This window comes from Achromobacter sp. 1011791174 (assembly GCF_059760925.1).
Genome location: NZ_JCBANH010000026.1, coordinates 1 through 54,678, shown reverse-complemented (window position 1 = coordinate 54,678; position 54,678 = coordinate 1). Strand labels below are relative to the sequence as shown.

The window sequence follows — 54,678 nt, the reverse complement described above, 5'->3', positions numbered from 1 at the left end:
CCAGACACCTCCGGTCCCAGTCCGTTAGGACGCCCCGCCTTCCTGCATTTCCTCTTCGCGCGCGTGAGCGCGTCGCTGGCCTTCCAGATCGTCTCGGTCGCCGTGGGCTGGCAGATATACGAACTGTCCGGCAGCGCGCTGGACCTGGGCCTGATCGGGCTGGCGCAGTTCCTGCCGATGGCGGCGCTGACGCTGGTGGTGGGCCACGTGGCCGACCGATACGACCGCCGCAAGATCGTGGCCATCTGCATGGCGGTGGAAGTGCTGGCCACGCTGATGCTGGCGGTCGCCGCGCTGCACGGCCTGGGCGGCAAGCCGCTGATCTACGCCACGCTCATCATCATGAGCTCGGCGCGCGCCTTCGAGGCGCCCACGCTGTCCACGCTGATCCCCGCCGTGGTGCCGCGCGAATGGCTGCCGCGCGCCACGGCCCTGTCCTCGTCGGGCGGGCAGATCGCGCAGATCGCCGGGCCGGCGCTGGGCGGCGTGGGCTACGGCCTGGGCGCGGGCTGGATCTACTGCGTGGCCGCCGCGCTGTACCTGACCGCCTTCGCCGCCGTCGCCAGCATGAAGATCGACAGGACGCCGCCGCGCAAGGAGCCGACCACCTGGCACACGCTGTTCGCCGGCATCACCTTCATCTTCCAGCGCCGGCTGCTGCTGGGCACGCTGTCGCTGGACCTGTTCGCCGTGCTGCTGGGCGGCGCCGTCGCGCTGCTGCCCATCTACGCCAAGGACATCCTGCAGGCCGGCCCCTGGGCGCTGGGCGCGCTGCGCGCCGCGCCCGCCTGCGGCGCCATGCTGATGTCGCTGACCCTGGCGCGGCTGAGCCTGGGCAACCAGGTCGGCCGCCTGCTGTTCAGCGCGCTGATGGTGTTCGGACTGGCCACCACGGTGTTCGGGCTGTCCACCTCCATCCCGCTGTCGATCGCCGCGCTGGTCGTGCTGGGCGCGGCCGACGCCGTCAGCGTGGTGCTGCGCTCGTCGCTGGTACAGCTGAACACGCCCGACCACATGCTGGGCCGCGTCAGCGCCGTCAACACGCTGTTCGTCAGCGCGTCCAACCAGCTCGGCGAATTCGAGTCCGGCGTGATGGCCGCGCTGGTCGGCGCGGTGCCGGCCGTGGTGATCGGCGGGCTGGGCACCGTGGCGGTGGCCGGGTTGTGGATGTGGTGGTTCCCGGAGCTGCGCAAACTGCGCACACTGGTTCCGGCATGACGCCGGGGTCGGGCTGGCCTGGTCTCGCCTGATTGACCCCGCCGCGCCCCTACTTCTCCAGCCCCGCCTTCCTCACCTGACAGGCAATCGCCGTCAGCACCCCGATGCGCCGCAGCGGATCGGGCGGCAGCCAGTTCGGTTTCTCCAGGGCTTCCAGGTCATCCAGCATGGCGCTGCGCTGGCCGGCGATGCGCTCGGCCAGCAGGCGGCCGTGGATCGTGCCCTTGATGACGCCCGCGCCATTGCAGCCAACGGCGGCGTAAAGCCCGGGCCGGACCTCGCCGACGAAGGACGCGCCGTTGCCGGTCAGGGCGGTGGAACCGCTCCACACATATTCGAAATCATGCGCGGCCAGTTGCGGATAGCGGCGCTGGAACGACGCGCGCAGCTGTCCGGCCATGCGCTCCAGCGGTTGCTCGGCCTCGTAGGAATAGGCGCTGCGCACCATGAACCTGCCGCCACGGATGCGGCGCAGCGTGGTGCCCAGGCGGTTGGCGGGAATGACGCCCCACTGGTCGCGCTGGCCCAGCAGCGCCTGCTGCGCCGCGTCCAGCACCGGCGTCACGCCCGCGTAGGTGTAGATGGTGACCAGCCGGCTGCGCAGGAAACCCAGCCGCCGCGCGAAGGCATTGTTGGCCAGGATCACGTTGTCGGCGCTGAACTGGCCATTGCGCGTGCGCACGATGTAGGGACCGCCGCCATCCACCGATTCGACCGGATTGTTCTCCATCAGCCAGACGTTGTCCGGCAGCGTGTCGGCCAGTCCGCGAATCAGCGCGGCGGGCTGCACGAAGACGTTGTTCATCGAGTGGTAGCCGAACTGGTAGTAGTCCGTGCCCAGCTGCTCGCGCATCGCGTCGCGGTCCAGCTCGGAGTACGCCACGCCCCAGTCGCGATACTGCGCCAGCGACGCGCGCAGGTTCCGGCTGCCCCCCTCGGTGGCGGCGGCGTGGTACTTGCCGGCCAGGTCCCAGCCGCAATCGAAACCGCCCTGTTGCGACAGCTGCGCCAGCCAGTCCAGCCCGGCCTGGTACATGGCGATCTGCTTGCGCGCGATCTGCAGCGGGCTGTGATGCCCGCTCATGCGCGTGTTGTGGGGCAGGTTGATCAGGAAGCCCGAGTTGCGTCCGGCCGAGCCTTCGCCGGCGCTGCTGGCGTCCAGCACCAGGATGGGTTCCCGCGGCTGCAATTCAGCCAGCCGGCGCGCGGCCGCCAGGCCGGTATAGCCTGCGCCGATGACCACATGCCTGAAGCGCGATTGCGGCGGCGCGGCCACGCGCGGCGCGCGCGCCGGCAGCATGGCGTTCCAGCCCGAGCCGCTTTGGTAGTGAGGAAAAGTCCGCGATTGCCCTGAGGGGTGAGACATGATGATGGGTTCAGTGTTGCGGTTGGAATAGCGTTCGCCGGCGCGCCGCCGCGCGCCTCATTGGTCGGCGCGCGCCTGCAGGCTGCGCATGACTTCGTTCTGCACGATGCCCCAGATCTGCGATTTCAGCTCGATGTAGCGCGGCGACAGCTGCACGTCGGCATTGCGCGGAAAGGGCAGGTCGTTGGGAATATCGCAAGCCACGCGGCCCGGCCGCGCGCTCATGATGACCATGCGGTTGGACAACAGCAGCGCCTCGTCGATGGAGTGCGTGATGAAGATGATGGTCTTGCCGCTGCGCTCGTAGATGCGCGTCAGCTCTTCCTGCAGCACCTGCCGCGTCATCGCGTCCAGCGCCGCGAAGGGCTCGTCCAGCAGGATCACGTCGGGATCGTTGGCCAGCACCCGCGCGATGGACACGCGCTGGCGCATGCCGCCGGACAGCGCCTTGGGATAGGCGTCCTCGAAGCCCTTCAGGCCCACCATCTCGATGAACTGCTGCGCGGTGGCGCGGCGCTCGGCGGCCGGCACGCCCTTGAGCTTCAGGCCGAAGGCCACGTTCTCGGCCACCGTCAGCCAGGGAAACAGCGCGTACTGCTGGAACACCATGCCGCAATGCGGATCCACGTCGCGCACCTCGCGGCCATTGACCACGATGCGGCCGGCGCTTGGCTGCTCGAAGCCGGTGATCAGGTTCAGCAGCGTGGACTTGCCGCAGCCCGAGGCACCCAGCACCACCAGGAACTCGCCGCGCTTGACCTCCAGATCCACGCCTTGCAGCGCATGGAAGGAACCGAAGGACTTGGAGATGCCTTCGAGCGAGATCATCGTGTCGTTCGCCATCGTATCGGCCTTCGTATTCATCGCGACCATGCCAGCACCCTGTTTTCGATGACGCGGAACACCACGTCGGTGATCAGCACCGTGACGCTGATGAGCGCCATGCCCAGCACCACCGTGTCGGTCTGGAAGAACTCCTTGCCGTTCATGATCAGAAAGCCCAGCCCTTCCTTCGCCGCCACCAGCTCGGCGGAGATCACGCAGGTCCAGGACAGCCCCAGGATCACCTTGAAGCCGCTGAAGATCTGCGGCAGGCTGGCCGGCAGGATCACCATGCGCATCACCTGCGGCCCGCTCGCGCCCAGGTTGCGCGCGGCGCGGATCAGCAGCGGATCGATATTGCGCGTGGCCTCGATCACGTACAGCAGCGCGGGCGCGAAGGTGCCCATGAAGACGATGCTGTACTTCTGCGTCTCGGTGATGCCGAACCACAGCAGCGACAGCGGAATCCAGCTCATCGACGGCAGCGGCCGCAAAAAGGACAGGATCGGATCGAAGGCCGCGCGGGCGCGCCGCGACGTGCCCAGGAAAATGCCCAGCGGGATCGCCAGCGCGGTGGCGGCGGCGAAACCCACCATCACGCGACGCGCGGACGCCAGGATGTGGGACATCAGGGAACCCTGTTCCCACATGCCCGCCATGCGGGCGTAGACGGAAGAGGGCGGAGGCAGGAACAGCGGGTCCACCCATTGCAGGCGGCACGCGGCCTCCCAGAACAGCAGCAGCGCGATCACGGACACGCTGCTGATCAGCATCAGATCCGGACGCCGCTGGCGAGTCGGGGCGTTCATCATTCAGTTCATTCCAGGCGTTGAAGGTTCAAGTGCGCGAACAACGCGGCGCCAGGCCGGCGCCGCGCGTCCTACAGATAGGCCGGGTCGATCCACTCGCGCACCGGCGGCGCCTTGTCGATCTGGCCGTAGCGCACCATCATCTCGGCCAGCTTCTGCAGGCCGTCGATGTACTTGCCGCCCGGATCCAGCAAACCACGCTGGTCCGCCGCGCCGTACCAGTCGGCGCCCTTCACCATCGCCAGCTGATCCGCCGGCGCCAACTTGGTCAGCTCCACCAGCGCGGTCACGGCGCTGTCCGGCTGCGCGCGCAGCTGCTCATTGGCGCGGAAATACGCCTTCAAGAAACGCTTCACCGCGTCGGGGTTTTTCTCCAGGAAGGCGCGGCGCGCCACCAGCACGTCCGGTCCCGGCGTCACGCCGTAGTCGCGGTAGAGCGAGAACTGCGTGTCATCCGCCAGCACGCGCGCGCCCGGCATGGCGCTGATGGCGTTGAACTGCGGCGTCCAGGCCGCCGCCGCATCGATCTGGCCGGACTGGAACGCGGCCGGCATTTCCGGCGCGGGCACGTTCAGCACGGTCACGTCCTTGTCCGCCTTCAACCCGGCCTGATCCAGCAGGTTCAGCACCAGCAGATGCGCGCTGGACGCGAAGGTCACGCCGACCTTCTTGCCCTTCAAATCAGCCAAAGTCTTGACGCCATCGCGCACGATCAGCCCTTCCACGCGGCCGAAATTCTCCGGCACGCCGATGATGGCGAAGTGCTTCGACCCGCGCGCCATCACCGCCAGCGCCGCCGGCGCGGCCGTGACCGCCATGTCGATGTTGCCCGACAGCAGGGCGCTGACGCGCGCCGACGTGGTGCCGAACGATTCCCAGCCCACGTCCAGCCCCTCGGCCTTGAAATAGCCGGCCTGGATCGCCAGCCAGGCCGGGTAATGGCCCAGCCAGGCCGAGCCGCCGTAGCGCACGGCCTGCGCGCCCGCGGCCCATACGCGGCCGGCCAGCGGCAGCGACAGCGCCGCCGCCCCCAGCGCCGCGCCCTGGATGAATCTCCGTCTTGTCTCCTGCATGTCCTTCTCCCTTTGCGTTGTTATGGTCTGGCCGCCCCAAGGCTGACGACGGTCCCGCGGGGGCAGCGTGCGCACCTCAGGCGCGCGTCGCGGGGACCGCCTTGATTTACCGATTTCACCCACCGCGATACGCACGCTATCGGGATCGCTCGGAGCCGGCTTTGCCGGTCCGCGACGATGCCCTCTTGAGGGGGCCGCCCAGATGGGCAGCGCGCGGCGCTTCAGGGGTGGGCCCTGCCTTTCAACACAAGCGCATCTGCCGTCCCAGCCACGGCAGCCGCGCGTTGATCTGCGGAAAAATCTCCGTCTCCAGCGCGCTGCGGCTGTACTGCCAGAACGCGTCCGCCATCTCCTCGAACTCGCCCTGCCGCGACACCTGGTGCAGCGTGCGCGCCAGGCCCGGTCCCGGCAGCGGCAGCACCGCCACCTGGTCCAGCCACGAACGCCCCTGCAACAGGCACAGCGGCGTGGTCAGCGCCCAGCCCAGGTTGGCCGCGATCATCGCCATCACCACGTCGCTGGTATCGATTTCCAGGAACGGCGGCGCGGTCACGTTGGCGCGGCGCATATGGCGCTCGATCATGGCGCCGAAATGCGAGCGGCGGCTGAAACGGATGAACGGCGCCGCCTGCGCCAGCTGCCGCAGATCCATGCGCGCGAATTCGTCCGCGCGCGCCGTCGGCGCCACCAGCACGAAGGGCTCATTCAGGATCGCGCGGCGCGCCAGTCCATCCACATCCTCCAGCGCGTCCGTGGTGACGATGATGTCCACCTGCCGGTTCAACAACGCCTGCGCATGGCCGTAGGCCAGCCCCGACCACACCAGCACCTGGCTCGCGCTCTGCGTCAGCCGCTTGACGATGGCCGGCCCGGTCGTGGCCGCGAAGGAATCGATCATGCCGATGCGGATCGCCGGCCGGTTCATCAGGTCGGCCTCGCGCACCTGCGCGATCAGCCGGTCCACGTCATCGACGATCTGCCGCGACTGCCGCTGCAACGTCACGCCCGCCGGCGTCAGCCGGTACGGCCGGCGCGTGCGGTCCAGCACGCGCATGCCCAGCGTGGCCTCGATCTGCGAAATCGTCTGCGACACCGCGGACTGCGTCACGCCCAGCAGCTCGGCCGCCGCCGACAAGCTGTCGGCGCAGGCCACCGCCGCGAAAATACGCAGCATGCGGATGTCGAGTCCGGAATCGTTTTTCAGCGCGCCCATGGTGTCTCCTATGAGAAATGCTAAGAATGCCGACCTGCAGGGTCAAAAATATCGGCTTGTTTAAGCAAATCTAATAGTTGGCATTAGGGCGTGTGAAGTGGGCGGATGGCGGAGTGACCGCGAGCCGGTGGGAAAAGAGGGGGGAATTTGCCGACGCCCGCAGGCTCGCGGGCTGGCCTTGGCCGTTGAACCGCGCGTGTTCGGGCCGGGGAAAATCCGGCGATCAGCGACGGGTCACACTGCCGCCAGCCGCTCGACCGTGTCGGGGAATTTCTCGACCAGGCGGATCAGCAGCGCGGCCTGGGCTTTCGGCTTGGCGCGGGCTTGAGCTCCACCTCGTGCGTGCGCAGCGTGTGCTTGCCCGCGCGCGCGTTCGACATCGCGTCGAAGCCTTCGGCGATTTCCGTGTACAGGTTGCGCTTCTTCATCGTCTGGCCTCCAGTTCGGCATGCAGCAGCGCCTGAGCGCATGCGCTTTGGTCGACGTTGAATATACGTAGGCAGCGTAGGAGCATCAACCCGCGACGCATGGCGCATCGTCTGATAATCGCTGGCCCCTGCCGGATTACGGGACCGGCCAGCGCGCACGAACGCGCGCCCGGACAGTGGCTACAACCGCGCAGCGTGATCCTGGACGAGAGGGCAACGACCTAATCGCACTGATACGTCAGCCGCGCCCGATCAAACCGGCGCGCCGCGATGTCCTCTTCGCGCATCGTCACGTAATAGGCACCCGGCTGCGGAATGCCTGCATTCGGATCCGCGCCAATCTGCAGCACCAATCGCCACTCATGCGCGGACGCCATCAGCTTGCGCGCCTGCTCGGTCTGCCAGACCTCGCTGCTGCCGCAATACAGGCCGTTCGCGACCAGCTGGCAGGTTTCCTGCATGCCGCGCTGTATCGTCTGCGGAAAGCCGCCCAGCTGGTGGTTGTCGCGGTCTGCATTGTCCGGCGTGCCGAACTGTTCCAGCCAGTCTTCGTAAGCGTCGCAGCTTTCCTCGTCGTCCAGATCGAAGGCGTCCCAGGACGCGTCGTCGGTCTGGATCGGCGTGTAGACGGTCTGGGCCGAGGCCGGCGCCGCGCGGAACACGCAGGTCCATTCCTCATCGGAGATCGACGACAGCGCTTGCGGCACCGGCGCGCGCACCAGCGCGGCCGCCGGCGTCGCGTCCCACAACACGCGCCAGCCCACCGAGGCGGCGGGCGAGAAGCTCTCGGCCTGTTCCAGAAAGTCGTAGAACACCAGCAGCCGGCCTTCGTTCGGCAGCGCGGCGTCGAAACCCGCATGCGCCGACAGCTCGGCCAGATTGAGCTGGCCCAGGAAGGACAGCGGGAACGCTGTTTCCACCGCGTCCGCGCGCCGCCGGTATTCCTCGCTGAACAGCTTGCCCTGGGCGGGCGTCATCCACGAACCCTTCTTCTTCGAATCCGCCAGCGTGCGGTCGGCATTATGGCGATGCCCCTGCGCGCGCTGCGCCGCGTCCGGATAGGCAGGCCGCGTCGGCCAGGCCATGCCCGGCGGCAGATCGGGGCTGCCGCCGATCTTGGTCGCGCCCAGGGGAATCGCGTCCTCGTCGGCGGCGGAGGTGGCCAGCACCAGCGCCGGACGCGCCTGCGCGACCAGATGAGCGACGACCGTCCCGGGCAGCTCGGTCTCGGCGAGCGACTGGCGCAGGGCGTCCAGGCTTGCGGGGAATGGGGTAGGCATGTCCAGCGAATCCTTCGGGATGAAGCGCAATGCCGTCGCGGCCTCACGCTGCCGGACCGGGCGCTGCGCGAATCACTCAACCGCCGCGGGCAAACCAGGCCAGGCAAGCAGAAGCGGGCCGCGCACGCTCCATCCCGCGGCGGCTTTCGAGTGCGAAGCCGCCATTCTAAGGCGAGGACACGACGAGACCCGTCACGCCATCCCACAGCAGCTTCGTCGCCGTCACCACCAGCAGCCCATAGCACAGCCGGTACATCTGCGCCTGGTTCAGCCTGTGATGCAGCCGCCATCCCGCCCATGCCCCGACGAAAGCCGCCGGCACGCACAGCGCCACCAGGCTCCAGTAGCCGCGCGACAGCTCGCCCACCGCCAGCCACGGCCCCGCCTTCAGCAGATTGCCGATGGTGAAGAACATGCTGGTGGTGCCGCCGTAGACCTCCTTGGACAGCCCCAGCGGCAGCAGGTACATGGCCAGCGGCGGCCCGCCGGAATGCGCCACCATCGTGGTGATGCCCGACGCGCCGCCGGCCAGCAGCGCCTTGCCGTTGGAACGCGGCCGCGCGACCACCGTGGCGCCGCCGCGCCACCACAACCAGGCGAACAGCAGGGTCGTCAGCGCCATCAGGATTTCCACGGCATGACGATTCACGTGCCGCAACACGAAATATCCCGCGAACACACCCGCCAACAGCCCTGGCAGCAGCCAGAGCAGGTCCGGCCGCGACCAGGTGCGTGGCCGCCAGTAGCGCAGGGCGAATACGTCCATGGCCACGAACAGCGGCGCCAGCAGGCTGCCCGCGGCAATCGGATCCATCACCAGCGCCAGCAGCGGAATGCCGATGATCGCGAAGCCACCCCCGAACGCCCCCTTCATGAAACCGATCACGCCCACGGCGAGTAGAGCGACTGCGACGACCTGGACATCGAGACTCATGGTGTATGGCGACGAAAATGGACAAGTGGAAACGCGACGACGTGCAACGTTGCTGCGTTGTCGATGCGGCTTTGCGGCATCCTGGCGCCGTGGGCTGTGGCGCGGCAGCGTTGTGCGGCGCTATCCTAGACCGGATAATCAGCGCATCCAAATAATCGTCCTGGATACGCTTGCCCATGCCCACGTCCCGCTACAAACAACTGGTGGACCAGCTGGCGTCCGACATCCGCGCCGGGCGCCTGCGCCCCGGGACGCGGCTGCCCACGCACCGCGACCTGGCGGCGCGCGAAGGGCTGGCGCTGGCCACCGCCACGCGCGTCTATGCCGAGCTGCAAGCCATGGGGCTGGTCAGCGGCGAATCGGGCCGGGGCACCTTCGTCAAGGAAGCCCTGCCGCGCGGCCACGGCATCGACCTGCGCGCCTGGAACGACGATACCGCCGAACTGGCCTTCAACTCGCCGACGCTGCCCGCCCAGGCCGAGCTATACCGCGCCGCGCTGCGCCGGCTGGCCGAACACGGCGATCCCGAGGCGCTGCTGCGCTACCGCCCGCACGGCGGCAGCGACGCGGAACGGGCCACAGCCGCCACGCACCTGGCCCGCCGCGGCTTCGACGCCGACGCCGACTCGACGCTGCTGGTCAGCGGCGCGCAGCACGGATTGACGCTGGCCGCCATGGCCCTGTTCGAACCCGGCGACGTGATCGCCGTGGACGCCCTGACCTACCCTGGCTTCAAGCTCGCCGCCGAATGCGCTCGACTGGAGCTGGCGGCCGTTCCGGCAGCGGCTCCCGCCGCGGACGCCGCGGCCAACGACGGCGGCGGCATGGACCTGGACGCGCTGGCCGAGCTATGTCGCCGGCGGCGCGTGCGCGGGGTCTACACCATGCCCACGCTGCACAACCCGCTGGGCTGGGTTGCCGGCCCGGCCTGGCGCGCGGCGCTGGCCGCCATCGTCCGCCAACACGGGCTGACACTGATCGAAGACGGCGCCTACGCCTTCCTGGCCGACGAGGCCCCGCCCGCGCTGGCGGCGCTGGCCCCCGAAGCCACCGTCCACGTGACCAGCCTGTCCAAGAGCGTGGCCACCGGCCTGCGCGTCGGCACGCTGCACGCCCCGCGCGCATGGATCCCCCGGCTGGAACGCGCCATCCGCGCCACCACCTGGAACACGCCCGCCACCATGACCGCCATCGTCTGCGGCTGGATCGAAGACGGCACCGTCTCCCGCCTGGAAGCCGAGAAACGCCGTGACGCCCGCCAGCGCCAACAGATCGCCGCCGAGATCCTGGGCCACCTGCGCCCCGTCAGCCATCCGGCCTCGTACTTCACCTGGTTGCCGCTGGCGCAGGAAGTGCGCGCCGACACAATCGCCATGGCCCTGATGCGCGAACGCATCTCCGTCTCCACCGCCCATCCCTTCGCCGCCACGCCGCACGTGCCGCACGCGATCCGGCTGGCGCTGGGATCGGTCGGCCTGGACGCGCTACGGCGAGCGCTGGAGGCGGTGACGCGGGTGGTCGCAGACCAGACCGACCGCTAGCGCCAGGACGCCGGCGCGCCAACGCGCTATAACTGGCCGCTGTCCCCATTGCAGACGGACACAATTGGCAAATGGTTGTCCGACGCGAAGCGCGACGGCTCATTAAGATGGCGTCGCATATCGCGGCATGCCGCCGGCGCAACCGGCACCGGCGTCATGAACCCGCCCGCCGCATGCCTCTCAACGCAGGCCCAAGAGCAGATCCTCCATCCATGAAAACGTTAAGGAAAGCCCGCCTCACCCCCCGCGCCGCGCTGCTGCGCACCACAATGGCGGGCCTGGCCGCGTCGGCCCTGGCCGCCGCCTTCAGCCCGGCCGCCCACGCCCTGGAACCCGTCAGCAACGCGGCGCGGCAGGACGTCGCCCAGGCCGCCGCCGTCGCGCCGCCCGACGTGCGCACCGTGATGCAATCGATCTACCAGGTCGACGGCCAGGGCAAGGATTCGTATGAAGTCGCCAATGGCAGCGTCGCCACCTACTGGTACGGCCATTCCTTCGACCTGAACGGCACGCGCTACTTCACCGGCTTCACCTGGGACACCCGCGAGCGCTACGGCAAGCCCGGCGAGGACGATGCCGGCCCCGACACCCAGGTCAATCTGGCCGAAGCCACCTACACGCTGACCGGCTCCACGCCCGACAAGCCCTGGCAGTTCCGCGGCATGACCAACACCATCGGCAACTTCGGCGCCTACGAAAAGCCCGAGTTCGTCGACCCCAAGCGCAAGTCCGTCGAATACCGCACGCCGGCCGGCAAGCTGGTGCTGGCCGTGCCCACCGACGGCTTCGACAACGGCACCAGCTTCACCGGCTACGCGCTGTTCGTCTTCAACCCCGGACCGCGTGACGAGCTCAAGGACAAGGTCTGGACCTACGTGGGCAGCGTCAACACCGGCAGCGACAACAGCGCCGCCTGCGCCGACGGCGACGTCATGCCCTGCGTCAGCAGCCAGGGCGAACTGAGCTTCGCCGCGCACGGCGGCAGCGACATGCCCCGCATCAGCGTCAAGGTCAGCGGCACCACCATCACCGGGCCGGGCAAGACCCGCCAGCTCGGCCCGGCCGACACCGTCACCTACCACTACGACGCGGCCGGCAAGAAGTACGCCAGCCAGTAAGCGGCATCGCCGGCGCGGCCGTTCAGTACCGCGCCGCCCGACACGCAAGACGGGATGGGCATCACCCGCGATGCCCATCCCGTCATTGCATCCACCCCGTCAAAACGCCGTGCTACAGTCGGCCGTCCTTCCTGTCGCGGAGCGGAGCATGAGCCCCCAGACCCCGGTTTTCGATCCATCACGTACCGCCTTGCTGGTCATGCATTACCAGACCGACATCATGGAACTGTTCCCGTCGGTCGCCCCCGCCTTGCTCTCCAATACCCGACAGCTGTGCGACGCCGCGCGGCACGCGGGCGTGGCGGTCTACTTCGCCAAGATCCATTTCAGCCCCGGCTACCCGGAAGTCAGCCCCTTGAACAAGAACGGGCAGGGCATCAAGCAGCTGGGCCTGTTCGTGCACGACCGCATCTCGCCCGAGCTGGGGCAGCGCGACGACGAACCGCTGATCATCGCCCACCGCGCCAGCGTGTTCTACGGCACCGATCTGCAAGTGCGGCTGTCGGCGCAAGGCATCGACACGCTGATCCTGGTCGGCGTCGCGTCCACCGGCGTCATGCTGTCCACCATCGCGCACGCCAGCGACGCGGACTACCGGCTGTATAGCGTCAAGGACTGCTGCTACGACCCGGACGCGGTGGTACATGAACACCTGTTCGCCACCGCCTTCGAATCGCGCACCACGGTGCTGTCGCTGGCGGACGCCCTGGCGCTGCTGCGCTGACCGCCCCTGGCCCGCGCGCACCGCAAGCCCGCCGGAGACACGCATGGAGACCATCGAAGGCCAGACCTTCCTGATGAGCTACGACAAGGGCGGTTCGCACTTTCACGACCTGCACCTGCGCGATTGCACCTTCGACAACGGCGCGCTGTCGATGGTGAAGCATCCCAAGCGCATGTCACGCGTGCGCAACCTGCGCCTGAGCCAGTGCAGCGCCATCAACTCGATGATCAAGCCTTGCGTCTTCGAGGACGTGCTGGTCGAAGACCTGTCCACCAACCCCATCCTGCTGGTGTGGGCCTCGTTCTTTCGCCGGGTCACGCTGCGCGGCAAGATCGGCAAGATCAATCTCAACCTCGTGCCTGAGGCCTTTTGCACGGACGCCGCCATCCTCGATCAATTCGCGCAGGCGCGCGCCGCGTTCTATGCCGAGACCGACTGGGCGCTGGACATCAGCGAGGCCAAGCTGCTGGGGCTGCGTTGCGAGGGCGTGCCGCTGCATCTGATCCGGCGCGATCCGCAGACGCAGGTCATTCTGGACAAGCAGGGCCGGTATCGCGGGCAGCAGGTGCTGGACCAGGGCTTCGCGCAGGCGTTTCCCGTGACGGACAGCGTGCTGCGCGGTTTCGATGAATCGGACACGCAGTCCATGCTGCTGACCGCCTCGCTGGGCGCGCCGAAAGCGCGGCGCGACCAAGAGCAGGGCGCGATTGCCGAGCTGCGCAAACTGGGGTTCGTGGAAGACTGAACGTCGCGCGCCGGCTTCGAGTCCTGCACGTGACATGACACAGGATGACGAACGACAGCTGCAATATTGGCAAGCGCCGCACAGAGTAGACTGACCCCCTGTCCCCCGATCGAGTCCCTTTCCATGCTAGTCAAAGCCATACATGCCGGCCTGGCTCAAATCATCCTGCTGGGCGACGCCCTGACCCGGCCGCGCCCGCAACAGCGCTCGGCGCAAGGCCAGGCCAAGGTCAACGCCGAAGCGGCCCAGCTGTCGCTGTATCAATTCCACGCCTGCCCGTTCTGCGTCAAGACGCGGCGCGCCATGCGCAGGCTGAACGTGCCCATCACGCTGCACGACGCCAAGCGCGATCCCGAAGCGCGCGCGCGGCTGCTGGCAGGCGGCGGCAAGGTGAAGGTGCCGTGTCTGCGCATCGACGACGCGCAAGGCACGCGCTGGATGTACGAGTCCAATGACATCATCGCCTACCTCGAACAACGCTTCGCGGGCGTGGCCTGACAGGAGTTCATGGGGCATGATGCGCCGGACTTGTCTTTACCTCGTCAACTTGGGCGCCGCAATCGCACTGGCCGGCTGCGACGACTCGTCGCTGGACCCCGCGCCGCCGGGATCGAAACTCAACGCCGAGACCATCGCCACGCGCGACACGCCGCCTGAGTTGCAGTTCAAGGGCACGCTGGCGGGGCAGCCCGTGCATCTGCTGATGCATAAATGCAAGGTGTACAAGGTCGAACCGGGCGCGGGCGAGAACGTGAAGTGGACGCTGGTGCTGGAAGGCGACTCGTCTCTGCTGCCGACCGTCTGCGTTCAGCAATCGCTGACCGAGAGCAAGGGCGTGGTGACCGCGTTTATTGGAAGGCAGGCGTTTGGAGCGGGAGGGTGTTGCACGGGGATACCGGAGTATCGGTCCAGGGATGGGGTGAATTGGAAGCCGCGTTGAGTGTGGGCTTTGTGTTCACGCGAACCCCAGAGGCAGGCCGGCTCCTGCCACTCGGTTATTGAATCGATATCGGCGCGCTGTACGTTGTACCGGCTTCCTGGCCTCCATCAACGACGGCTGTCCGTGCGGACCTACGCCAGCCAGCGTTTTCCGTCTTTGTGATTAGCAATAAGGCAACAACATGCAGGTCATCGTGCGAGATTTTGTAGAAGCCGACCGGGACGCTCTGCGCCAGTTATTTGTCGTGTCCCGCGATGCCACTTTCTCGTGGGCTACCGTTGGCACCCACAAGCTTGAAGACTTTGATGTGAGCACTGCAGGTGAGCGGATTCTGGTGGCAGAGCACTCATACCGTCCCATCGGCTTTGCGTCTGTATGGCAGGAAGACAGCTTCTTGCACAACCTATTTGTTCATCCACGGTTTCAGGGGCTCGGGGTAGGAAAGATGCTGTTGGCAGGCTGCGACAGGTACTTTTCCAGCGCGCCGACACTGAAATGCCTCAAGGCCAATGCGCGCGCCAAGCGGTTCTATCAGTCTCAGGGGTGGCGAGTACGTAGTGAAGCCGACGGTCCTGAAGGCCCGTATTTCCTTATGGAGGCTGACCCGCGCCAGCAGGTCTAGCTCCAGTCTTCGACTCCGAGTTTTCACCTGGTGCCGCGCGGTTTTCTCAGGGCGCATCCGCTTGGGCGAATCGGCTAACGCAGCGCTGCAACATCGACGGTGCTTGCCTTGCATGCCCGCACCAGCTCTGGGTCATGGCTGGCAAACAACACGACGCGATCCTCGCCCCACGCCATGAATAGCTCGGCCAACACCGCGCGACCCCGAGCATCGAAACCATTGCTAGGTCCATCCGCAATCACCACCGCCGGATCCCCCAGCGCCGCCGCCGTCACAAACACCTTCCGCCGAGTCCCCGTCGACATCTGCTCGAAGCGCTTATCCAGATGCGGCTCCAGCCCCAGGTCATAGGCCAGTTCCAACGTGGCTTCATCCAGCGCCACGTTCCTCTCCGCCGCCACCTTCTCCAGCAAGCCGCGCCCCGTCATCTCGGGAAACAGCAAGCAGTTGTCCGGCACATAAGCCAGACGCGCCTTGGCCTGCGCCGGCGCGTGAAGCATCGAGTGGCCGTCGATCCACACATCCCCGCTATCCGGCGCGATCACGCCCGCGATGATGTTCAGCAGGCTGGATTTGCCGGTGCTGTCTTCTTCGCATAGCGCCACGCACCCGGGCGTGAAGGTATGGGTCAGGCCCTGGAAGACGAGGTAGTCGCCGTAGCGTTTGCTGAGATTGTCGATTCGTAGCATGGCGGAAAGTGTACGCAGGAACGCGCGTAGCGGCCAGTTTCCCCGGCGTGGGGACAACCGCCTGACGCCGTGTGATTCAGACCCGAGCCGGCGCGGCGCCTTCGCTATCCGCGACCAACGGACGGAAGGACATAGGGCTGCTCTTCAGGAACCAGCAATCCGCTGAAATCCTGCGCGGCATATTCTCGCTGTTGTGCCACGAAGTCGGTGATGTCCTCGATCGACAGCACCTCGTCCCGCGCATAGCGTTTCAGCATCTCGCCGCGCAATCCCAACTGGATGGCGCGACGCTCGATGACGGCGCCGGTCGGATCATGGTCGGGGTCCCACTGGAGCCGGACTTCGGACTGCTCCACGCGATCGCGCCATTCCTGCTGGGTCGCGTAACCCGAGGCGGCAAAGCTGGAGGCGACGGCGGCGCGCAGCAGTTCATCGAAGAAGGTTCTGGGCAATCGGACAGCGAGGATGCGCTCCTGTCCTTCTTTCGTCGCCCATCCCGAGCGGAACATCATCCACAGGAAATTGGGCTTGATCCAGCTCATACGCGAGAAGCTGAATTCACCGCCAAACTGCTGATGCTTCACGGCATGCGCAGCGATCGCGGGACGATAGGCCTGGTACACATAGATGGAGGTGGCGTCGTACTGCGCCATGATGTGCTGGCCCGATGCGGGCCATTGATGGATTTGCTCCAGATACAGTTTTGTTTTCATTTTTTTTAGTTGATGAGCAAGGTGGATAAAGGACCGATCCCGGGCCTTGGAGGCTAGCGCGGCAGCAGTTCCTCGCGAGTCAGGTATTTGCCGTATTCGTTGACCCCAAGTAGCGTGAAGCCGAAGCCCTCGACCAGGGCCATCAAGGGACCCACGCCGCCGTAGGGGTAGCCGTGCGGATCGATCTGCAATTCGGCGATGGAATCGTCTAGGCGTGCCAGGCCCAGCACGGTGTAGTCACCCGAATGGATGCTGTCCACCAGGCTGTAGAAATCCCATTTCGCGGAGAGCTGTTCTGCGGGTTCTGGAATCCACTTGGGGCAGGACTCGCGCTGATGCTTCAGGTCGGCCAGGGTCAGTTCGTCCGGCCAGTCGAAGTTGTTTCCAAGCTCAACGGGAATGGCGGAAAACCAGTCGGACAGGTCGCGGTGAATCTGCGCTTCCTTGTCGTGCTTAAGCGTTTTGTACAGGAGGCGCAAGGCTTCCAGATGCGCGGCATCGCCGTATTCGAAGCGGACGCCGAACTGTTCCATTGTGGATAGGTCTGACGGCAGGGTGGCAGGAGTAGCGGTCCTGACCGCAGTCAAACTCGATTTATTTTTTCTTATCATTGTGGTCGCATTTAACGCTGCCACCACGCTCCCGGTCAACCGCCATGGCTGAATCGCGTGGCGCTGTCGCGACAGTCAAAAGTGCATCGCAACGGGCCTGGGCTGTGCGATCGCGCACGGCTGGGGGACATTGATACCGCGCACGTCTCCGGAAGGTTGGACCTCCAATCAGCTCAAAATCAGACCGTTTCGATTCATTCAAGATCAAGACTGGTCTATTTGATGAGCTGATTGCTGCTAGATTGCGCAAGTTCGACCTGCCCTGAGTACGCCATGACCATCCGCGAAGACAGACTCCAGATACTTCGGCAACCGCTGCTCTCGCGCGCACCGGTGGGCTATCAGCGCCGCTTCGTGGACGATTACGTTCCGAACCAGAGTTCCCTGTTGCCACCCGCTCTGGCTCAGGCCTTGGCCGACGAAGGCGGCATGCCGGGCCAGCATCCTGCCGGCACTTACGCGCGCCGTGTCCTGAAGCCGCTGTTGCTTGACCTATCCTGGTCATCCTCACGGTTGGAAGGCAACCGGTATTCGCTGTTGGCCACGCAAGAGCTCTTCAAGCGCGGCACGGCAGACAATGACCTGGACGCGATCATGCTGCTCAATCACAAGGCCGCCATCGAGTTCATGGTCGATGCCGTGCCCCTGCACGGCCTGACGTCTGCTGTCATTGGCAATCTGCACACGCTCCTGATGGAGCATCTGTTGGCTCACACCGACGGTCTGGGTCATGTCCGCCGTACCGTGGTCAACATCCGCGACACGACCTACATCCCTATCCAGGCGCCTGCGCTGCTGCAGGAAATGCTCGATCACATCGTGGAAAAAGCGCGGCTGATCAAGAATCCCGTGGAAGCGGCGTTCTTTCTCTGGGTGAACCTTGCTTACCTGCAACCCTTCGAGGACGGCAACAAGCGCACCAGCCGCTTGTCGGCCAACATTCCGCTGATGCTCTACAACTGCGCGCCGCTGTCCTTCCTGGACGTGGAGGCGCAGGACTACGCCTACGCCATGATGGGCGTCTACGAGCGTGGCGATGTCGCGCTCGCGGTGGATCTGTTCACCTGGTCTTATCGGCGCTCAATTCGTAAATACACCGTTCAGCTCGATGCGGCGGGCGTGCCGGATCCCGTGCGGCTGCGGTTTCGAGAGAAGCTGAATCAAGCGATCAGCCGGGTGGTGCGTGCACGGCAGACCGCCGACGCGGCGGTGGCGGCGCTGGCCTGGCCTGAAGACGATGCGCGCGTGTTTCGTCCGATGTTGGCAGAAGAGTTGCGGGTGCTGGATCTGTACAACTGCGCGCGGTATCGATTGGCGATGGAGCAGGTGCAGGAATGGATCGAGGCGGGGCGACCGCAGTAACGTTCACTTTCGTCATATCGCGCAGCCGGCAAGGGCCAGCCTTGTTGTTGGCTACCTTCCTGGCCATGCCATAGCAGTTAACGACAAAGCGCCGGACAGTGCATGGAAAGTTGCCGCTTTTCTTGCCGGTTTCTCTCACCCATTCATTCGGTTCGCGTCCGACACGTAGCCGCGTTCAAGAACAGAATCCAGTCACCTAAAAACAAAGGCCGCGAATTCATCGCGGCCTTTGCCCGTACTACTCAAAAATCAACGCAGCAGCGCCTTACTTACGCACCTGCGCAATCAACCCATCCAGCTGCGCCAGCATCGTATCAATCTCCTCAGCCGTCACATTCAACGCCGGCATGAACCGCAGCAGATTCCCGCGCGGCGCATTCAGCAGCAAGCCATTCGGCGACAACTTGCGCGCGGCCTCGACAATAGCCGGACCATCATCGCGATCCATCACCAGCGCGCGCAGCAGACCCATCCCGCGCTCGCCCTGCATGCCGTACTTCGCCGACAACGCCAGCAGGCCTTCCGACAGCTGCTTGGCACGCGCATTGACCGATTCCATGAAGCCCGGCGCGGCCAGCGCATCGAACACCGCGACGCCAACAGCCGCCATCAGCGGGTTGCCGTTATACGTGCCGCCCTGGTCGCCGTGCGAGAACACGCACACTTCCTGGCGCGCCAGCAGGGCGGCCAGCGGCACGCCACCGCCGATGCCCTTGGCCAGCGTCATGATGTCCGGCACCACGTCCGATTGCTGGTAGGCGAACATCGTGCCGGTGCGGCCCATGCCGGTCTGCACTTCGTCGACGATGAAGAGCAGCTTGTGCTCGTCGGCCAGCTTGCGCAGGCCCTGCATGAATTCCTTGGTGGCGGGGATGACGCCGGCCTCGCCCTGCACCGGCTCCAGCATGATGGCGACGGTCTGGTCGTCGATCAACTTGCGCACCGATTCCAGGTCGTTGATCTCGGCCTTGGGGAAGCCTTCGACCTGCGGGGCGAACATCTTGTCCCAGCCCGGCTTGCCCGACGCGGACATGGTCGCCAGCGTGCGGCCATGGAAGCCGTGGTTCATGGTGATGATCTTGTAGGCGCCCTTCTTGTTGACCTGGCCCCACTTGCGCGCCAGCTTGATGGCGCCTTCGTTGGCTTCGCCGCCGCTGTTGGCGAAGAAGACGCGGTCGAAGACCGACGCGCTGGTCAGGCGCGAGGCCAGCTCGATGGACGGCAGGTTGTAGAACGCCGGCGACGGGTTCATCAGCAGCTTGGACTGGTCCAGCAGGGCCTTCTGCATTTCCGGGGCGCTGTGGCCCAGGGTGTTGACGGCCCAGCCCTGGACGAAGTCCAGGTATCGCTTGCCCGCGTGATCCTCCAGCCAGGATCCCTGGCCTCGCACGAACACGAGGTCCGGGCGGGCGGTGATCTCCATGAGGGCGTTGACGTTGAACTGGCTGAATTCCATGGCGGTTCCTGCGGAATGAGGGTACAGGGTTGAAAGACGGGGAAACGCTAAAACGCGAATTTAGCACCGGCGGGGGGATGCTATCGTGACGCACCCCCTGCCGATCCGCCCCAGGCCGCCTCAAAAAGGCCGGCGACGCGGGCGCTCTATTTTATGCAACAGGCGCTACCCCGCGCGCAGACCTTCATCGCTTTTTACTGACCAATCATGAAACGTATTCTTTCCAGCCTCGCGGCTGGCCTGGCGCTGGCGGCCGCCGGCGCCCCGGCGCATGCCGAGTATCCCGACCGTCCCCTGCGCCTGATCGTGCCGTTCCCACCGGGGCAGGCGACCGACATCTTCGCCCGCGCGCTGGCCGAAAAGCTGGGCTCGGCGGTGAAGCAGCCGGTGGTGGTTGAAAACAGGGCCGGAGCCGGCAGCAATATCGGCATGGAGCAGGCAGCGCGCTCGGCGCCCGACGGCTACACGCTCGTGATCGCGGGCAGCGCGGCGGCGGTGAACCAGACGCTGTACAAGACCGTGAACTACAAGCTGGCGGACGATTTCGCGCCGGTGTCGGGCGTGTTCTCGGTGCCGCTGATGTTCCTGGCCACGCCGGCCTCGGGCATCAACTCGCTCAAGCAGCTGGTGGAGCAGGCGCGCGCCAAGCCGGGCGACCTGGCCTATGCCAGCGCGGGCATCGGCGGCACGCAGCACCTGTCGGCCGAGATGTTCAAGGCGGCGGCCCAGATCGACATCCGCCACATCCCGTACAAGGGCAGCGGCCCGGCGCAGGCGGATTTCCTGGGGCACCAGGTGCCTCTGATGGTGGACTCGGTGACCGCCGGCCTGCCGCATGTGCAGAACAAGAAGGCGGTGGCGCTGGCGGTGACGACGGCCAAGCGGCTGCCGCAGCTGCCCGACGTGCCGACGGTGGCCGAGTCCGGCTATCCGGGCTTCGAAGCGATCGGCTGGGCGGCGGTGCTGGCGCCTCGCGGCACGCCGCCGGAGGTGACGAACTATCTGAGCCAGCAGATCGGCCGCGTGCTGGGCACGCCCGAGATGCAGAAGTTCTTCCGCGACCGCGGCGCCGAGCCGATGCCGATGACGCCCGAGGCGACCGGCGGCTTCATCAGCGGCGAAGTGAAGAAGTGGGGCGAGGCGGTGAAGCAGTCGGGCGCGCAGGTCGACTGAACGCTGGCATCGTCTTGCAAACGGGCCGTCGCCGCGTTGCGGGACGGCCCGTTGCCTTATGGCCTCGCCATGCTCAGTGCAGGGCGTTCACATCGGGCCTGCCCGGATCGCCAGGCCGGCGGGGCTGGTCCGGGTTGTGCGGTTGCCGAGGATCTCCCGGTTGCCCCGGCTGGCCAGGCTCGCCGGGCTGCCCCGGTTGGTTAGGCTTGCCGGGCACTTCCGACGGCACGCGGCCCGGTTGATTGTCGTCCTGCCCGGGTTTGCCTGGCTGCTGCTGCTGACCGGGGGCTTGCTTGGCCGGCGCGTCGCCGGGCGGATGAGTCGTGTTCATGGTGGTCTCCTGAAAATTCGCGCAAGGCGATACAGATGAGGGGCACGCATAACGAGCGCAGGACCACGATAGAAGCAGCTCGTAACCGCGCACAGAGCTCGCGGGACGAATTTATCTAGTACTTTCTTCCTACCTCCGGGCCGCGCCGCGCGGCCCGCCTCGCGCATCAGGGAGACAGGATGAAGAAGACCGCCACGGCGTTCACGACGGAACGCCGCCATCTGCTGGAGATCATCGACGGCCTGATCGAGGGCATCATCCTGCTGGACAACAACCGGCATATCGCCTGGGCCAACGACACGGCGCTGGCCATGCACGGCGTGGCGGACCTGGCGGGGCTGGGCGGCACGGCGGCCGGCTATCGCAAGGCGTACACGCTGCGCTACCGCAACAACCGCAAGCTGGACGCGGCGCAATACCCGATGGATCGGGCGCTGGCGGGCGAGGCCTTCAAGGACATGGTGGTGGAAGTGTGCAGCCGGCGCGATCCGGATTTCCGCCGCATGCACCAGGTGCGCAACCTGGTGCTGAACGATGCGCAGGGCGCGGTGGAAGGCATGGTGCTGGTCCTGCTGGACGTGACCGAGCGCTACAGCGCGGAAGAACGATTCGAGCGCACCTTCAACGCCAATCCCGCGCCGGCGGTGATCTGCTCGCTGGCGGACCTGCGCTATGTGAAGGTCAACCAGGGCTTCCTGGAAATGACGGGTTACGCACGCCAGGACGTGCTGGACAAGACCGTGCGCGAACTCGACGTGCTGGGCGACACGCCGCAGCGCGAGGACGCGCTGCAACGGCTGGCCGAAGGCCGCACGATTCCGCAGATGGAATCCAGCATCGCGGTGCAGGGCGGCGGCAGCAAGCTGGTGGTGGTGGCGGGCCAGCCCATCGAGGTGGCCGATCAGCCCTGCATGCTGTTCACCTTCAACGACCTGGAGCCGCGCCGCAAGGCCGAGACGGCGCTGCGCCACAGCGAACAGCGCTTCGCCACGGCGTTCCGGCTGGCGCCGGTGCCGATGACCTTGAGCACGGCGGAAGGCGAGCTGCTGGAGGTCAACGACGCCTTCGTCGCCACCACCGGCTACGACGCCGCGACGCTGTCGCGCGACGAGGACGCGCTGGCGCGGCTGTGGACCGATCCGCGCGCCTACGACCGCGCCATGGCCTCGCTGGAGCAGGGCGCAAGCGTGCGCAGCCTGGAAATGGCGCTGCGCACGCGCGAGGGCGCGCTGCTGGACTGCCTGCTGTCGGCCGCGCCGGTGAAGATCCAGGACCTGCCCTGCGTGCTGGGCGCGATCCAGGACATCACCGAGCGCAAGCGCAACGAACTGGAGCTGATGGAGGCCATCGAGACGGTGATGCAGGACACCTCCTGGTTCAGCCGCACCGTGATCGAGAAGCTGGCGCAGATCCGCGCGCCCGGCGCGCCGCAGTCGCAGGGCGAGCTGGCCGACCTGACGCGGCGCGAGCGCGAGATCCTGGGCCTGATCTGCGACGGCCACACCGACGCCGAGATCGCGGCCACGCTGCACCTGTCGCGCAACACGGTGCGCAATCATGTGGCGGCGCTGTACGGCAAGCTGGACGTGCACCGGCGCAGCGCCGCCATCATCTGGGCGCGCCAGCGCGGCATCGTGGGCTACGAGAAACCGCCGCGCAAGCGCGCGGGGAAGTAGGCGCGGCGCGGGCAGGCTGCTCGGGCGCCATCCATCAAACAAGTAGAAAAGTACCAGTCGATCTGGTGCGTGCGTTTCTTACGCGCGCGCGCCGCCATTCCTATATTGGGTTCGTCCGCGGCCACGGCCTGCAAGCCGCCCGGCGCGCGATTTCCCCGCAACTGGAACCCAAGGAGCAACCCAATGGACAACGACCGCATCAAAGGCGCCGCCAAGGAAGTGAAGGGCGCGATCAAGGAAACGGCCGGCAAGCTGACCGGCAACCGCCAGACGGAAATCGAAGGCAAGGCCGAGAAGGCCGTCGGCAAGGTGCAGCGCAATGTCGGCGAGGCCAAGGACAAGGTCCGCGACGCGCTGGACAAGAAGTAGGAAGGACGCGCGCCAGCCCGTTCTCGTTCTTCGCACTGACAGGAGTTCACCGATCATGAAGCACTACCGAAACGCCGCCCTGGGCCTGGCCCTGGCGCTGGGCGCCGCGCTGGCGCCGGTCCATGCGCAAGGCACCGCCATGTCCCAGGACCAGATCGACGCGCGCTACGACGCCGCCAAGAAGCAATGCGACGCCCGCAGCGGCGACTCGAAGGATCTGTGCCTGAAGCAGGCGCGCGCCGACAAGGACGTGGCCGAGGCGCAGGCCAAGGCCGGCAAGCAGAAGGCCGAGGCAAACCACGACGCGGCCAAGGCACGCCAGGACGCGGACTACGACGTGGCCAAGAAGAAGTGCACAGCCATGTCCGGCGATGCCAAGGACGCCTGCCTGGCCGAAGCCAAGACGCGCTACGGCAAGTAAGGCATCGGCACATGAACGCAACAAGGAGAACCGCAATGGCGCAACGGATCTGGATCGTGCTGGTCATGGCCGTGGCCGGCATGACGGCGGGCTGCAACACGGTCGAAGGTGCCGGCAAAGACATCGAACGTGGCGGGGAGAAGATCCAACAGCAGGCACGCTGATCGCCCCGTAGCACCCTGGCCTTGCCGCCGGCGCGCCTTGTGCGCGCCGGCGCTTTTTTGCGTCCGGACCCCGTGAACACGCGCCAGAAGCGCCGTCCAGCATCCGGCCCCGACGCAGCAGGCGTCAGCGCGAATACCCGCGCGCCGAGATCTCCCAGATATCCTCCACCACGCCGTCCCGGAACACCACCAGCCCGTCATGCAGGTTGAAGGTCGGATCGACGTGCGCCGGCACCAGCCGCAACACCGCGCCCAGCTCCGGCGCGCTAGCGCCCGGCTCGACACGCACCACGCTGTGCTCGTCGTTGATGGCGGTGCAGGTCAGGCCGGGCTCGCCGTAAACGGCGGGCGGGCCGCATTCGGCGGAGGCGGACTTCAGGCCGGCGTCGAGCACGGCGCGATCGGGCGCGGGCGTGCTCATCACGGTGGACAGCAGGAACAGGCTGTGCTGGAACGTCAGCGGTCCGCCCCATTCGTTGGCGCCGTAGTCGCCGTCCATGAAGGCGTAGGAACCGGCCTGCAGCTCGGTGTAGACGCCGCTGGCGGCATCGAACTCGACGCTGCCGGTGCCGCCGCCGGTGATGGTGTCGCAGGCGATGCCGCTTTCGCGCAGCAGCTGGGCATAGGACGCGGCGATGCGCGCGGCGTCGCGACAGATGCGGGCGCGTTCCTCGCGGCCGCGGGCGTGCTGGACCGAGCCGTGATAGGCCTGCAGGCCGGCGAAGTTGACGCCCGGCAGGTCGCGCGCCTGCTGCGCCAGGGCCAGCACGGTGGCCTCGTCGGACGCGCCGCAGCGGCCCTGGCCCACATCAATCTCGACCAGCACGTCGACCTCGACGCCGGCGCCGGCCATGGCCCGCGAGATCTGCGCCAGGTTGGCGGCGTTGTCGACGCAGACGCTGATGCGCGCGGCGCGCGCCAGCTGGGCCAGCAGCGCCAGCTTGGCCGGGCCCACCACCTCGTTGCTGATGTGGATGTCGCGCACGCCGGCGGCGACAAAGGGCAGGGCCTCGCTGACCTTCTGACAGCAGATGCCGCGTGCGCCCAGCGCCAGCTGGCGCAGCGCGACCTGGGGACACTTGTGGGCCTTGGCGTGAGGCCGCAGCGCCACGCCATGGCGGTCGGCCCAGGCCTGCATGGCGCGCAGATTGGCTTCGAAGGCCGCCAGGTCCAGCGCCAGGCTGGGCGTGTCGACGCGCGCCAGCGGATCGCCGGGCTGGGCGGCGGGAGGCAGCGCTATGCCGCGTATGACTTCCTGGGACATCGGGATGGCTCCGTTTTTTCGTTCGAACATTCAACAATCAGGCGGCTGACGACTGCGGGCGATGCGTGGGGAAAAGCGGCAGGGCGGCATGCCGGCGATACAGGAACGGACCAGCGGCTCGTCATAACCAAAGCGCGCCTGTCCATAACCAAACCGCGAGCCTACCCCCAGGTAAACCATAGCCCCGCGGCCATTGGCGGGGCGGGGACAGCATGACAGAATTTCATCACAACAAACGCCCCCGCGCTTGCCTGTTCATCAGGCCTGACAAAAGGGGCTTTTCCGCTTCGGGCCACGGCGCGCGGCGGAAAGATATCAAGGGGAACGGACGGCCCGCGCGACGGAGATGACGCAAGGGCCCTGTGCCGACATGCCGCCCTCGGGCTCCGCCCCAAGGCGCAGCGCGGCATGCAGGCATCGTCCTTGCCGGCGGCGTGGCCACGGCAAGGCATACCGACTCAGAGCACACACAGAACCGGAGAAGCTCGCATGAAACTCAAGAAGTGGATCACCACCCTGACCCTCGCCGCGGCCGCCGTCGGCGTCGCCGGCGCCGCGCAGGCGCAACAGTTCTTCCGTATCGGCACCGGCGGCACCGCCGGCACCTACTACCCGGTGGGCGGCATCATCGCCAACGCCGTGTCGCAGCCGGGCAAGCTGATCGCCACGGCGGTCGCGTCCAACGGCTCGGTGGCCAACATCAACGGCATCCTGGGCGGTTCGTTCGAGGCCGGTTTCACGCAGTCGGACGTGGCGTTCTGGGCCTATAGCGGCACCGGCACCTTCGACGGCAAGCCCAAGGCCCAGGACCTGCGCCTGATCGCCACGCTATACCCGGAGAGCATCCACCTGGTGGCGCGCAAGGGCTCGGGCATCAAGAGCGTGGCCGACCTGAAGGGCAAGCGCGTGTCGATGGACGAGCCCGGCTCGGGCACGCTGGTCGACGTGCGCCTGATCCTGGGCGCCTACGGCATGACCGACAAGGACATCAAGGCCGAATACCTGAAGCCCAACCAGGCCGGCGACAAGCTCAAGGACGGCGGACTGGACGCGTTCTTCTTCGTCGGCGGCGCGCCGGCCGGCGCCATCGCCGAGCTGGCCTCCAGCGGCGCGGGCATCGAGATCGTGTCGCTGGTCGGCCCCGAGATCGACGCGCTGCGCGCCAAGCAGGAGTTCTTCACGCCCGACACCATCGCCGCCAACACCTACCAGAACGTGGGCGAGGTCAAGACCATTTCCGTCAACGCGCAGCTGGTGAGCTCGGCCAAGGTGCCGGAGGCCGTGGTCTATGAAGTGACCAAGGCGCTGTACAGCGACGCCACCCGCAAGACGCTGGACAACGGCCACGCCAAGGGCAAGCTGATCACGCGCGACAACGCGATCAAGGGCGCGGGCATTCCGTTCCATCCGGGCGCCGAGAAGTTCTACAAGGAAATCGGCCTGCTGAAGTAGGCCACCCCCGAGGCGCCTGTGGCGCCTCCCCCTCTAGGGGGCCCGCTGGCGGACCGGCAGAGCCGGATCCGCTGCGGTGCGATCGGGGAGCGCCGGAGGCTTGCGTCGGGTATGCCGCGAGGCTCAATCGATTGGCTGCCCGCATAGGGCCCGGAGCTTGGCGCGCCAATGCAGGATCCGAAGCAGCAAACCAATAGGCAAGCCAGTAGGTACACATCAGCAAGCACACATGCCAGCCACGCGGGCATGTCCGGCGCGGTATGCGTCGCATGGGCAGGGCCGCCGCGAGCGGCCCTGTTTGTGGAATCACCCAGAGAAATACGGCTATGGAAATAGACCACGATAAGACCCAGCAGCTGGCGGAAAAGTACGATTCGGAAATCCGCTTCCGGCCGCTGGACAAGACCGCCACCTGGATCGTCTCCGGGCTGCTGGTGGCGCTATCCCTCTTTCACTACTACACCGCCGGCTTCGGGCTGTTGCGCGAGGCGACGCATCGCGGCGTGCACCTGGCCTTCGTGCTGAGCCTGATCTTCCTGGTGTTCGGCTTCTCGAAGTCGCACTACCAGCGCCAGCCCAGGTCCACCTGGTTCGCCCCCGGCGGCGTGCCGCTGTACGACTGGGCCATGGCGATCGCGCTGGCGCTGTCGGTGCTGTATATCCCCTACATCTTCGAGGACCTGGCGTTCCGCGTGGGCAATCCGCTGCCGGTGGATGTGCTGATGGGCTCGATCCTGCTGGTGGGCCTGCTGGAAGCCACGCGCCGCGCCATGGGCTGGCCGCTGCCCATCATCGCGCTGGTGTTCATGGCCTATGCCATGTTCGGGCCGTACTTCCCAGGCCTGCTCAAGCACGCGGGCAATACCTGGCCGCAGATCGTCAACCACATGTACCTGACCAGCCAGGGCGTGTACGGCGTGGCGGTGGGCGTGGTGGCGACCTACGTGTTCCACTTCGTGCTGTTCGGCGTGCTGGCCACGCGCATCGGCCTGGGCCAGCTGTTCCTGGACGTGGCCTCGACCATCGCCGGCCGCTACGCGGGCGGCCCGGCCAAGGTGTCGGTGTTCGGCTCGGCCATGTTCGGCATGCTGTCGGGCTCGTCGGTGGCCAACGCGGTCACGGTGGGCTCGCTGACCATCCCGGCCATGATCCGCATCGGCTATCCGAGGCACTTCGCCGCCGGCGTCGAGGCCGCCAGCAGCACGGGCGGGCAGATCACGCCGCCCATCATGGGCGCGGCCGCGTTCCTGATGATCGAGTTCCTGGGCATCCCGTACCAGCAGATCGCCATCGCCGGCATCTTCCCGGCCTTCCTGTACTTCTTCGGCATGTTCATGCAGGTCCACTTCGAGGCCAAGCGCGAAGGGCTGCGCGGGCTGACGAACGAGGAAATGCCCAAGCTGCGCGAGTCGTTCAAGAAGCGCTGGCCGACGCTGATCCCGCTGATCCTGCTGATCGGCGTGCTGGCCAGCGGCCGCACGCCGTACCTGGCGGCCTTCGCCGGCATCACGGGCTGCATCATCGTGGGCCTGCTCAATCCGTTCCAGCGCCTGCGCCTGCGCGACCTGTACGAGGCCTTCGAGACCGGCGCCAAGTACGCGCTGGCGGTGGGCGCGGCGGCGGGCACGGTGGGCATCGTGATCGGCGTGGTCACGCTGACGGGCGTGGGCTTCAAGATCTCGTACATCGTGATCTCGGCGGCGCAATCGCTGGCGGGCGGGGCCTCGGCCTTCATCCCGGAAGCGATCGCCAACATGCAGACGCTGACGCTGATCGCGGCGCTGATCATGACCGGCCTGGTCTGCATCCTGATGGGCTGCGGCATTCCCACCACGGCCAACTACCTGATCATGGTGGCGGTGGCCGCGCCCACGCTGGTGCAGCTGGGCGTGCAGCCCATCGCGGCGCACTTCTTCGTGTTCTATTTCGGCATCCTGGCGGACATCACGCCGCCGGTGGCGCTGGCGGCCTATGCGGCGGCGGGCATGGCGGGCAGCGATCCGTTCAAGACCGGCAATACGGCCTTCCGGCTGGGCATCACCAAGCTGATCGTGCCTTTCGTGTTCGTGTTCTCGCCGTCGCTGCTGATCTCGGTGCAGGGCTTCACCTGGTACGACTTCTTCGTGACCCTGGTCGGCTGCATGGTCGGCCTGGTGCTGCTGTCGGCGGCTTTCTCGCGCTACATGCTGGTCGGCATGAAAAGCTGGGAACGCTGGCTGTGCACGGTGGGCGCGCTGCTGACCATCATCCCCGGCCTGATGAGCGGACTGATCGGTCTGGCCATCTGCATCCCGGTGTTCATCCGTCAGCTGGCGGAGCTGAAGCGGGAAAGCGCGCTGCGGCCGGCTTGAACCTGGCCGGTGCTGGGGCCGATACGGCCCCAGCCTTGCCAACGTCGATACGCTTCGTTAACAGTCGCAAGCCATCGGCCTGCGGCCACGCGGCACCGCAGGCCATCAGAGAATAGCCTGCAGCCCCTTGTCCGCGATGACATTGAGCAGCTTGAGCGCGGGGCCGGCAGGGCGGGTTTCGCCCTGCTCCCACTTGCGCACTGTCGAAGCGGTGGTGTGCAAATGCAGCGCGAACACTGGCTGGCTGAACTTCAGGGAGTCGCGCAGGCGCTTGATGTCGGCCGCCTCGAATTCCCGCACCGGCGCTGGACAGATCGCGTCGAACTGACGCATCGTCACCTTGCTGATCGCGCCCGCTTCGTGCAGCGCAGCCAGGTCGCCACGCAGGGATTCAATGATCTTGCTCACAAGGTACCTCCAGTAGCACGCCCAGGCTCAGGGCAGTCGCAAGCGCATCGGCGGACAGCTCCAGGAACACCTTGCCCGCCAATTGCAACGCCTGCGTTTCTTCCCTTGTGATGTTCGCCTTGTCGCGCTTGGGAAACCCGTGCAGGAATATGTGGCGCTTGCCGATCCGGGCCGACAGCAGGGTTCGATAGCCGCCGCGCTTGCCTGCGCCGCAGCGGGCGACCCGCTGCTTGTAGAGGCCACCGCCCAGATTCGCATCGACCAAGCCGCTCTCCATCTCCTGAACCGCCTTGCACAACGCGGCGTCGGCCAATTTCTCGCGTGCCTGCCAGCGCGCAAAACCCTGCGTTTGAAAGTACGCGTCATCACTATCCCCAAACTATACCCGAAACGGGTATAGTTTTCGATACTCATAAATCGGAGTTACTGCTAGTGCGGCAACTGTGAACTTAGCCCAGGAGCATCGCCTTCTGCCTGGCGACAGTGAGCATTTCGTCCCTCCGACACAGGCTCAGCAACAGGCCTATGCCCGTTGTAATAGCACTGCGAAAAAAGGGGCGGGTCAGGAATACCTCCCAACCTGCCCCTTGTCCGACCTGCCGAATCATTCATTCTGAAAGCAAAATGCCCGCAGATATGTGACAGTTCCCGCACGATGACGGCCATACAACAACCGTCCGTCCTCTCGGTTGCCCGAGGAAATATTTCGGCGTACAGTAAAATTCATGTTTGCTGGTCTGCCGATATCCGGGCCGACTGTGCAAACAAGCACTAGAGTGCGCAACATGTTCGATATCCTGGTTTATCTGTTCGAGAACTACTACACGCCGCAAGCCTGTCCCGCGGCCGACGTCCTGGCAAAGCGGCTCGCCGCGGCCGGCTTCGAGCATGAAGACATCGACGACGCCCTCGGCTGGCTGTACGGCCTGGCCGAGACCACCGAACGCTGCGTCGATCTCGCCCAGGTGCCCAACACCGGCACCCGGATCTACACCGACAACGAATACCAGCAGCTCGGCTCCGAATCCATCGGCTTCATTGCCTTCCTGGAATCGGCCGGCGTGCTGCCCGCGCCGCTGCGCGAAATCGTCATCGACCGTGGCCTGGCGTCGCCCGAAACCCCGGTGCCGCTGGACAAGATCAAGATCATCGCCCTCATGGTGCTCTGGAGCCAGGAAGCCGAGATCGACAATCTGGTCCTGGAAGAGCTGCTGGACGACGAGGGCGTGCGGCGCCTTGCCTTTTGCCCTGAGCTGATCTGTCCGTGACCTACGTCGGCCGCTTCGCCCCCAGCCCCAGCGGCCCGCTGCACGCGGGCTCGCTCGTGGCCGCGTTGGCCAGCTGGCTGGACGCGCGCGCCAGCGCCGGACGCTGGCTGCTGCGGATCGAGGACGTGGATACGCCGCGCACCGTGCCGGGCGCCGCCGAATGCATCATGGCGCAGCTGCGGGCGCTGGGCCTGGACTGGGACGGCGAGATCATGTGGCAGTCGCGGCGCGGCGATGCCTACCAGGCGGCCTTTGACGCGCTGGCCGCGCGCGGGCTGATCTACGGCTGCGGCTGCACCCGGCGCGAGATCGCCGACTCGGCGCTGCGCGGCCAGACCGCGCCCGGCGCCGACGGCGAGCGGCCCTATCCCGGCACCTGCCGCCACGGCCTGCCGCCAGGCCGCGAGGCGCGCGCCTGGCGCCTGCGCATGCCGGACGGCGTGGAACGCTTCGAGGACCGCTGGCTGGGGCCGCAGGAACAGGACGTGGCGCGGGCGGTGGGTGACATCGCCCTGCGCCGCGCCGACGGGCTGTGGGCCTATCAATTGGCGGTGGTGGTGGACGACGCCGCCCAAGGCGTCACCGACGTGGTGCGCGGCGCCGACCTGCTCAGCTCCACGGCGCGCCAGCGCATGCTGGGACGGCTGCTGGACCTGCCGCTGCCGCGCTACATGCACGTGCCGCTGATCCTGGACGCCGACAGCGGCCTGAAACTGTCCAAGCAGAACGGCGCGCCGGCCATCGACACCGGCGCTCCCCTGGCCGCGCTACAGGGCGCCTGGCGCGCGCTGGGCTTCGAGACCCTCGACGGCGCGGCCGACCCGGCGGGTTTCCTGGCGCGGGCCACGGCGCAATGGGCGCACCGCTTTCCGCCTCCGGGCGGCTGAGCTTGCGCCCGGGCCGCCTTTATAGTGGCTGCAAGTCCGCCCCCAGCATCCGCACCAGCAGCGCCTCGCCGTTCTCGCCCACGCGCAGTTCGCCAAAGCGCGCGACTTCGTAGCGCTTGGCCTGGCCCTCGGGGAAGAAATACGCATTGGTGACGATGCGCACGCTGTTGTCGCGCACGCGGTAGCGCAGCGGCACCTCGCCATCGGCGCGCGGCTGGGTGCCGGGCTGGATGCGCAGGACCTTGCCCACGCCGCGCTCGTCCTGCGCCAGCACCAGGTAGCCGTCCGGCTCGTAGCTGAGTACCTCGTCCTGGGTCAGGGCCGGGTCGCGCGAGCCGTCCTTGCGCAGCCGCGTGACGTCGCGACTGGCGGCGAAGTTCAGTGCCATGTAGTCGCCTTGCATCAGCGAACGGGGGTCCACCGGCGCCAGCTCCAGGATCACGACGCGGCCGCTGCCCAGCAGCTGCTCGCGCTGCCAGATGCTGCCGTTGGCCACCGCCAGCACCAGGGCCAGCCCGCCCAGCACGCCCACCGTGCGCCAGCGCAGCACGGCCGAGACCGGCGGCAGGATGGCGCGCGGGCCGTCCTCGCGGGTGCGCATCAGGCGCGGCACCAGCCACACCATGACGCGCAGGAAGAACAGCAGCAGGGCGCCGCCGCCCAGCCAGACGGCCTTTTGCAGCAGCGGCACTTCCAGCTGGTAGTAATAGACGCCCAGGTAGACCAGCAGGCTGCCCACGCCGAACACGGTCAGGCTGCGCAGGCCCAGGCCGAAGCCCAGCAGCAGCCAGGCCAGCGCGAAGCCCACGCCGGGGCTGGGCAGCCAGAACAGCGCCAGGATCAGCAGGGCCAGCGGCACGCCCCACAGCAGGCCGGCGGTCAGCACGCGGCGGCGCGGCCACAGCACGGACAGCGCCGCGGCGGCCGGCAGCAGGGCGCCGGCGACCACCAGCACGGCCGAACGCGGGTTGACCGCCCACATGGCCGGCAGCTGCTGAGCGGAAATGCCGCCGGCCAGCCACACCATGCACTGCACCGACAGCAGGAAGGCCCAGGCCAGCGGCGCCAGCGCGCGGGCGCGCGGGCTGGCATCGCGACGGCTCAGACTGAAGGCCACCGCCGCGCCCCAGGCGCCGGTCACGGCGATGGGCAGCCACAGAAAGGCGGCGCGCGCGGAATCGAAGCGCCACAGGGCGTCGAACAGGTTCTCGTCCACCAGCGCGGGCGACAGGCCGCGCCAGATCAGCCCGGCGGCGGCGCCCGCGATCAGCAGGCCGCTGAGGAAGCGCAGGATGAGATCGGTACCCAGCACGTACACCGCCACGGCCAGGGCCAGCACGAACAGGCAGGCGTTGGTGAATGACGTGGAGTCTGATATTCCGAAAATGACCAGCAGCTCGCCGGCGAAGGCCATCGCCGTGCCGCACTGCCGCCAGAACGGACCGGCCTCGCTGCGCAGCACGGCCACGCCGGCCGCGCACAGCACCAGCCCGGCGACCAGCGCGCCTTCCTGCGTGTTGACGATCTGGGACAAGCCGATGAACAGCAGCAGCAGCAGCGTCGCCAGCCAGGCGCTCAGGCCCAGCAGGCATTGCACGTACCAGGGCGCATCGGCGGCGGGCGTCGCGGGCGGAGTGACCTGGGCCACCGGCTCGCCGGCCGGGGCCGGGTCCACGGGATTGCCGGCCGAGGCGCTGGCGGGCTCGGCATCGGCCGCCGGCGCGGCCGTCTTGCCCTCGGCGGCCAGCCCGCGCAGCCAGCGCGCGGCCCAGACCGCCTCGGCCATGAGCAACGCGGCCAGGGGCAGCGCCGCCCAGGCGCCGGGCTCCAGTCGCAGCAGCCATTCCCCCACGACCCGCAGGGAGACGCAGATCACGCCGGCGGCCAGCATGGCCAGGATGACCAGGTCGCGGCGCACCTTCTGATAATAGAAACCCAGGCCCAGCGTGACCGCCAGCCAGGCGATGCTGCCGGTCGTGCTGCCGTAGCTGCGGCCGATGAAGAGGTCGGTGTACATCGTCGACATCACCAGCGCGCCGATGGTCAGCGCGGCCAGCAGGCGCGGACCGACCAGGGTGCTGGCGCGCCAGCGGCGCGCGGCCAGTTCCCAGCCCGCCAGCATCGTCAGGTTCAGCCCGGCCATGATCAGGGCGGGCAGGTACGTCGCGCCCAGGAGTCCCCACCAGCTGAAGACCCGCTCGCCCAGCCACAGGGCCATGGCCACGTTGACGACCAGGGCCCACAGCAGCCAGACCGCCTGGCTGGCCGCGGCCAGCGCCCAGGGCAGCAGCAGCACGGCCCACCAGGCGAACAGTTCCCAGGTATCGGCGCCGGTCTGGTATGTTTGGCCCAGCAACGCGAGCAGGGCGCCCAGCAGGATGCCGGCCAGGGCCAGCAGGGCGCCGGGAATGGCGCCGCGCGCGCCGGCGGCGGTCCGCAGGCGCAATCCGGCCCAGGCGGCGGCCAGCGCGCAGACGGCCAACAGGGTCTGGGCGCCGGCGAATCGCTGGACCTTGCTCATGTCCTGCCAATTGGCCGCGACCCAGCAAATGGCCGCGCTGCCCAGCAGCAAAACGCCCAGCCAGAGGGTGCTTCGCGCCAGGAATTGACGCCAAGCGTGCAGTTCGGATCCCGCTTGCCTTTCAGTGCCGACTTGCATGTCGAGAATCTCCGATCTTATTATCCGCGCTACTAAGGCGGGTCCGCCGCCACTGGATACACATGAATAAAACGCTGATTATTGCCGAGAAGCCCTCGGTGGCCCTTGATATATCACGCGCCTTGGGAGGCTTCGCGCGCGAGGGCGACTATTTTGAAAGCGAACGTTACGTACTGGCTTCCAGCATCGGCCATTTGCTGAGCCTGGTCGCGCCCAACGATCCTGTCAAAGGGAAGTGGAGCTTCACGCACCTGCCCGTCATTCCGCCTGAATTCGAGCTGGGCCCCACGGACAAGAAATCAGCCGAACGCCTGAAACTGCTGGTCCGCCTGGCCAAGCGCAAGGACGTGGACGCCATCATCAACGCCTGTGACGCCGGGCGCGAGGGCGAACTGATCTTCCGCTACATCATTCAGTATGCCGGCGTGAAGAAGCCGATCCAGCGCCTGTGGCTGCAGTCCATGACCCAGGCCGCGATCCGCGACGCCTTCGCCAACCTGCGCGACGACGTCCAGCTCAAGCCGCTGGAAGCGGCCGCGCGCTCGCGCGCCGAGGCCGACTGGCTGGTCGGCATTAACGGCACGCGCGCCATGACCGCCTTCAACAGCAAGGACGGCGGCTTCTTCAAGACCCCGGTCGGCCGGGTGCAGACGCCCACGCTGGCCATCGTGGCCGAGCGCGAGGAACGCATCCGCGCCTTCGTGCCGCGCGACTACTGGGAGGTGCGCGCCCAGTTCGTGGCCGCCGCCGGCCTGTACGAAGGCCGCTGGATCGACCCGGACTTCAAGAAGGACGAGCGCGACCCGGAAAAGCGCGAATCGCGCCTGTGGTCGCAAGCCGCCGCCCAGAGCGTGGTGGCGGCCTGCCGCGAACAGCCCGGCAGCGTGACCGAGGAATCCAAGCCCTCGACCCAGATGTCGCCGGCCCTGTACGACCTGACCTCGCTGCAGCGCGAGGCCAACGGCCGCTTCGGCTTCTCGGCCAAGACCACGCTGGCGCTGGCCCAGACCCTGTACGAACGCCACAAGGCGCTGACCTACCCGCGTACCGACTCGCGCTACCTGCCCGAGGACTACCTGAACACGGTCAAGGAAACCATGCGCGCGCTGGCGCAGGGCGGCTCGAACGCCGTCGGCGGCCTGGCGCGCCATGCCGGCACCGTGGTCGGCGAGGGCTGGGTCAAGCCCAACCGCCGCATCTTCGACAACAAGAAGGTGTCGGACCACTTTGCCATCATCCCCACGCTGCAGATCCCGCATGACCTGAGCGAGGCCGAGGGCAAGCTGTACGACCTGGTGCTCAAGCGCTTCCTGGCGGTGTTCTTCCCCGCCGCCGAATACCGCGTCACCACCCGCATGACCGAGGTGCAGGGCCATCGCTTCCGCACCGACGGCAAGGTGCTGGTCGCCCCCGGCTGGCTGGCCGTCTACGGCAAGGAAGCCCAGGGCGAGGACGCCAACCTGGTGCCGGTGGCCGACGGCGAGACCGTGCGCACCGAGGACGTCGAAGCCGTGGGCCTGACCACCAAGCCGCCCGCGCGCTACAACGAAGGCACGCTGCTGTCGGCCATGGAAGGCGCGGGCAAGCTGGTCGACGACGAAGAGCTGCGCGAAGCCATGTCCGAGCGCGGCCTGGGCACGCCGGCTACGCGCGCGGCCATCATCGAAGGCCTGCTCAACGAAAGCTACCTGCGCCGCGAAGGCCGCGACCTGGTGCCCACCGCCAAGGCGCGCCAGCTGATGACGCTGCTGTCCGGCCTGGACGTGACCGAACTGACCTCGCCCGAACTCACCGGCGAATGGGAGCACAAGCTCAAGCAGATCGAGCAGGGCGGCCTGGGCCGCGAGGCCTTCATGCGCGAGATCGCGCAGATGACGCAGGTCATCGTCAAGCGCGCCAAGGAATACGAGCGCGACACTGTGCCTGGCGACTACGCCACGCTGCGCACGCCCTGCCCGAAGTGCGGCGCCGTGGTCAAGGAAAACTACCGGCGCTTTGCCTGCACCAGCTGCGATTTCTCGATCGGCAAGCACCCGGGCGGACGCACCTTCGAACTGCCGGAAGTCGAGGAACTGCTGGCCAAGCGCGAGATCGGCCCGCTGCAAGGCTTCATCAGCAAGATGGGCCGGCCCTTCGCCGCCATCCTGCGCATCAGCGACGAGTACAAACTGGAATTCGACTTCGGCCAGAACGACGAGGACGACGCCGAAGCCGTGGACTTCTCCGGCCACACGCCGGTCGGCGCCTGCCCCAAGTGCTCGTCGCGCGTCTTCGAGCACGGCATGAGCTACGTCTGCGAGAAGTCCGTGGGTCCGGCCAGGACCTGCGATTTCCGTTCCGGCAAGGTCATCCTGCAGCAGGAAATCTCGCGCGAGCAGATGGAAAAGCTGCTGACCGAGGGCCGCACCGGCCTGCTCGACGGTTTCGTCTCCAGCCGCACCAACCGCAAGTTCAAGGCCTTCCTGGTGCGCCAGCCCGACGGCAAGATCGGCTTCGAGTTCGAGCCGCGCCCCGAAAAGCCGGGCCGCGCGCCGGCCAAGACGGCCAGCAAGACGGCGGCGACCAAGACCGCCACTAAGACGGCCACGAAAACGGCCGCCAAGAAAGCCCCCGCCAAGAAGGCGGCGGTGAAGAAGACCGCGACCAAGACCGCCGCCAAGAAAACGGCCAAGAAGACCGCGGCCTGAGCCGCAACGATCGGCAGCCGTTGAGGAACGCCCGGGAGACCGGGCGTTTTTCATTGGCGGGCCGCTTGCGACAGGCGCATGACAAACGCCCGGAACCCCGCCGTATTGCGGTATTGTTTACCCCGCTGTACCGCACACGACCGAAGAGGACGACATGACCGCAAGCCCCCGCTCCCCCGCCCGCCGCCGCATCCTGACCGCCGCCGGCGCGCTGGCCGGCCTCAGCCTGATCGAGGGCCGCGTGGCGCTGGCCCAGCCCAAGCTGGGGCGCGTGGTCTACGGGCAGGGCAGCATCGACCCCTTCTTCGCGGCCGGCTATGTGGCGCTCAAGCGCGGCTATTTCGGCGAGGCCGGGCTGGAGGTCGAGTACCTGAATTCCCAGAGCGGCCCGCGCACCAATCAGCTGCTGGCCGCCGGCCAGATCGTGTTCGGCGCCACCGCCGCCACCGCCGCGCCCGCGCTGACGCTGGCCGGCAAGCCGGCCACGCTGGTGTTCGGCTTCGACCGCAAGCTGACCTACGCCAACGTGATCGTGCGGCGCGAGGACTACGACAGCGGCAAGATCAAGTCGCTGAAAGACCTGGCCGGCAAGCGCGTGGGCGCGACCCAGCCGCAGTCCAGCACTTGGCTGATGGCGCTGTACCTGATGCAGAAGGCCGGCGTGGCCGACAAGGTGGACATCCGCCCGCTGGGCGACCTGGCCACCATGCTGGGCGCGCTCAAGACCGGCTCGGTCTCGGCCAGCATGGCCACCATGTCGATGATGGAGCAGGCCCGCCAGGAGGGCTGGGGCGTGCCGATCTTCGACGCCACCACCGAGGCCTCGTGGAACGAGTTCATGGGCGGCGACGTGCCCGGCATCGCCGCGCTGACGCTGGCCGACACCATCCAAAAACGCCCCGAAACGGTGCAGGCCTTCGTCGGCGCGCTGGTCAAGGCGCAGGATTTCATCAGCGCCCATGACGCCGCCGCCATCACCGAGGCGATCTACGACGACTATCTCAGCGCCTTCCCCAAGAGCGCCATCGAGAAAACGCTGGGCGTCTACAAGCAGACCGTGTTCCTGTCGGACAACCTCATCACCGAGGACGCCTACCAGCGCATGAGCGCCATCATGGGCGACGGCCGCCAGTTCTCGAACGACGAACTCAAGACCGTGCCGTACTCGCGCTGCGTCGACATGAGCTTCGTGCGCCGCGCCCGGGGCCTGTAATGATCGAGCTGGACCGGGTCGGCAAGGCGTACCCCGCGCGCCGGGGCGTCACGCATGCGGTGGGCGAGGTCAGCCTGACCATCGGCGCGGGCGAGTTCGTGTCCATCGTCGGCCCCTCGGGCTGCGGCAAGAGCACGCTGCTGAACATGATCGCGGGCTTCCTGCCGCCCACCGCCGGCGAAATCCGCGTGGACGGCCAGCGGGTCAACGGCCAGGTGCCGCCCAGACTGGGCTATATCTTCCAGAAGGACACGCTGCTGCCCTGGTTCAGCGTCCGGAAGAACGTGGCCCTGGGACTGAAGTTCCAGGGCGTGGCGCCCGACCGGATCGCCAGCCGCGTGGCCGAGCTGCTGGAGCTGGGCCATCTGGCGGACTTCGCCGACGCCTATCCGCACCAGCTCTCTGGCGGCATGCGGCGGCGCGTGGCGCTGTTGATGAGCCTGGCGGTGGAGCCGCGCATCCTGCTGCTGGACGAGCCCTTCGGCGCGCTGGACACGCACACCAAGACGCACCTGCACCGCGAGCTGATCGAGATCTGGCGCACACTGGGCCAGACCATCGTGATGGTGACGCACGACCTGGACGAGGCCATCACGCTGTCGGACCGCGTCGTGGTGCTGTCCGGACCGCCCAGCCGCGTACTGCTGGACGAGCGCATCGCCATCCCGCATCCGCGCGACGTGTTCACGCTGCGCGAAACGCCGCAGTTCACCGCCCACGTGCAAAGCCTGTGGAGCGTGCTGGGCCAGCAGTTCCGCGCCGCCGCCTGAGACCGGACGCCATGACTTCCGCGACGACTCCCCGCCATGAATCCGCCCCCGCGCCGCAGGACCCGCTGCGTCTGGACCGCCGCGCGGCCATCGCCCGCCGCGTCCACGTCACGCTGTGGCAGGTGCTGATCCTGGCCGTGATCCTGGGCGCCTGGGAGACACTGACGCGCATTCCCTGGTTCACGCAGAACACCCTGTTCGATCCCTTCTTCATCAGCCAGCCCTCGCGCGTGGCCGTGCGCCTGTGGGAATGGCTGCAGCCCGGCCCACGCTCGGTCTGGCCGCATCTGTGGCTGACGCTGCAGGCCACGCTGATCGGGCTGGCGGTGGGCGTGGGCAGCGGCTTCCTGGTGGGCATGACGCTCAGCCGCAGCCGCTTCCTGGCCGATGTGTTCAATCCTTACATCGTGGCCTTCAACTCCATGCCGCGCATCGCCTTCGTGCCGCTCATCACCATGTTCTTCGGGCTCGGGCTGGCGTCCAAGGTGGTCACGTCCTGGTTCGTGGTGTTCTTCCTGGTGTTCTTCAACACCTACAAGGGCGGGCGCAGCGTGGAGCGCGAGCTGGTGGACTTCTGCCGCACACTGGGCGGCTCGCCGCGCCAGATCCTGTGGCGCGTGCGCGTGCCCACCGCCGCAGCCTGGACCTTCGCCGCGCTGCCCAACGCCATCAGCTTCGCGCTGATCGGCGTGGTGCTGGCCGAGTTCGTCGGCTCCACCACCGGCATGGGCTACCTGATGATCACCGCGCTGGCCACGCTCAACGCCACCGACATGTTCGCCGCGGTCACGCTGCTGTCGCTGGTGGGGATCGCGCTGGTGTATTGCGTGACGTGGCTGGAGCGGCGGCTGCTGCACTGGGCCCCGGAATTCCGCGAATGATTGGGCCCACCCCCGAGGCGCTGCGCGCCTCCCCCCTCAAGGGGGCGCCGCTGCGGACCGGCGAAGCCGGATCCGCGCGGCCCCGATCGGGGCGAGCCTGCGATCCAACAAGCACGACGTTTCTTCCCGGTTCCCGTTCCCAGCCATAGGCGAATGACATGAATACCCTGCCTTATCTGCGCAACTTCGAACTCGGCGGCCAGGTCGCGCTGGTGACCGGATCGGCCCGTGGGCTGGGTCTGTGCATCGCGCGGGCGCTGGCCGGCTGTGGCGCGCGCGTGCTCATCAACGGCCGCAATGCCACAGCCGCCGAGGCGGCCGCCGACGCGCTCAGGCGCGACGGGCTGGACGCGCACGCGCTGGCCTTCGACGTGGCCGACGACGCCGCCATGGCGCAGGCTTTCGCCCGCATCGACGCCGAGCATGGCCGGCTGGACATCCTGGTCAACAACGTGGGCGCGCGCAACCGCAAGACGCTGGCCGACACCACGCCCGCCGAGATCCGCGAATTGATCGACACCGACCTGGTGGCCGGCCTGCTGCTGTCCAAGCTCGCGGCCGAGCGCATGGTGCGCCAGGGCGGCGGCCGGCTGATCGCCATCACTTCCGTGGTGGGCGAATTCGCGCGCGCGGGCGACGCCGTCTATCCGGCGGCCAAGCAGGGCCTGACCGGCATGATGCGGGCGCTGGCGGCGGAGTTCGGCGGGCGCGGCATCACCAGCAACGCCATCGCGCCGGGCACCTTCGCCACCGAGACCAATGCCGCGATGATTGCCGACCCCTCGGTCGGCCCGCGCGTCGCGGCGCGCAATCCGACGGGCCGCTGGGGCGAGCCGGAGGAAATCGCCGGCGCCGCCGTGTTCCTAGCCTCGCGCGCCGCGTCCTATGTCAACGGGCACGTGCTGGTGGTGGACGGCGGACTGTCGATCCAGTTCTAAGGGAACGCGCCGCCGCGCCGCGCGCTGCGCGCTTGCTGCCCCCCAAAAGGGGGCCGTCCTTCCTCGGGGCGGGCGGAAGGACGCTCCCGCCCCCGCTTCAGCTCGTCTCGTCCTGGTACCAGACGCCTTCGGCCAGCATCATGCGCTGGTGGCCGTGGCCGGCGGGCATCATGGGGAAGCAGTTTTCCTGCGCGGCCACCGCCACGTCCAGGAAGTAGGGGCCGTCGTGGGCCAGGCACTCGGCCAGCGCGGCGTCCAGCTGGGCCGGATCGTCCACGCGCGCCGCGCCCCAGCCGAAGGCGCGCGCAAGCGCCACGAAGTCGGGCAGCGAGGCGTTGTAGCTGTGGCTGTAGCGGCCGCCGTGGATCAGCTCCTGCCATTGCCGCACCATACCCATGTAGCCGTTGTTGCACAGCACGACCTTGACCGGCGTCTGGTGCTGCATGGCGGTGGACAGTTCCTGGATGTTCATCAGCACGGACGCGTCGCCGCTGACGCAGACCACGGTCTTGTCCGGGTGCGCGATCTGCGCGCCGATGGCGGCGGGCACGCCGTAGCCCATGGTGCCGGCGCCGCCCGAGGTCAGCCAGCGATTGGGCCGGTCGAAGCGCAGGTATTGCGCGGCCCACATCTGGTGCTGGCCCACGTCGGTGGAGACGACGGCGTCGCGGCCGTCCAGCGCGGCGTTCAGGCGCGCCATCAGGTGCTGCGGCAGGATGGACTCGGCCGAGGGCGTGTAGCCCAGGCAGTCCCGGGCGCGCCAGGTAGCGATGCGGTCCCACCAGGGTGCGAGCCGCGCCGGGTCCAGCGGCGCGTCACCCAGCTCGGCGCGCAGCGCCTGCACCAGCGGCAGGCAGTCGCCGACCAGCGCCACGTCCACGCGCACGACCTTGTTGATCGAGGCGGGGTCGATGTCGATGTGGATCTTGCGCGCGTGCGGACAGAATTCCGAGAGCTTGCCGGTGATACGGTCGTCGAAACGCGCGCCGATGCAGACCACCAGATCGGCGTTGTGCATGGCGAGGTTGGCCTCGACCGTGCCGTGCATGCCCAGCATGCCGACGAACTGCGGGCTGGACGCGGGAAAGGCGCCCAGGCCCATCAGCGTCAGCGTGCAGGGCGCGCCGGTGTGGCGCACCAGCTCGGTGAAGGCGGCGCAAGCCTCGGGGCCGGCGTTCACCAGCCCGCCACCACCATAGAAAATAGGACGCTTGGCTTGTGCGATCAGCGCGGCGGCGCGGCGCACGGCCGACTGCGGCAGCTTGGGGGCCAGCTTGCCGGCCTGTCGGCGCGCGCGCAGCGCGGCCAGCTTCTGCTGCGAGGGCGCTGCCGGCACGTCGATGTCGGCGTCATGCGGCACGGCCAGCTGCACGTCCTTGGGGAAATCCAGCAGCACCGGACCGGGCCGGCCCTGGCGTGTCAGTTCGAAGGCGCGGCTCACCACGGCGGCCACGTCGTCCACCGCGCGGACCTGGGTGTTCCACTTGGTCACCGAGCGCGAGATGCCGATGGCGTCGCATTCCTGGAAGGCGTCGGTGCCGATGGCGGCCGTAGCCACCTGGCCGCTGATGCACAGCACCGGGATCGAATCGCACATGGCGTCCAGCAGGCCGGAGGTGGTGTTGGCCATGCCCGGGCCGGACGTCACGAAGACCACGCCGGTGCGGCCGGTGCTGCGGGCATAGCCCTCGGCGGCATGGACGGCGGCCTGCTCGTGACGCACCAGCACATGGCGCAGGCGCGGCTCGGCGTAGAGCGCGTCGTACAGCGGCAGCACGGCGCCGCCGGGGTAGCCGAAAATCGTGTCCACCCCATGCGCGATCAGCGTGTCCAGCAGGATCCGGGCGCCGTTGGCGGCGGGGCCGGCGGCCGGGCGCGAGGCGGTGGAATCGGCGTCCGGCAGGACGGCAAGGGCGGCGGAGTGGAGGCGATCGTTCATGCTGACTATCTTATTCGTGGATGGGAAGAATTTTTATCTTCTTTTCCACGGATAACGGCCATACGGAGTAAATTCATCTTCAACATGGAGAATTTGAAGAAAATGAACCTGGACAAGTTTGACCTGGCCATTCTGAAGGTGCTGCAGCAGAACGCGCGCGCCAGCCTCAACGACATCGGCGCGGCCGTGGGCCTGTCATCCACGCCCTGCTGGAACCGGATCAAGCGCATGGAAAGCGCCGGGGTGATCCGCGGCTATACGGTGGACATCGACCCGGCCAGCCTGGGCTTCATGGACACGGTGATCGTGCACGTCACGCTGGAAAGCCACAGCGAGGAAACCCTGTACGAATTCGGCCGCGCCCTGGCCCAGATTCCCGAGGTGCTGGAGGCCTTCCTGGTGTCGGGCGACTACGACTATTACATCCGCATCGCCGTGCGCGACACGCGGGACTACGAGCGCCTGCTGCGCGAACAGCTGTACCGAATACCGGGGATCCGGCACAGCAAGTCTTGCTTTGTGCTGCGCCGGTTGAAGGAGACGATGCTGCCGCTGACGGGCGCGGCAACGGCCTAGGTCCGTGCAAACCAGGCATGGGCCCTGACCATTCAGGTGTGGCCCGGTTTTCGGATACCGAACATCAGGAGTTTTCCGGCCCGCAAATTCGCAATGGATTTTCGCAGGCGCTTGGCGTTGGCTTTCGTACTAAGCAGATGCAGTGTTTCTTGCATGCCGCTGTCGCTGGTCGCAGGTGCCAGAATAGGGCGTTCGCTGCTCGTGCAAGTAGTCTCGGCAGAGGTATGAGCCTTGCATTCGTCGTGATCCATCACAGCGTAGGTCTCCCAAGACAACAGCATGCCGCATCGAAGCGCCATGCCATTTCACGAGGCGCCTGTGCCCACTGTAGCCGGACACCCACACCCAATCTATTGTGGGTCCCCGCAAATTCGCGGCATCCCCGCCCCCTACCTCAGCACATAATCCACCGGCACCGCCGGCTCCGGCAGTGGCCGCACGCCCAGACCTTCCAGCAGGTCGATCTCGATGACGCGCGCCAGCGCGGACAGGGGCAGGTCGTTCTCATCCTTGCCGAAGGGGTCTTCCAGTTCGTCGCCCAGCGCGTCCAGGCCGAAGAAGGTGTAGGCGATGATGGTGACCGCCACCGGGGTCAGGTATTCCAGCGCGCCCACCAGCCCGAAGGGCAGCAGCAGGCAGAACAGCCAGGCGGTGCGGTGCAGCAGCAGCGAATAGGCGAAGGGCGAGGGCGTGAACTTGATGCGCTCGCAGGCGGCCTGGATGGCGGCGCAGGCGGCGGCGCGCTGGGTCAGGGCCTGGTAGAGGATGTCGGTCAGCTCGCCGCGCCGCAGACAGGCGGCCAGGTCGCGGTTGATGGCCAGCAGCAGCGCGTCCGGCACGTTGCGGCAGCCGGCCAGGGTTTCGGCCTCGTCCAACTGCACCCAGGGCCGGGCGGCGGCCAGGGCGTCCTCTTCGCGCAGGCGCGCGGCCAGCGCGTAGGCGAAGCCGATGCAGCGGCGCACGATGCGCTCCTGCACCGGGTTGGCGGTGCTGGCGGCCAGCAGCACCGCGCTTTCGCGCGCCAGGCTGCGGCATTGGACGATAAGCTCGCCCCATTGCTTGCGCGCTTCCCACCAGCGGTCGTAGCAGACGTTGTTGCGGAAACCCATGAAGACCGACAGCGCCAGGCCGAACAGCGAGAAGGGCACGGCGGACAGGTGGGCGGGCGAGAACATGCGGTCGTGGTACATCCACACGACCAGGCAGGCCAGCAGGGTGATGACGAGAATGCGACTGAAGATGCGCGGAATGATGGAGCCGCGCAGAATGAAGAACAGGGCCAGCGCGGAAGGACGCGGACGGACGATCATGATGGGGTGGGAAGGAAAGGCGAGACGGAAAGAGGAACCGGAAACGAAAACCGGAAAGCAGATACGCGGCGCGCCCACTATACGCCTGTCAAACCGTCATGGACGCGCCGATATAATTCTGTTTCGTTTCATCGCCCCCAAAGGCCCGCAGCCCCATGACCAACGCCTCCGAAGACACCCCCATCAAGCCCTGGCACGCCGTCCGCCGCTCCAAGCTGCACGGCAACGGCGTCTTCGCCGCGCGCAAGATCCCCGCGGGCACGCGCATCATTGAATACGGCGGCCAGCGCATCAGCGCCAAGGAAGCGGACCGCCGCCATCCGACCAATCCGGACGACCCGTTCCACACCTTCTTCTTCGCCCTCAGCTCGGGCCGCGTGATCGACGGCGGCGACGAAGGCAACGACGCCCGCTGGATCAACCATTCCTGCGAACCCAACTGCGAGGCGCAGGAAGGCAAACACGGCAAGCGCGTCTATATCGTGGCCGTGCGCGACATCGCGCGCGGCGAAGAGCTGTCCTACGACTACGGCCTGGTGCTGGACGGCCGCATCACCAAGGCGCTGCGCGACGGCTACCGCTGCCTCTGCGGCACGCCGCCGTGTCGCGGCACCATGCTGGCTCTGTCGGACAAGCAGAAGAAGAAGGCGCAGAAGAAGCTGGCCGAGGCCAGGCAGGCCGAGGCGCAGCCCGTGGCCAAGAGCGCGGACGCGCCCACGAAAAAACGGGGCGGTTCGAAGCAAGCGGTGAAGCCGGGCGCCAAACAGGACGCACTGTTGGACGCAAAGCCGGACGCCAAACCCGCAGCCAAGCAGGACGCGCCCGCGCAAGCGGACGGCCAGGCCGCCACCAAGCCGGCGCGGAAACCCGCCCGCAAGCCGGCCGAAGCCACTGCCAAGCCGGAAGCAGCCCAGTCCAAGGCCCCCGCCGCCAAGCGCCGCGCCACGCACAAGACCGCGCCGGTTCCGTCCCCCGCCTGAAACCCCACCGGCGGCAGGCGTATTGCCCCGTCCGGCGCCCGCAGGCGTACAATCAGCCGGTCGTTAACACGACATGCAGTACGTCTTCAGGGCGGGGCGAAATTCCCCACCGGCGGTATGCCACGCAATGTGGCGAGCCCGCGAGCGCCCGGTGTTCCCCAGGAACGCCGGGGTCAGCAGACCTGGTGAGATGCCAGGGCCGACGGTCATAGTCCGGATGAGAGAAGATGTGCCGGCACATACTCGGCTGCCCGGGCGCTTGCGTCCGGCCAGCGGTTTTCTGTTCGGCTGTCGCATAGCCCTGAAACGTTTTTCGCCCACTTTTTCCGCGAGAGCGTTTCACATGTCCAATACCAATCCGCAGCAATCCCTTCCCAGCCTGGCTTCCCAGCCGTTCGAGGCCCGCTTGCAGCGCGCCCTGCATCACCTGCGCCTGGGCCGTCCCGTCATCCTGATGGACGACTTCGACCGCGAGAACGAGGCCGACCTGATCGTCGCCGCCGACAAGCTCACCGTGCCCGTCATGGCGCAGCTGATCCGCGACGGCAGCGGCATCGTCTGCCTGTGCCTGCCCGGCGAGGCGCTGGACCGCCTGGGCCTGCCGCCCATGGTGCAGAAGAACGAAAGCCGCCACGCCACCGCCTTCACCGTGTCGATCGAGGCGCGCGAGGGCGTGAGCACCGGCGTGTCGGCGGCCGATCGCGTCACCACCATCCGCGCCGCCGTCTCGCCCACCGGCCAGCCCGGCGACATCGTCAGCCCCGGCCACGTGTTCCCGCTGCGCGCCCAGCCCGGCGGCGTGCTGACGCGCCGCGGCCACACCGAAGGCTCGGTCGACCTGGCCGTGCTGGCGGGCCTGCGTCCGGCCGGCGTGCTGTGCGAGCTGATGAACGCCGACGGCACCATGATGCGCGGCGCCGCGCTGGAGCGCTACGCCGCCCAGCACGGCCTGGTGGCGCTGACCATCGCCGAGCTGGCCGATCATCTGCAGAAGCTGCGCGATGGCCAGGCCACGCCGGTCGACGACGAAGTGCTGGAGATGGCCGCCACGGCCTGATCCGGCGCGCCACACCGGCGCGGCCCGGCCTTCAGCCCCGGACCGCGCCGATATGAACACCCGACCCGCACCAAACCCGCCGGTGTCGATGCCGCAGCCGGCACCGACCGGGGCCGCTGCCGGGGCTGACCAAGGCCAATGCCGACGCCGCGACCCGCCGCGCCGGCATCCTTCCCCCGGGCGATGCGCGTTCAGCGTTGCCCGTCGTGCGCCGACACCGCCTCCCTGGTCAGCCCGCCCAGCCGCGCATGCACGCGGCCGCCCGTGCCCATGACCAGCGCGAACAGGATCTCGCCCGGCCTGGGCGCATCCTGGATGCCGATCTCGATGCTGTTGAAGTGGCTGCGCACATAGGAAGCGTGGATATAGTGCACCGGCACCATCATGCGGTAGCCGGCCACGGCCACCGCCTTGACGGCCGGCACCATCGCCTTGGGCTCGCCCAGCACGCTGCGCATGGCCCAGCCGCCGGCCTCGTGCCAGACCGCGCCATGCTCCATCTCGCCGTCCAGCCCGACGATGGCGGCCTTGCTGTAGACCTCGATGCTGTCCTTGCCCAGCGTGTCGACCAGCTCGGTCGCCAACAGCGTGCCCAGCCCGCGTAGTTCGGCCATGAAGGGCATCAGGTCCGGCTCGTAGCGGCCGGCATAGGGATTGCGAATCACGGCGCAGGACGCGGCCAGCTTCAACGGCACGGCCGGCGGCGGACCGTACTCATGGAACGTGGTTTCGACGATGAGGCAACGCTTGCGGATATCGATCAGGGACATGGGATGGCCTCCGGGAACAGGATGGAATGCGGGGATGACATGCGGCGACGGCGCGCCCTTCATTGCGGCTCGATGCCGGTTTCCCTGACGATGGCGGCCCACTTGTCGATCTCGGCGCGCACGAAGGCGCCGAATTGCGCGGGCGTCTGGGTTTTCACGGAAAGGCCCTGCGCCGCGTAGGCTTCCTTCAATTCGGCATTGCCCAGCGCCTTCTCCAGCGCGGCCGCCAGGCGCCGGGATACCGGCTCGGGCAGATCCTTCGGACCCATCAGGCCGAACCACACGGTCAGGTTGAAGCCGGGCGCGCCGCTCTCGTTCAGCGTGGGAATGTCGGGCGCCAGCGGGAACCGTTCCGGCGTGCTGACGCCATAGGTCTTGACCTTGCCGGCGCGCGCCTGCTGCAGGCCGTTGGCCAGATCGGTGAAGGTCAGGTCCACGGTGCCGCCGATCACGTCGGTCAGCGCCTGCGGGCCGCCGCGATAGGGCACGGCCGTGACGTCGATGCCACCCATCCGCGCCCACTTGGCGCCGAACACCTGCGCGCTGCCCGAGCCGTAGGCATAGGTCAGCTTGCCCGGATGCCGCGCGCCGTAGGCGTACAGCTCGGCCACGCTGGCGCCCGGCAGGCGCGGCGAGCCAACCAGCAGATAGGGCGTCTCGGCCACGGCGCCGATGGGCGACAGGTCGACGGCCGGATCGTAGGGCAGGTTCTTGAACAGGCTGACGCCGCTGGCGGCCGTGGACACGCCGACCACCACCACGGTATAGCCATCCGGCTTGCTGCGCGCCACGTCATGCGTGCCGATGATGCCGTTGGCGCCGGGCTTGTTCTCGACCACCACCGGCTGCCCCAGGTCGTCGGCCATGGCCTTGCCCAGGCTGCGCGCCACCACGTCGGTGATGCTGCCCGGCGGAAAGGGCACGACCATGCGAATGGGACGGTCGGGGTAGGCGGCCCGCGCCGGGTGCATGACAGCAAGGGCGAGCAGGGCCGCGCCCAGGCCGGCCGCCAGCCGCCGCGCGGCGATGATGGGTTGCATGGCTGTCTCCTGTTGATGTGTTCTTGTCACCGCCCCGAGGCCGCTGCCGCGCGCCACGGGACGACATGCCCGCGCCAGCCAGCGCGGCGCAGGACTGCTCTCATTGCCGGACGGATCCGTTGCCAACCCGCCCATGCGACCCACGCGTCCGCCACGACGGACGGTATCGTTACGCCGGATGCGCCGCCATTTCGGACGCGTTCAGCCGCTCCAGGTATTGGTGGATCCGCGTGTTGTCCACGCCCGGCTCCATCTCCGCCAGCGCGCGCTGCCACAACCCGGCGCACAGCGACAGCTGCCCGACGCGCACGCCGGCGTGCGCCTGCAGCGCATCAGCGGTGCGCAGGTCCTTGGCCATCAACGCCAGCGCGAAGCCGCCGGCGTAGCTGCCCGGCACGATGAACTGGCGCAGCTTGGTCTCGGTGGCGACGTTGCGGCCGCTGGACGCATTGAGCACGTCGGTGAAGACGTCCAGGTCCAGGTCCATGCGGCGCGCGATCAGCAGCGCCTCGCTGGCCGCCAGCAGACCGGCGGCGTACACATAGTTGTTCAGCGCCTTCATGGCATGGGCCGAGCCGACCGCGCCGGTGGGGATCAGCGTGGCGCCCATGCGCGACAGCAGCGGACGCGCGCGTTCCAGGTCGGCGGCGTCGCCGCCCGCCATGATGGCCAGCGTGCCGGCGGCGGCCTTGGCCACGGCGCCGGAAACGGGCGCGTCGACCAGCGCCAGCCCGGCCGCGCGCAGCAGCGGCGCCAGCCGCAGCGTCTGCGCCGGATCGGACGAGCCCATGTCCAGCAGCAGGGCGCCGGGGCGCAGCAGTGTCATCAGCCCGGGACGGCCCGGCGCGCCCTCGATCACGGCATTGGTCACGGCGCTGTCGGGCAGCATGGTGATGAGGATGTCGCAGCCGGCCAGCTCGTCCAGGCTCCCGGCCCCGCGCAGCGTGCGGCCCCAGGCGGGATGCGCGTGCAGCCGCTCCAGGCGGGCCGGGTCGCGGTCATGGGCCAGGATCCGGTCGTCCGAGTCGGACCGCGCCAGGTTCTCCAGCATCGGCAAGCCCATCATTCCCAGTCCGACGAATCCGATTTCCATGCTCATGCCTTCTACTTATCGATGATGCCTTTTCCAGAACGAAAAGCGCATGGGGATACTACCGGCTGTGGATTTTCACGGCCTATGCTAAGTTGGCCGGGGGATATAACAAACGATTATCGAGACAGGACGGAAAGCGCCATGCGCTTCAAGCTCAGGCAGATGGAGGTGTTTCGCGCGGTCATGCTGACCGGCTCGATGAACGGCGCGGCCAAGCTGCTGTTCGTGTCGCAGCCCGCCGTCAGCCGGCTGATCGCCCATGCCGAGCAGAGCCTGGGCCTGCAGCTGTTCGCGCGCGACAAGGGCAAGCTCACGCCCACGCCCGAGGCGCAGCGCCTGTTCGAGGAAGTCGGGCCGCTGTTCGAGGAAGCGTTGCGCATCGACGAGCTGGCGCGCGACCTGGCCGCCCGGCCCGAGGGCGCGCTGACGCTGTGCGCCAGCCCCAGCCTGGCGCTGAACTTCCTGCCGCCGGCCATCGCCCGCTACCTGGAGCTGCACCCCGGCGTGCGGCTCAAGTTCCACACCACGCTGCTGGCCGACATGGCGCACGAGCTGCTGGGCCGCAAGGCCGAGCTGGCGATCTCGGTGCTGCCGGTCGACCATCCCAACCTGGTGGTCGAACCGCTGGCCACGGGCGAGATGGTCTGCATCCTGCCGGAAGGCCATCCGCTGGCCGCGCAGCCGCGCGTGAGCCTGGCGCAGCTGGCGGCCTGCCGGCTGGTGCTCTACAGCCGCAACATTCCCTTCGGCCAGCTGGTGGCGGCGGCCTTCCAGCGGGCCGGCGTGAGCTGGAGCGCGGCGGTCAACATCATGCGCGCCGAAGTCGCCTGCGCGCTGGTGCGGGCGGGCGCCGGCGTCGCCATCGTCGATCAGTTCTCGGTGGGCGGCCAGGGCTGGCCCGGCGTGGTGGCGCGGCCGCTGCGCGAATCGATCCCGCTGTCGCTGAGCCTGGCGCGCTCGCGCTTCGAGCGGCCCAGCCGGCAGGTGCAGCGTTTCGTGCGCCTGATCAGGGAACATGTGCGCGGCCTGCCTGACCTGAAAACACCGGGATAGCGCTTGCCGCCGCCCGCCGTCGCGACGGCCGACATGCAAGGAAGTCCTTCAAATGGAAAGAGGGAACGGGATAGCGCGAGGCCCGCCTGGGCGATGGCATAATTCCGGGACTCGCGCCCCCCGCGGGCACAGAAGAATTTAATGAGCCACAGCTCGCATTAGATACACGCATCACCCGGCTTTCATGACATCCATCCCGCAGCCCCGAAAAGCGCCGCGCCAGCAGCGCTCGCAACAGACCGTCGACGCCATCCTGCAAGCCACCGCCCGCGTGCTGGCCGAACATGGCTACGCAGGCACCAACACCAACCTGATCGCCGAAACCGCGGGCGTGAGCGTGGGTTCGCTGTACCAGTACTTCCCGAACAAGAACGCGCTGATCGCCGCCCTGCACGACCGCCACGACCGGCAGATGCTGGACCTGATCGACCAGACGCTGGAGGCCAATCCCGCCGCCACGCTGCGCGACCGGGTCGCCGCCATCGTCGGCGCCATGCTGGGCGCGCACCTGCTGGAACCGGCGCTGCATCGCGTGCTGGAACGCGAGTTCCCGCTGTTCGACCAACCGCGCGAGCACAGCCTCGCCGACCAGGACATCCACCGCCGCATGCGGCACCTGCTGGAGTTCCACCGCGACGAGATCGCACAGCCGGACCGCGATCTGGCCACCTATGTGGTGCTGCGCATCATGGAATCGCTGGTGCACGCGGCCGCGCTGGAACCGCCGGCCGGCTTTTCGTCGGCGCAATTGGAACAGGCGGTGGTGGACGCCATCATGGGCTATCTGAGCGTGCCGGCGCCGGCCGCCCGCAAGCGGGCCGCGCCGCGCAAGGCGGGCTGAGACAGGCTGCCGCCGCCAGCGTATCCAGGAAGCGGGACGCCAGTTCCGGCGCGCTCGACACATCCAGCCTCGCATAGGCGTTCTTGCGATGCGTCTTGACGGTCTCGATGCCGATCTTGAGCTTTTGCGCGATCTCCTTCGAGCAATAGCCCCTGAGAATCAGGCCGACGATCTCGGCCTCGCGCGGCGACAGCCTTTCCCGCCAGCCGCGCATGCCGGCCAGGCGCAGGCCGTCCCGCGACGCGCATTCGCGTTCCGCCAGCCACGAGGCCAGATGCCGCCTGAGCAGCGACTGGACCAGCGGAAACACGCTGTTCAGCCGCGCGGCCTCGTGGCGGGTGAACCGCGCGCCGCCTTGGCGGTACAGGCCCACCTGCAAGGTGCGCGAGCCGGCCAGGCGCACGCTCAGGTCCAGCTCCTTGAGCGTGGCGGGAAAGTCCCGGGTCAGATAGCCGATCTCTTCGTCGCGGCTCAGCCGGATGCTGTCGCAATCGCGCTCGGGCCGGTGCAGGAAGGGCGAGCGGCACAGCTCGGGCAGGAAATGGACGCCGCTTTCGATGCCCCGCAGGTGATGCTGGAAGAACGGGTGATAGCGGAACGTGCCGCCCGAGTAGCGATGCAGCGAGCGTTCCGGCGCGCCGGACGGGAAGTTGCTATGCAGACAGGCCGGCGCGGATTCCCCGTCGTAGAAGAACACGGCATACAGGTCGAACGGCACCAGCGCTTCCAGGCGCTCCAGCAGCAAGGCCGGGAAGTCCTGCCGGTCCAGGGCGTCGACGAGCTGGCTCATGTGATCGATGGTCATCACGGCGGACATGCGGGACCTCCGGCGCGGGATGGATTCGCGGATTCCCGAGCATGCCAAATCGCGGCGGGAGCGGCAATGCCGCGGGTGACGCAAAAAGATCCGCCCATGGGTCCGCCGCTGTTCATTCGTCTGATTCTTCATGCGAGCGTGATGCCGCGCCGCTTGCACGGCCCGCGCGCGCCATCCCCCCAAGAGGGGATTACCGCTCCCATGCCCGCTTGCTAAGGTCGCTGTCACCACAACGACAAGCGCGCTTCCCAAGGAGACGGTATGAACAGCATATGGACCACGCCCGCCGTGGCGGCCTGCCTTTCCCTGGCCGCCACCGCCAGCCTCGCGGCCGACCTTCGCGTCGCGGTCAACCAGGGCAATCCGCCTTTCGAATTCGAAGACCGCAACGGCAAGCTGACCGGTTTCGAGGTCGAGGTGATCCAGGCCGTGGCCCAGCGCCTGAACAAGTCGGTCGAATTCTCGTCGATGCCGTTCAACATGCTGTTCGCGGCCGTGCAATCCGGCCGCGCCGACGTTGCCCTGGGCGCCATCACCATCACCGCCAAACGGCTCGAGAACGTCGCGTTCACCCAGCCCATCATCGATTCCAATCAGTGCGTGGCCGCGCTCTCGGACGGTCCCGTCAAGCGCGTGGAGCAGCTAAAGGGGCGCGATGTCGGCGTCATCACCGGCACGGTGGGCGAGATCTGGGCCGCCCGGTCCCAACAGGAACACGCCTACAAGGAAATCCGCCGCTACGACGGCAATATCGAGCCGATGATGGACCTGGCCTCGCAGCGCACCGCCGCGAGCATCAACGACTGCCCGATCATGGCCTGGTACATCCGCGACAAGCCGCAGTTCTCCATCATCCATGAAGTGATGACCGGTGACAGGAACGCGCTGATGCTGCCCAAGGCCAGCCCGCTGCTGGACGCGATCAACCAGGAAATCGGCCGCATGAAGACCGACGGCTCGCTGCCCGGCCTGTACCGCAAATGGTTCAACGCCGAGGCCGGCCCGCAATCCAGCACGGTGAAGATCGAAGCCATTCCGGCCGTGCAATGAACCTGGCCGACACTTTCTTCAACACCAGCGTGCTGGCCGACTCCATCGGCTCGTTGCTGGCCGGCTTCCGCCTGACGGCGCTGCTGGGCGCGACCAGCCTGGTCCTGGCGACCGCGCTCGGGCTGCTGCTGGTCGTGCTGCGCCTGTACGCGGTCAAGCCGCTGCGCTGGGCCGCCATCGCGCTGATCGACGTGCTGCGGGCGATTCCGCTGCTGGTGCTGCTGGTGATCGTCTACTACGCGCTGCCCTTCGTCGGCCTGCGACTGCCGCCGTTCTGGGCCGCGACCGCCGCGCTATCTCTGGTGGCGTCCGCCTACATCGCCGAGACCTTCCGCGCCGGCATCGAGGCCGTTCCCGCCGGCCAGGTCGAGGCCGCCCGCGCGCTGGGCCTGTCCTGGCCCCGGATGATGACCGACATCGTGCTGCCGCAGGCGATCCGCTTCACCATCCCGCCCGGGACCGGCATCGCGATCAGCCTGATCAAGGACACCGCGCTGGCCTCGGTGGTGGCCATGCCGGACCTGCTCAAGCAGGCCACGCAGGCGCAGGCCTATTACGCCAATCCCACGCCGCTGATCGGCGCGGCCATGCTGTACCTGCTGCTGTTGCTGCCGCTGGTGCGCGTGGTCAGCGCCATCGAGAACCGCGCCAGCCGCCGGGGAGCCCGATAGTGCACATCCCACCCTGCCCCGCGCCGCAGGACGCCGACGCAGCGGCGGCCTCGAACCCGCCCCCGCTGCTGCGCCTGCGGCGGCTGGAAAAACACTACGGCGCCTTCACCGCGCTGGACGGCGTCGACCTGGACGTGGCCCGTGGCGAGGTCATCGCCCTCATCGGCCCGTCCGGGTCCGGCAAGTCGACGCTGGTGCGCTGCGTGAACCTGCTGGAAACCTATGACGGCGGCAGCGTCGAGGTCGACGGCATCACGGTGCGCGACGACCGGCGCCTGGGGCGCGTGCGCGCCGAGGTCGGCATGGTGTTCCAGCAGTTCAACCTGTTCCCGCACATGAGCGCGCTCAGGAACGTGGCGCTGGCGCCGGTGCGCGTGCGTGGCCTGTCCTGGCCCGAGGCCACGGCGCGGGCCGAGGCCCTGCTGGAACGCGTGGGCCTGCGAGACCACCAGCACAAGCGGCCGGGCCAGCTGTCGGGCGGACAGCAACAGCGCGTCGCCATCGCGCGGGCCCTGGCCATGCAGCCCGAGCTGCTGCTGTTCGACGAGCCCACGTCGGCGCTGGACCCGGAAATGGTGCAGGAAGTGCTGGACGTGATCCAGGACATCGCCAGGACCGGCGCCACGCTGCTGATCGTGACCCATGAAATGTCCTTCGCGCGCAAGGTGGCAGACCGTGTCGTGTTCATGGAGCAGGGCCGCATCGTGGAAATCGCGCCGCCCGAGACGTTTTTCACGAACCCCGCCACGGACCGCGCCCGGGCCTTCATCCATACCGCCACGCGCGGACGCGGCGGCATGTCCGCCTGAGCCTTCCACACGAGTCCTGCCCATGCGCCACGACCCACGCCCGGCCCCGGAACCAGATCCCGCCCCTAACGCAGGCCCTGGCCTCGATACAGGCCC

General features: G+C 67.7%; 54 protein-coding genes, 1 pseudogene and 1 riboswitch (1 of these 56 only partly in view). Of the genes and pseudogenes, 31 read left to right on the top strand and 24 right to left on the bottom strand.

The genetic code is table 11. From position 1 onward, the window contains the following. Positions 1-1,218: the 3' portion of an MFS transporter gene (locus AC6LJ5_RS12010; protein WP_103271912.1), read on the top strand. Its footprint begins 9 nt before the window's first position; only the last 1,218 of its 1,227 coding nucleotides appear in the window; the start codon falls outside the window, past its left edge; it ends in the stop codon at positions 1,216-1,218. 49 nt (positions 1,219-1,267) lie between these two features. On the opposite strand, the gene AC6LJ5_RS12005 is transcribed toward AC6LJ5_RS12010, so the two are convergent. From AC6LJ5_RS12005 to AC6LJ5_RS11970, 8 genes are all read right to left on the bottom strand, one after another. Continuing rightward, positions 1,268-2,584: an NAD(P)/FAD-dependent oxidoreductase gene (locus AC6LJ5_RS12005; RefSeq protein ID WP_498140576.1), complete on the bottom strand. Its 1,317-nt coding sequence runs from the start codon at positions 2,582-2,584 to the stop codon at positions 1,268-1,270. A gap of 57 nt (positions 2,585-2,641) precedes the next feature. Further along, the gene (locus AC6LJ5_RS12000; RefSeq protein ID WP_103276268.1) at positions 2,642-3,412 is read right to left on the bottom strand and encodes an ABC transporter ATP-binding protein; all 771 of its coding nucleotides are present in this window, start codon (positions 3,410-3,412) and stop codon (positions 2,642-2,644) included. 32 nt (positions 3,413-3,444) lie between these two features. After that, a complete protein-coding gene (locus tag AC6LJ5_RS11995) occupies positions 3,445-4,215 on the bottom strand; it encodes an ABC transporter permease (RefSeq protein ID WP_498140583.1) in 771 nt (256 codons plus the stop codon). 71 nt (positions 4,216-4,286) lie between these two features. After that, complete coding sequence (locus AC6LJ5_RS11990; RefSeq protein ID WP_498140575.1) at positions 4,287-5,288, bottom strand: ABC transporter substrate-binding protein; 1,002 nt, start codon at positions 5,286-5,288, stop codon at positions 4,287-4,289. 241 nt (positions 5,289-5,529) lie between these two features. Continuing rightward, positions 5,530-6,501 (bottom strand): LysR family transcriptional regulator, encoded by a 972-nt coding sequence (locus AC6LJ5_RS11985; RefSeq protein WP_498140574.1) that lies wholly within the window; start codon positions 6,499-6,501, stop codon positions 5,530-5,532. 287 nt (positions 6,502-6,788) lie between these two features. Beyond that, the gene (locus AC6LJ5_RS11980; RefSeq protein ID WP_369869744.1) at positions 6,789-6,929 is read right to left on the bottom strand and encodes a hypothetical protein; all 141 of its coding nucleotides are present in this window, start codon (positions 6,927-6,929) and stop codon (positions 6,789-6,791) included. Between the two features lie 221 nt (positions 6,930-7,150). Continuing rightward, complete coding sequence (locus tag AC6LJ5_RS11975) at positions 7,151-8,209, bottom strand: YwqG family protein (RefSeq protein ID WP_498140573.1); 1,059 nt, start codon at positions 8,207-8,209, stop codon at positions 7,151-7,153. Between the two features lie 166 nt (positions 8,210-8,375). Next, positions 8,376-9,143: a sulfite exporter TauE/SafE family protein gene (locus AC6LJ5_RS11970; protein ID WP_498140572.1), complete on the bottom strand. Its 768-nt coding sequence runs from the start codon at positions 9,141-9,143 to the stop codon at positions 8,376-8,378. A gap of 176 nt (positions 9,144-9,319) precedes the next feature. Here AC6LJ5_RS11970 and AC6LJ5_RS11965 point away from each other — a divergent pair, with 176 nt between their 5' ends. The 7 genes from AC6LJ5_RS11965 to AC6LJ5_RS11935 all read left to right on the top strand — a co-directional run bounded on the left by AC6LJ5_RS11965 (position 9,320) and on the right by AC6LJ5_RS11935 (position 14,833). Beyond that, complete coding sequence (locus tag AC6LJ5_RS11965) at positions 9,320-10,684, top strand: aminotransferase-like domain-containing protein (RefSeq protein ID WP_498140571.1); 1,365 nt, start codon at positions 9,320-9,322, stop codon at positions 10,682-10,684. A gap of 212 nt (positions 10,685-10,896) precedes the next feature. After that, complete coding sequence (locus tag AC6LJ5_RS11960; RefSeq protein ID WP_498140570.1) at positions 10,897-11,802, top strand: hypothetical protein; 906 nt, start codon at positions 10,897-10,899, stop codon at positions 11,800-11,802. A gap of 148 nt (positions 11,803-11,950) precedes the next feature. Continuing rightward, on the top strand, positions 11,951-12,526 hold the full coding sequence (locus tag AC6LJ5_RS11955) for a cysteine hydrolase family protein (RefSeq protein ID WP_392410367.1): 576 nt from the start codon (positions 11,951-11,953) through the stop codon (positions 12,524-12,526). A 43-nt stretch (positions 12,527-12,569) separates the two neighbouring features. Then, positions 12,570-13,271, top strand: a complete 702-nt coding sequence (locus tag AC6LJ5_RS11950) for a hypothetical protein (protein WP_498140569.1) — start codon at positions 12,570-12,572, stop codon at positions 13,269-13,271. A 123-nt stretch (positions 13,272-13,394) separates the two neighbouring features. Continuing rightward, on the top strand, positions 13,395-13,769 hold the full coding sequence (locus tag AC6LJ5_RS11945) for a glutaredoxin family protein (RefSeq protein ID WP_103271901.1): 375 nt from the start codon (positions 13,395-13,397) through the stop codon (positions 13,767-13,769). 16 nt (positions 13,770-13,785) lie between these two features. Beyond that, positions 13,786-14,211, top strand: a complete 426-nt coding sequence (locus tag AC6LJ5_RS11940; protein WP_498140568.1) for a hypothetical protein — start codon at positions 13,786-13,788, stop codon at positions 14,209-14,211. Positions 14,212-14,392: 181 nt separating this feature from the next. After that, complete coding sequence (locus AC6LJ5_RS11935; protein WP_498140567.1) at positions 14,393-14,833, top strand: GNAT family N-acetyltransferase; 441 nt, start codon at positions 14,393-14,395, stop codon at positions 14,831-14,833. 74 nt (positions 14,834-14,907) lie between these two features. Here AC6LJ5_RS11935 and AC6LJ5_RS11930 read toward each other — a convergent pair whose 3' ends face one another. The 3 genes from AC6LJ5_RS11930 to AC6LJ5_RS11920 all read right to left on the bottom strand — a co-directional run bounded on the left by AC6LJ5_RS11930 (position 14,908) and on the right by AC6LJ5_RS11920 (position 16,768). Further along, positions 14,908-15,522: an ABC transporter ATP-binding protein gene (locus tag AC6LJ5_RS11930; protein WP_498140566.1), complete on the bottom strand. Its 615-nt coding sequence runs from the start codon at positions 15,520-15,522 to the stop codon at positions 14,908-14,910. A gap of 104 nt (positions 15,523-15,626) precedes the next feature. Then, complete coding sequence (locus AC6LJ5_RS11925; RefSeq protein ID WP_498140565.1) at positions 15,627-16,235, bottom strand: DUF4291 domain-containing protein; 609 nt, start codon at positions 16,233-16,235, stop codon at positions 15,627-15,629. 53 nt (positions 16,236-16,288) lie between these two features. Then, positions 16,289-16,768, bottom strand: a complete 480-nt coding sequence (locus AC6LJ5_RS11920) for a hypothetical protein (RefSeq protein WP_498140564.1) — start codon at positions 16,766-16,768, stop codon at positions 16,289-16,291. A 351-nt stretch (positions 16,769-17,119) separates the two neighbouring features. Here AC6LJ5_RS11920 and AC6LJ5_RS11915 point away from each other — a divergent pair, with 351 nt between their 5' ends. Then, positions 17,120-18,208 (top strand): Fic family protein, encoded by a 1,089-nt coding sequence (locus AC6LJ5_RS11915; RefSeq protein WP_498140563.1) that lies wholly within the window; start codon positions 17,120-17,122, stop codon positions 18,206-18,208. A gap of 265 nt (positions 18,209-18,473) precedes the next feature. On the opposite strand, the gene AC6LJ5_RS11910 is transcribed toward AC6LJ5_RS11915, so the two are convergent. Beyond that, positions 18,474-19,664 carry an acetylornithine transaminase gene (locus AC6LJ5_RS11910; protein ID WP_103271896.1) on the bottom strand — a complete coding sequence of 397 codons (1,191 nt, stop codon included), beginning with the start codon at positions 19,662-19,664 and terminating at the stop codon, positions 18,474-18,476. Between the two features lie 207 nt (positions 19,665-19,871). Here AC6LJ5_RS11910 and AC6LJ5_RS11905 point away from each other — a divergent pair, with 207 nt between their 5' ends. Next, a complete protein-coding gene (locus AC6LJ5_RS11905) occupies positions 19,872-20,837 on the top strand; it encodes a Bug family tripartite tricarboxylate transporter substrate binding protein (RefSeq protein WP_498140562.1) in 966 nt (321 codons plus the stop codon). Positions 20,838-20,910: 73 nt separating this feature from the next. On the opposite strand, the gene AC6LJ5_RS11900 is transcribed toward AC6LJ5_RS11905, so the two are convergent. Next, complete coding sequence (locus AC6LJ5_RS11900; protein WP_498140561.1) at positions 20,911-21,168, bottom strand: hypothetical protein; 258 nt, start codon at positions 21,166-21,168, stop codon at positions 20,911-20,913. A 179-nt stretch (positions 21,169-21,347) separates the two neighbouring features. On the opposite strand from AC6LJ5_RS11900, the gene AC6LJ5_RS11895 reads away from it, so the two are divergent. The 4 genes from AC6LJ5_RS11895 (at position 21,348) to AC6LJ5_RS11880 (ending at position 23,798) form a co-directional block, all read left to right on the top strand. Continuing rightward, positions 21,348-22,844, top strand: a complete 1,497-nt coding sequence (locus tag AC6LJ5_RS11895; protein ID WP_498140560.1) for a PAS domain S-box protein — start codon at positions 21,348-21,350, stop codon at positions 22,842-22,844. 183 nt (positions 22,845-23,027) lie between these two features. Beyond that, positions 23,028-23,213: a CsbD family protein gene (locus AC6LJ5_RS11890; protein WP_103271892.1), complete on the top strand. Its 186-nt coding sequence runs from the start codon at positions 23,028-23,030 to the stop codon at positions 23,211-23,213. A 55-nt stretch (positions 23,214-23,268) separates the two neighbouring features. Next, entirely contained in the window at positions 23,269-23,634 is a 366-nt protein-coding gene (locus tag AC6LJ5_RS11885) for a hypothetical protein (RefSeq protein ID WP_392410345.1), read from the top strand. Positions 23,635-23,699: 65 nt separating this feature from the next. Continuing rightward, a complete protein-coding gene (locus AC6LJ5_RS11880; RefSeq protein ID WP_369869779.1) occupies positions 23,700-23,798 on the top strand; it encodes an entericidin A/B family lipoprotein in 99 nt (32 codons plus the stop codon). A gap of 124 nt (positions 23,799-23,922) precedes the next feature. Here AC6LJ5_RS11880 and AC6LJ5_RS11875 read toward each other — a convergent pair whose 3' ends face one another. Next, positions 23,923-25,062: a DSD1 family PLP-dependent enzyme gene (locus AC6LJ5_RS11875; protein WP_103271888.1), complete on the bottom strand. Its 1,140-nt coding sequence runs from the start codon at positions 25,060-25,062 to the stop codon at positions 23,923-23,925. A 489-nt stretch (positions 25,063-25,551) separates the two neighbouring features. On the opposite strand from AC6LJ5_RS11875, the gene AC6LJ5_RS11870 reads away from it, so the two are divergent. Beyond that, on the top strand, positions 25,552-26,514 hold the full coding sequence (locus AC6LJ5_RS11870) for a TAXI family TRAP transporter solute-binding subunit (protein WP_392410339.1): 963 nt from the start codon (positions 25,552-25,554) through the stop codon (positions 26,512-26,514). 326 nt (positions 26,515-26,840) lie between these two features. Beyond that, positions 26,841-28,865, top strand: a complete 2,025-nt coding sequence (locus AC6LJ5_RS11865) for a TRAP transporter permease (protein ID WP_498140559.1) — start codon at positions 26,841-26,843, stop codon at positions 28,863-28,865. Positions 28,866-28,970: 105 nt separating this feature from the next. Here the strand turns inward: AC6LJ5_RS11865 and AC6LJ5_RS11860 are convergent, their stop codons facing one another. Beyond that, a complete protein-coding gene (locus AC6LJ5_RS11860; protein WP_103271885.1) occupies positions 28,971-29,273 on the bottom strand; it encodes a helix-turn-helix domain-containing protein in 303 nt (100 codons plus the stop codon). After that, positions 29,257-29,586, bottom strand: coding sequence for a type II toxin-antitoxin system RelE/ParE family toxin (locus AC6LJ5_RS11855; protein WP_498140558.1), 330 nt, complete (start codon positions 29,584-29,586; stop codon positions 29,257-29,259). The genes AC6LJ5_RS11860 and AC6LJ5_RS11855 overlap by 17 nt, the downstream gene beginning before the upstream one ends. Positions 29,587-30,058: 472 nt before the next feature. On the opposite strand from AC6LJ5_RS11855, the gene AC6LJ5_RS11850 reads away from it, so the two are divergent. Together AC6LJ5_RS11850 and gluQRS are read left to right on the top strand one after the other, a co-directional pair. Beyond that, positions 30,059-30,541: a Smg family protein gene (locus tag AC6LJ5_RS11850; protein WP_498140557.1), complete on the top strand. Its 483-nt coding sequence runs from the start codon at positions 30,059-30,061 to the stop codon at positions 30,539-30,541. After that, positions 30,538-31,428, top strand: a complete 891-nt coding sequence (gene gluQRS / locus AC6LJ5_RS11845; RefSeq protein ID WP_498140556.1) for a tRNA glutamyl-Q(34) synthetase GluQRS — start codon at positions 30,538-30,540, stop codon at positions 31,426-31,428. Before AC6LJ5_RS11850 ends, gluQRS begins: the two co-directional genes overlap by 4 nt. Before the next feature lie 19 nt (positions 31,429-31,447). Here gluQRS and AC6LJ5_RS11840 read toward each other — a convergent pair whose 3' ends face one another. After that, positions 31,448-34,087: a GDYXXLXY domain-containing protein gene (locus AC6LJ5_RS11840; protein WP_498140555.1), complete on the bottom strand. Its 2,640-nt coding sequence runs from the start codon at positions 34,085-34,087 to the stop codon at positions 31,448-31,450. A 62-nt stretch (positions 34,088-34,149) separates the two neighbouring features. On the opposite strand from AC6LJ5_RS11840, the gene AC6LJ5_RS11835 reads away from it, so the two are divergent. The 5 genes from AC6LJ5_RS11835 to AC6LJ5_RS11815 all read left to right on the top strand — a co-directional run bounded on the left by AC6LJ5_RS11835 (position 34,150) and on the right by AC6LJ5_RS11815 (position 40,576). Then, positions 34,150-36,774: a DNA topoisomerase III gene (locus AC6LJ5_RS11835; RefSeq protein ID WP_498140554.1), complete on the top strand. Its 2,625-nt coding sequence runs from the start codon at positions 34,150-34,152 to the stop codon at positions 36,772-36,774. Between the two features lie 154 nt (positions 36,775-36,928). Continuing rightward, positions 36,929-37,987, top strand: coding sequence for an ABC transporter substrate-binding protein (locus AC6LJ5_RS11830; RefSeq protein ID WP_103271880.1), 1,059 nt, complete (start codon positions 36,929-36,931; stop codon positions 37,985-37,987). Further along, the gene (locus AC6LJ5_RS11825) at positions 37,987-38,757 is read left to right on the top strand and encodes an ABC transporter ATP-binding protein (protein ID WP_498140553.1); all 771 of its coding nucleotides are present in this window, start codon (positions 37,987-37,989) and stop codon (positions 38,755-38,757) included. The genes AC6LJ5_RS11830 and AC6LJ5_RS11825 overlap by 1 nt, the downstream gene beginning before the upstream one ends. 11 nt (positions 38,758-38,768) lie before the next feature. Beyond that, complete coding sequence (locus AC6LJ5_RS11820; protein WP_498140552.1) at positions 38,769-39,638, top strand: ABC transporter permease; 870 nt, start codon at positions 38,769-38,771, stop codon at positions 39,636-39,638. A 158-nt stretch (positions 39,639-39,796) separates the two neighbouring features. Continuing rightward, positions 39,797-40,576: an SDR family oxidoreductase gene (locus tag AC6LJ5_RS11815; RefSeq protein WP_103271878.1), complete on the top strand. Its 780-nt coding sequence runs from the start codon at positions 39,797-39,799 to the stop codon at positions 40,574-40,576. A gap of 97 nt (positions 40,577-40,673) precedes the next feature. Here the strand turns inward: AC6LJ5_RS11815 and ilvB are convergent, their stop codons facing one another. Next, complete coding sequence (gene ilvB / locus AC6LJ5_RS11810; RefSeq protein ID WP_392411604.1) at positions 40,674-42,524, bottom strand: biosynthetic-type acetolactate synthase large subunit; 1,851 nt, start codon at positions 42,522-42,524, stop codon at positions 40,674-40,676. Between the two features lie 93 nt (positions 42,525-42,617). Here ilvB and AC6LJ5_RS11805 point away from each other — a divergent pair, with 93 nt between their 5' ends. Then, the gene (locus AC6LJ5_RS11805) at positions 42,618-43,091 is read left to right on the top strand and encodes an Lrp/AsnC family transcriptional regulator (protein ID WP_103271876.1); all 474 of its coding nucleotides are present in this window, start codon (positions 42,618-42,620) and stop codon (positions 43,089-43,091) included. 32 nt (positions 43,092-43,123) lie between these two features. On the opposite strand, the gene AC6LJ5_RS11800 is transcribed toward AC6LJ5_RS11805, so the two are convergent. Both AC6LJ5_RS11800 and AC6LJ5_RS11795 read right to left on the bottom strand, forming a co-directional pair. Beyond that, on the bottom strand, positions 43,124-43,342 hold the full coding sequence (locus AC6LJ5_RS11800; RefSeq protein WP_158658317.1) for a type II toxin-antitoxin system Phd/YefM family antitoxin: 219 nt from the start codon (positions 43,340-43,342) through the stop codon (positions 43,124-43,126). Between the two features lie 138 nt (positions 43,343-43,480). Then, positions 43,481-44,401 (bottom strand): bestrophin family protein, encoded by a 921-nt coding sequence (locus tag AC6LJ5_RS11795; RefSeq protein WP_498140551.1) that lies wholly within the window; start codon positions 44,399-44,401, stop codon positions 43,481-43,483. 155 nt (positions 44,402-44,556) lie between these two features. Between AC6LJ5_RS11795 and AC6LJ5_RS11790 the strand changes: the two are divergent. Together AC6LJ5_RS11790 and ribB are read left to right on the top strand one after the other, a co-directional pair. Then, positions 44,557-45,054 (top strand): annotated as a pseudogene (locus AC6LJ5_RS11790) (SET domain-containing protein); the annotation flags it as partial. 405 nt (positions 45,055-45,459) lie between these two features. Then, positions 45,460-45,614: riboswitch (FMN riboswitch) on the top strand. Positions 45,615-45,724: 110 nt separating this feature from the next. Further along, positions 45,725-46,438: a 3,4-dihydroxy-2-butanone-4-phosphate synthase gene (ribB, locus tag AC6LJ5_RS11785; RefSeq protein ID WP_103271874.1), complete on the top strand. Its 714-nt coding sequence runs from the start codon at positions 45,725-45,727 to the stop codon at positions 46,436-46,438. A gap of 191 nt (positions 46,439-46,629) precedes the next feature. On the opposite strand, the gene AC6LJ5_RS11780 is transcribed toward ribB, so the two are convergent. The 3 genes from AC6LJ5_RS11780 to AC6LJ5_RS11770 form a co-directional block, all read right to left on the bottom strand. Then, complete coding sequence (locus AC6LJ5_RS11780; RefSeq protein ID WP_103271873.1) at positions 46,630-47,208, bottom strand: amino acid synthesis family protein; 579 nt, start codon at positions 47,206-47,208, stop codon at positions 46,630-46,632. 59 nt (positions 47,209-47,267) lie between these two features. Next, positions 47,268-48,248, bottom strand: a complete 981-nt coding sequence (locus AC6LJ5_RS11775; RefSeq protein ID WP_498140550.1) for a Bug family tripartite tricarboxylate transporter substrate binding protein — start codon at positions 48,246-48,248, stop codon at positions 47,268-47,270. Positions 48,249-48,417: 169 nt separating this feature from the next. After that, complete coding sequence (locus AC6LJ5_RS11770) at positions 48,418-49,347, bottom strand: NAD(P)-dependent oxidoreductase (RefSeq protein ID WP_103271872.1); 930 nt, start codon at positions 49,345-49,347, stop codon at positions 48,418-48,420. Positions 49,348-49,482: 135 nt separating this feature from the next. Between AC6LJ5_RS11770 and AC6LJ5_RS11765 the strand changes: the two genes are divergently transcribed. Both AC6LJ5_RS11765 and AC6LJ5_RS11760 read left to right on the top strand, forming a co-directional pair. Next, positions 49,483-50,394, top strand: a complete 912-nt coding sequence (locus AC6LJ5_RS11765; protein WP_498140549.1) for a LysR substrate-binding domain-containing protein — start codon at positions 49,483-49,485, stop codon at positions 50,392-50,394. A 184-nt stretch (positions 50,395-50,578) separates the two neighbouring features. Beyond that, complete coding sequence (locus AC6LJ5_RS11760; RefSeq protein ID WP_498140548.1) at positions 50,579-51,235, top strand: TetR/AcrR family transcriptional regulator; 657 nt, start codon at positions 50,579-50,581, stop codon at positions 51,233-51,235. On the opposite strand, the gene AC6LJ5_RS11755 is transcribed toward AC6LJ5_RS11760, so the two are convergent. Continuing rightward, entirely contained in the window at positions 51,168-52,052 is an 885-nt protein-coding gene (locus AC6LJ5_RS11755; protein WP_498140547.1) for a helix-turn-helix transcriptional regulator, read from the bottom strand. The genes AC6LJ5_RS11760 and AC6LJ5_RS11755 overlap by 68 nt on opposite strands. A 261-nt stretch (positions 52,053-52,313) precedes the next feature. Here AC6LJ5_RS11755 and AC6LJ5_RS11750 point away from each other — a divergent pair, with 261 nt between their 5' ends. From AC6LJ5_RS11750 to AC6LJ5_RS11740, 3 genes are read left to right on the top strand one after another with little or no spacing between them, the layout of a single operon-like run. Beyond that, positions 52,314-53,102: an ABC transporter substrate-binding protein gene (locus AC6LJ5_RS11750; protein ID WP_103271868.1), complete on the top strand. Its 789-nt coding sequence runs from the start codon at positions 52,314-52,316 to the stop codon at positions 53,100-53,102. After that, on the top strand, positions 53,099-53,773 hold the full coding sequence (locus AC6LJ5_RS11745) for an amino acid ABC transporter permease (protein ID WP_103271867.1): 675 nt from the start codon (positions 53,099-53,101) through the stop codon (positions 53,771-53,773). The genes AC6LJ5_RS11750 and AC6LJ5_RS11745 overlap by 4 nt, the downstream gene beginning before the upstream one ends. Next, a complete protein-coding gene (locus AC6LJ5_RS11740; protein ID WP_498140546.1) occupies positions 53,773-54,582 on the top strand; it encodes an amino acid ABC transporter ATP-binding protein in 810 nt (269 codons plus the stop codon). Before AC6LJ5_RS11745 ends, AC6LJ5_RS11740 begins: the two co-directional genes overlap by 1 nt. Positions 54,583-54,678: the final 96 nt, after the last annotated feature.

Coding starts and splice junctions, on each gene's coding strand:
- AC6LJ5_RS11975 (WP_498140573.1), bottom strand. CDS start 8,209: ATGCCTACCCCATTCCCCGCAAGCCTGGACGCCCTGCGCCAGTCGCTC.
- AC6LJ5_RS11745 (WP_103271867.1), top strand. CDS start 53,099: ATGAACCTGGCCGACACTTTCTTCAACACCAGCGTGCTGGCCGACTCC.
- AC6LJ5_RS11750 (WP_103271868.1), top strand. CDS start 52,314: ATGAACAGCATATGGACCACGCCCGCCGTGGCGGCCTGCCTTTCCCTG.
- AC6LJ5_RS11930 (WP_498140566.1), bottom strand. CDS start 15,522: ATGCTACGAATCGACAATCTCAGCAAACGCTACGGCGACTACCTCGTC.
- AC6LJ5_RS11835 (WP_498140554.1), top strand. CDS start 34,150: ATGAATAAAACGCTGATTATTGCCGAGAAGCCCTCGGTGGCCCTTGAT.
- AC6LJ5_RS11800 (WP_158658317.1), bottom strand. CDS start 43,342: ATGGATCACGACGAATGCAAGGCTCATACCTCTGCCGAGACTACTTGC.
- AC6LJ5_RS11910 (WP_103271896.1), bottom strand. CDS start 19,664: ATGGAATTCAGCCAGTTCAACGTCAACGCCCTCATGGAGATCACCGCC.
- AC6LJ5_RS11920 (WP_498140564.1), bottom strand. CDS start 16,768: ATGGAACAGTTCGGCGTCCGCTTCGAATACGGCGATGCCGCGCATCTG.
- AC6LJ5_RS11935 (WP_498140567.1), top strand. CDS start 14,393: ATGCAGGTCATCGTGCGAGATTTTGTAGAAGCCGACCGGGACGCTCTG.
- AC6LJ5_RS11815 (WP_103271878.1), top strand. CDS start 39,797: ATGAATACCCTGCCTTATCTGCGCAACTTCGAACTCGGCGGCCAGGTC.
- AC6LJ5_RS11915 (WP_498140563.1), top strand. CDS start 17,120: ATGACCATCCGCGAAGACAGACTCCAGATACTTCGGCAACCGCTGCTC.
- AC6LJ5_RS11780 (WP_103271873.1), bottom strand. CDS start 47,208: ATGTCCCTGATCGATATCCGCAAGCGTTGCCTCATCGTCGAAACCACG.
- AC6LJ5_RS11925 (WP_498140565.1), bottom strand. CDS start 16,235: ATGAAAACAAAACTGTATCTGGAGCAAATCCATCAATGGCCCGCATCG.
- AC6LJ5_RS11775 (WP_498140550.1), bottom strand. CDS start 48,248: ATGCAACCCATCATCGCCGCGCGGCGGCTGGCGGCCGGCCTGGGCGCG.
- AC6LJ5_RS11955 (WP_392410367.1), top strand. CDS start 11,951: ATGAGCCCCCAGACCCCGGTTTTCGATCCATCACGTACCGCCTTGCTG.
- AC6LJ5_RS11980 (WP_369869744.1), bottom strand. CDS start 6,929: ATGAAGAAGCGCAACCTGTACACGGAAATCGCCGAAGGCTTCGACGCG.
- AC6LJ5_RS11870 (WP_392410339.1), top strand. CDS start 25,552: ATGAAACTCAAGAAGTGGATCACCACCCTGACCCTCGCCGCGGCCGCC.
- AC6LJ5_RS11890 (WP_103271892.1), top strand. CDS start 23,028: ATGGACAACGACCGCATCAAAGGCGCCGCCAAGGAAGTGAAGGGCGCG.
- AC6LJ5_RS11985 (WP_498140574.1), bottom strand. CDS start 6,501: ATGGGCGCGCTGAAAAACGATTCCGGACTCGACATCCGCATGCTGCGT.
- AC6LJ5_RS11945 (WP_103271901.1), top strand. CDS start 13,395: ATGCTAGTCAAAGCCATACATGCCGGCCTGGCTCAAATCATCCTGCTG.
- AC6LJ5_RS11805 (WP_103271876.1), top strand. CDS start 42,618: ATGAACCTGGACAAGTTTGACCTGGCCATTCTGAAGGTGCTGCAGCAG.
- AC6LJ5_RS11960 (WP_498140570.1), top strand. CDS start 10,897: ATGAAAACGTTAAGGAAAGCCCGCCTCACCCCCCGCGCCGCGCTGCTG.
- AC6LJ5_RS12005 (WP_498140576.1), bottom strand. CDS start 2,584: ATGTCTCACCCCTCAGGGCAATCGCGGACTTTTCCTCACTACCAAAGC.
- AC6LJ5_RS11940 (WP_498140568.1), top strand. CDS start 13,786: ATGATGCGCCGGACTTGTCTTTACCTCGTCAACTTGGGCGCCGCAATC.
- AC6LJ5_RS11820 (WP_498140552.1), top strand. CDS start 38,769: ATGACTTCCGCGACGACTCCCCGCCATGAATCCGCCCCCGCGCCGCAG.
- AC6LJ5_RS11995 (WP_498140583.1), bottom strand. CDS start 4,215: ATGAACGCCCCGACTCGCCAGCGGCGTCCGGATCTGATGCTGATCAGC.
- AC6LJ5_RS11970 (WP_498140572.1), bottom strand. CDS start 9,143: ATGAGTCTCGATGTCCAGGTCGTCGCAGTCGCTCTACTCGCCGTGGGC.
- AC6LJ5_RS11850 (WP_498140557.1), top strand. CDS start 30,059: ATGTTCGATATCCTGGTTTATCTGTTCGAGAACTACTACACGCCGCAA.
- AC6LJ5_RS11755 (WP_498140547.1), bottom strand. CDS start 52,052: ATGTCCGCCGTGATGACCATCGATCACATGAGCCAGCTCGTCGACGCC.
- AC6LJ5_RS11795 (WP_498140551.1), bottom strand. CDS start 44,401: ATGATCGTCCGTCCGCGTCCTTCCGCGCTGGCCCTGTTCTTCATTCTG.
- AC6LJ5_RS11875 (WP_103271888.1), bottom strand. CDS start 25,062: ATGTCCCAGGAAGTCATACGCGGCATAGCGCTGCCTCCCGCCGCCCAG.
- AC6LJ5_RS11865 (WP_498140559.1), top strand. CDS start 26,841: ATGGAAATAGACCACGATAAGACCCAGCAGCTGGCGGAAAAGTACGAT.
- AC6LJ5_RS11825 (WP_498140553.1), top strand. CDS start 37,987: ATGATCGAGCTGGACCGGGTCGGCAAGGCGTACCCCGCGCGCCGGGGC.
- AC6LJ5_RS11885 (WP_392410345.1), top strand. CDS start 23,269: ATGAAGCACTACCGAAACGCCGCCCTGGGCCTGGCCCTGGCGCTGGGC.
- AC6LJ5_RS11880 (WP_369869779.1), top strand. CDS start 23,700: ATGGCCGTGGCCGGCATGACGGCGGGCTGCAACACGGTCGAAGGTGCC.
- AC6LJ5_RS11965 (WP_498140571.1), top strand. CDS start 9,320: ATGCCCACGTCCCGCTACAAACAACTGGTGGACCAGCTGGCGTCCGAC.
- AC6LJ5_RS11830 (WP_103271880.1), top strand. CDS start 36,929: ATGACCGCAAGCCCCCGCTCCCCCGCCCGCCGCCGCATCCTGACCGCC.
- AC6LJ5_RS12000 (WP_103276268.1), bottom strand. CDS start 3,412: ATGATCTCGCTCGAAGGCATCTCCAAGTCCTTCGGTTCCTTCCATGCG.
- AC6LJ5_RS11770 (WP_103271872.1), bottom strand. CDS start 49,347: ATGAGCATGGAAATCGGATTCGTCGGACTGGGAATGATGGGCTTGCCG.
- AC6LJ5_RS11895 (WP_498140560.1), top strand. CDS start 21,348: ATGAAGAAGACCGCCACGGCGTTCACGACGGAACGCCGCCATCTGCTG.
- ribB (WP_103271874.1), top strand. CDS start 45,725: ATGTCCAATACCAATCCGCAGCAATCCCTTCCCAGCCTGGCTTCCCAG.
- AC6LJ5_RS11990 (WP_498140575.1), bottom strand. CDS start 5,288: ATGCAGGAGACAAGACGGAGATTCATCCAGGGCGCGGCGCTGGGGGCG.
- AC6LJ5_RS11905 (WP_498140562.1), top strand. CDS start 19,872: ATGAAACGTATTCTTTCCAGCCTCGCGGCTGGCCTGGCGCTGGCGGCC.
- AC6LJ5_RS11950 (WP_498140569.1), top strand. CDS start 12,570: ATGGAGACCATCGAAGGCCAGACCTTCCTGATGAGCTACGACAAGGGC.
- AC6LJ5_RS11840 (WP_498140555.1), bottom strand. CDS start 34,087: ATGCAAGTCGGCACTGAAAGGCAAGCGGGATCCGAACTGCACGCTTGG.
- AC6LJ5_RS11900 (WP_498140561.1), bottom strand. CDS start 21,168: ATGAACACGACTCATCCGCCCGGCGACGCGCCGGCCAAGCAAGCCCCC.
- AC6LJ5_RS11760 (WP_498140548.1), top strand. CDS start 50,579: ATGACATCCATCCCGCAGCCCCGAAAAGCGCCGCGCCAGCAGCGCTCG.
- AC6LJ5_RS11765 (WP_498140549.1), top strand. CDS start 49,483: ATGCGCTTCAAGCTCAGGCAGATGGAGGTGTTTCGCGCGGTCATGCTG.